Genomic DNA, 57,671 nt, shown 5'->3' with positions numbered 1-57,671 from the left:
GTGGCGCTGATGTCGCTGCCGATGATGCTGCTCACGCGGCAAATCGAACGACGTTTTCTGCTCATTGCCATCTTCCTGCTCTTTATCGCCAGCCATGCGCTTTCGGCGTTCGCGTGGAGCTTCAACGTGCTGGTGGTTTCGCGCATTGGCATCGCGCTGTCACATGCTATTTTCTGGTCAATTACCGCCTCGCTGGCTATTCGCGTGGCGCCAGCCGGCAAGAAAACCCAGGCACTGAGTATGCTGGCGACCGGTACGGCGCTGGCTATGGTGCTGGGCCTGCCGATTGGCCGCGTCATCGGACAGTATCTTGGCTGGCGTATCACTTTTGGCGTAATCGGCGTGGTGGCGCTGATGACTATGCTAACCCTGGCGAAACTGCTGCCGAAGCTACCAAGCGAACATACCGGCTCGCTAAAAAGCGTGCCGATGCTGTTCCGTCGCCCTGCCCTGGTCTCGCTGTACCTGCTGATCGTGCTGATTGTTACGGCGCACTATACGGCCTATAGCTATATCGAACCCTTTATTCAGGCCGTGGCGCAGATGGGCGGCAATTTCACCACCTTCCTGCTGCTGATTTTCGGCGCGGCGGGCATTATCGGTAGCGTGCTGTTCAGCGCGTTGGGCAACAAGTTTCCGGCGACGTTTCTGCTGGGCGCGATTACGCTGGTGTCGGTCTGTATGCTCGCGCTGTTAATCGCGGCAACGCATACCGTGGCGATCTCGACGCTGTGTGTTATCTGGGGGCTGTCGATGATGATTATCGGCCTGGCGGTTCAGGTCAGAGTTCTGACGCTGGCGCCGGACGCCACCGACGTGGCGATGTCGCTGATGTCGGGCATCTATAATCTGGGCATTGGCGGCGGCGCGCTGCTGGGCAATCAGGTGAGCCTGCATTTGGGCATGGCGCATATCGGCTATGCCGGCGGCGCAATCGGCCTCTTTTCGCTGGCCTGGTGCGCCTGGAGTATGAAACGCTATCCGCAGCTGCGGATTAACGGTTAATCAACATTTCGATTAACCGTCAGCTGTTTCCCTGGCCTGTGCATTTCCTGAACGTCAGATTTGCCCAGGAAAGCGGATTATCTTACCGTCGCCTTCCGTGGACTGAAGCAGGATGGCTTCAGTCCGCAAAGCGTGGCTGGGGGAAAATGGGATCAGGGATCTGCGCGCCACCTCCATCCTCTACCGGGGGAGGTAATTCATTGCCAGGTATTTGCTCACCAGGCGGGGTAAATTCAGGGCGATTCTCCACCATAACAAGGGAAATATCCAGGGTAGGACTGTCATGGCTGGTCACAATAGTCGGCTGAATAAATACTCTGTGCTTTCTGGTTGGAGAAACAAAACTGTAGACGCAGTTTGTGGCTGAGCCGGTTGTGCTATAGGCAGGATCGCGCTGAATCAATGCAGGACCGGATTGCATAACACGGCTGACTTTGATGGAGTTGCCAGCGCCATAATCTGAAAAATAAAGTACCAAATCAATAGCTTCACCATTGCCTTCAACAATGCGAATAAACAGCTCGGGTTCGGCAGGTCGGAATGAGCTAAATGCCAGAGGGATTACCGCTGTTTCACCATCAAGAACAATCCCGTTATCCATCCTCATCGAATTACTGTATTTCCTGCGCAGGATAAACATATTTTTCCCGGTCAGGTTTTTCATACTTACCGTAAGGTAAGTTCTGCTGTCCGTGCGGGTAGAAATACTGGAATAAATATCTTTAGCCGTTGACAACAGGCCAATCAGAGAACTTATAGCAGCAAAGGATTTCGTCTGAACCTGCGTTTTGGCACGGTACTTATGCAGGCATACCCGAAGGAAGTTTCTTATAGCCGCTTCGCTCCATACGCCTGTGCCGGGATTGTCTAACTGTCTGACAGGATCGCCAGAACGTTTTGCAGAGGGAGTGAAGACAAGCGTGGTCGAACCGGTCGCATTGCGTTCGTTAATTGTCGCTGCTCTGACATCGTTATAGGCCATCCCGAAAGAAGGCTCTCTGCTGTTCTCGGTACCCCGATAAGTCATATAGGTCATCACGTTATCGTTGCCACGGGGGTCAAGGCCTGAAGCATAAACAGGTTCCAGCGTTTCATTATTAACGGTGACGTCCCAGATGAATAACTTGCTAAACCTGTGAGAATAAAAATTAATTCTTAACATAGGGATTTCATGGATACTGGGGTAAGACTCCAGGCCGGTGAAATTCACATCTGCGCTAATAACCAGAAAGCTAAGGTGGAAGACGGCATTGCCATTATTGATCCCATAGGCCGTAGGCCGGTAGCTAAACTCAAACTCCCCTTCATCGCCAGGAAAAAGTACGCCAGGCGTACGACTAAAACGTGCTTCACCTTGAGGATTTGCCGATGCCCTGGTGTATTCCGGGCAAAGAATACATAAAGAGTTATTTTTAATTCTGATCTTCTCAACATTTCTTGAAGGCTGTGCCGCCGGGAAGTTGGCAAGTACCGCGCCCGTAGAAAGCCCTGCGGATAGCGTATCGATAATGCCTTGAGCAGCGTTATAATTTAATAAAACAGGATTATTTTTAACATATTCAAATCCATCATCGATATCATGAGCAGCCTCAAGATCGGTTAACGTGTGAAGTTTCATACATAGCCTCTTTGATCAGTACGCCAGAAATAAGGACGCCGCGATCGTATGCCGATGCCTGAAAGTTCACAATTTCAATTAATAACGGAGCGTGCTTAAAAAATGATGGGCTCTTTGTATTTCAAAATATATTCTCAGAACCCGTAATAATCTGTTGATAAACCTATGCTCAGCCATCGGTTCGCTATAAATCTGGTGAATAGCCGCAGGCTTTTAAGTGTGTCATCCAACTCGTAAAAAAAGCCTGATAATAATTATCAGGCTTTTTTAGCATTAACCGGTTAAGTCAGCCGGGCTTATGCCAGGTAGAATACCGGCTTAAGCTCTTCGCTGACCGGGCTGAAATCCGGGTTTGACGGCATCAGTTCACACATCGACCGCCACCAGCGCTGGCACACTTCCGTGCTGGCGACCGCGTTCCAGCGCGCTTCCGATTCGATCTCCACCACTGCAAACAGCAGATGGCGCGACTCGTCCAGAAAGATGCTGTAATGATGCGCGCCGTGCGCTTTCAGCGTCTGCGCCAGTTCTGGCCAGATGGGATTATGCCGCTGCTCGTACTCCTGATGCTTATCAGGATGCACCTGCATCACAAAAGCCTTACGCAACATGCGGATGCCTTGCTTCCAGCGCGGCGCGCCATGGCTGCACATTGAACCGTTCACCCAGCGCGACCAGCTGTTCCGTGGTAATGCTCTGGCGCATTCCGCCCATCGACAGCACTTTTACCACCACCTCGGAAGATTTCTCCGCCGTGTCGATCAGGCCAAAGGTTTCGTCCAGCGTCGGGCCTGCGCCGAAAATGCCGTGGAACGGCCACATCACCAGGCTGTGCGACGCCATCTGCTCCGCGGTTTTTTCGCCGATGCCGTCGGTGCCCGGCACCATCCACGGCACGATGCCCACGCCGTCCGGGAACACCACCAGACATTCGGTGCTGCCTTCCCACAGCAGGCGGGTAAACAGCGCGGAGTCCAGCTCCACCACATAGCTCAGCGACATAAAGTTAGTGGCATGGCAGTGCATGATGACGCGATCGGCGCCGTTGGTCACTTTCATGCGCACGCTGTGCGACTGGAAATGGGAGGCCAGCTCGGAAGTGGGCAGGCCGCCGTTGCTCAATCCCCAATAAATGCTGTAGGCGCGGCCGTCTTCGCTGACGCGCAGCAGCACCAGGCAGTCCGCCGGATCCAGCTGCACGTTGCGGAAAAATTTGCCGGAGCCGGTGACGATAAACCAGCAGTTTGCCAGTTCCGGTACGGGCTGCGTCAGTTCAACCGTGCGCGGCTCACGGTAGAAATCCTGAGCAAACGGCCGGACTTCTTCATCAAGTAAGCGGTAGCTGACATTGCCGCCGTTGCGTTCATCCCACCCTTTTAACCACATATCCGTAGTGGCTTTTACCATTCCCTGGACGAACCATGAAGTCAGAATGTGTTGCATGTTGCATCCTTAACGTTTGCTGAGAGTTTGTTGTTCATAATGGCGAACGCTGTCAAGCCAGCCTGCGCCCGCCGGGACGTCGTGACGTACGCAGTACGCTTCCCACACCGCCTGCCACGGCAGCGATTTTTGTTCTTCCAGCAGGGCCAGACGCGCGGTGTAGTCGCCTTCCAGCTCCAGCTTTTTCAGTTTGTCCACCGGCTCCAGCAGCGCCCGCAGCAGCGCTTTTTTGGCGTTGCGCGTGCCGATAACCCAGGCGGCGATACGGTTGATGGAGGCGTCAAAGAAGTCGAGACCAATATGCACCTTGTCAAACAGGCGCTGACGCACGATTTCATGCGCGATGGCCTGGGTTTCGTCATCCAGCAGCACCACGTGATCGCTGTCCCAGCGCACCGGGCGGCTGACGTGCAGCAGCAGACGCGGCACGTAGAGCATGGCAGTTGAGATCTTGTCGGAGATAACTTCAGTCGGATGAAAATGACCGGCATCCAGCGTCAGCGCCGTCTGGCGGCTGGCGGCATAGCCCAGGCAGAATTCGTTTGAGCCAACGGTATAGCTTTCCGCGCCGATGCCGAAAAGTTTGCTCTCTACCGCATCGATATGGTGCGCCGGATCCAGCTTCTCGCTGATGATCTCGTCAAGCGAGTTCGCCAGGCGTTCGCGCGGCGCAAAGCGATCGATGGGCAGATCTTTCATGCCGTCCGGGATCCAGATATTCATAATCGACGGCGTGCCCAGCTGTTCGCCAAACGCGGCCGAAATTTTGCGGCTGGCTTTACAGTGTTCGATCCAGAATTCACGGATCTCTTTATTGGCGCTGGCCAGCGTAAAGCCGTTTTCGCTCAGCGGATGCGAAAAGCAGGACGGGTTGAAATCCAGACCCAGGCCGTTGGTTTTTGCCCATTCCACCCAGTTGGCAAAGTGCTGCGGTTTGATTTCGTTGCGTTCGACCCGGCTGTCGCTTTCCAGATAAATGGCGTGCAGGTTCAGCCTTTTGGGGCCAGGGATCAGCGACATCGCCTGTTCCAGATCGGCGCGAAGTTCGACCGCCGTTCTGGCTCTTCCCGGATAGTTGCCGGTCGCCTGAATGCCGCCGGTTAACGCGCCCTGAGGATTTTCAAAACCGCGGACGTCATCGCCCTGCCAGCAGTGCATTGAGATCGGCAGCTGATCCAGCTGCTTCAGTGCGGCGTCAACGTCCACGCCTTGCTCGGCAAAGCGTGATTTTGCCAGTTCAAACGCCTGCTCAATTGCTTGGGTCATACGCATAGCTCCTTAACCGAATGTGTCAGTGACTGAAAAAGCGCCCAGCTGCGGCTGTAAGCGTCACTGGCCTGTGGAATAAAAGTGTTCAGCGGGAAATTTTGGGTGACCAGCTGGCGGAAATGGGTGACATCCCTGACGCTGCCGTGGGCGATCAGCTGGCTGCCGATATTGCCAAGCGTGGAGGCTTCGACCGGCCCGGCAACCACCGGAATACCGCAGGCGTTGGCACAAAGCTGATTCAGCAGCGGATTCTGACAGCCGCCGCCAACGATGTGCAGCTGGCTGAAAGGCGCGCCCCGTACGGCGGCAAGCTCTTCCAGCACGAAGCGGTAATAGAGCGCCAGACTGTCAAAAATACAGCGAGCCAGCGCGGCGGCCGTGGCAGGCGTCGGCATCCCCTGTCCGGCGCAGGCGTCCTGAATTTCGCGCACCATATTGACCGGATTGATAAAGCGTTCATCGTTGGGGTTAATAAGCGACCGGCAGGCAGGCTGCGCTTCTGCTTCCCGCACCAGCGCCGGCAGATCGTCGATAGCCAGTTCGCGGCAGACGCGCTGCAGCAGCCAAAGGCCCATAATATTTTTCAGCACGCGGTAGCGCCCTTCCGCGCCGCCCTCGTTGGTAATGTTGGCGGCCAGCGCGGCGGCATCGTTATAAGGTTGCAGGCTTTCAAAGCCCATCAGCGACCAGGTGCCGGAGCTGAGCCAGGCGACGTTGTCCGTGGTGAGCGGCGCCGCCAGCACGGCGCTGGCCGTATCGTGCGTAGCGACGGCGATGACCGGGACGGATAAGCCGGTGCTGGCCTTCCAGTCGCCAATTTTTACGCCGGGCGCGGTGGGCTTGCCGAACCAGGCGGGATTGGCACCCGTCCATTCCAGCAGCGCATTATCCCACTCGCCGCTCTGGCTATTCAGCAGCTGCGTGGTGGTGGCGTTGGTGTATTCCCAGTTAAGCTTGCCGGTCAGGCGATAGTGGAAATAGTCCGGGATCAGCAAAGCGTGACGCACGTCATTGAGCCATTCCGGCTGGCTCTCGCACAGCGCACGCAGCTGATAAAGGGTGTTGAAAGGCAGGAACTGGATTGCGGTGCGCTGGTAGATGGCTTGCCGTCCCAAATCGGCGCAGGCCTTCTGCATTACGCCCCAGGTCCGGTCGTCACGATAGGAAACCGGCAGCCCAATCCGCTCACCCTGCTTATTCAGCAGCACGTAATCCACGCCCCAGGTATCAATACCGATACTGTCCGGCGCAATGCCCTGCTGAATCAGCTTGTCCAGCGAAGCAAGGATAAATTTTTCCAGTGCATCCACATCCCAGCATTGCCGCTCTTCCCTGACGACCAGGCTATTGACGCAGCGGGCGACCTCTTCCAGCGCCAGCTTGCCGCTTTGCAGATCAAAGCGGCCCAGCATCACGCGTCCGCTGGAGGCGCCCATGTCGATGGCAACACAATTTTGTAGGCTCATGGCGATGGCTTCCTGTCTGTTTAGTGCCCCCTAGTCTAAAAGCCGCTGCTTTTGGCACCTTCCTGCCAGTGCCAGGCGTGATCCCTCGCTGGCAACAGGGCAAAGGTGAACGTGAAGCAGCTCACATTTCCTGCTGAGGCGCCGGCAAATTAACGGTGTGACGCGACGCGCACTTCCCAACTTGCCTGCGCACTTTCTTGAAAAACAAGCGGATTTGCCGATGTTTCCGGTCAAAAAATCAAGGCAGCAACGCAGGCGGCGGCGGTAAACTGACCCCAGAGTCGACCCAGGAGATGCACCATGACCCTACTACATAGCGTGGACTTTTTTCCCGGCGGCGGCCTGCCCGTTGCCATTGAACCTCGTATGCCGCAGAGCGCCTTTCCTGAACATCACCACGAGGATTTTCACGAAATTGTGCTGGTTGAACAGGGTGCGGGCGTGCACGTGTTCAACGGCGAACCCCGTACGCTTTGCGGCGGATGCGTTTGCTTTGTGCGCGATCATGATCGCCATCTTTATGAAAAAACGGATCGTCTGATCCTGACCAACGTGCTTTATCGTGGGCCGGAGGCGTTTCGCTTTATTACCAACTTCCAGCATCTTTTACCTCAGGAAAAAGAAGGACATTACCCCTCGCACTGGCGTATCAGCGGCCGGGTGATGGAACAGGCGAAAACGCTGATTAAAGAACTGGGCGCGCCGGTAGATCCGAAACAGCCCGAAGCGAGGGCCGAGCAGGAGCTGCGCTTTATGCAGCTGCTGGTGCTGTTGCGGCGCGGATGCAGCGAGCAGCCCGGTGACGATCAGAGCGGGAGAATGCGCGGTCTGCTGGACTGGCTGGCCGACCATTACAGCGAGGAAGTGGACTGGGACGCGCTGGCGGATAAGTTTTCACTTTCGCTGCGCACGCTGCATCGCCAGCTGAAACAACAGACGGGCAGCACGCCCCAGCGTTACCTTAACCGCCTGCGTCTGTTGCAGGCGCGGCATTTGTTACGCCACAGTGAAATGCGTATTACCGATATCGCCTACCACTGCGGATTTGGTGACAGCAATCACTTTTCTACCCTTTTTAAGCGTGAATTTGGCTTTTCTCCGCGTACCATCAGGCAAAATGACCTGTGAGGTGACACGTGAGCAAGCCGCTTTGTCTGGCGAAAGCCGACTATTTTCCGTCCGGGCTGATGCCGGTCGCTATTGCCGACCGCGCGCCCCAGCAAACTTTCCCGTCCCATATTCATGAGTTCTGCGAGCTGGTGATCGTCTGGCGCGGCAACGGGCTGCACGTGATGAACGATCGCCCCTGGCTTATTACCTGCGGCGATCTGTTCTACATCAGTCCTGAAGACTGCCACAGCTATGAGTCGGTCAACGAGCTGGTGCTGGACAACGTGATCTACTGCCCGGAGCGCTTTCGTCTTGGCCTGGACTGGTCGCAGTTTCTGCCGCAGGAAAAAAAGGCCTGGCGGCTGACGACGCGCGGCATGGCTTTGGCGAGAAGCGTGATCCAGCAGCTGGCGCAGGAGAGCGCCAAAAGCGATCGGCTGTCGCGTCAGCTGACGGAGGCGCTGTTTTTACAGCTGGTGTTGATCCTACAGCGTCACCGCTACGCGGCGGACGTTGCCTGGCAGCTGCCTGAGGGCGAACAGCTGGATCTGCTAATGTCGGCCATTCAGGGCCAGCTGGCCCATTTCGATCTCAGCGATTTTTGTCTTCAGCATCAGCTGTCGGAGCGCGCGCTCAAGCAGCTGTTTCGTCAGCAGACCGGCATGACGCCAGGCCAGTATCTGCGGCAGCTGCGCATGTGTAAGGCTAAATTTTTGCTGCGCAGCACGCCTTCGCTGATTGGCGACGTGGCCGCGCTGTGCGGCTTTGAGGACAGCAACTATTTTTCCGTCGTGTTTACCCGGGAAACCGGCATGACGCCCAGCGCCTTTCGCCAGCAGTTCGAACAGCACCGTCAGAAAAAAGCCGCCGCATGGTAAGCGCCACATCCCTGTGGCGTTCCGATCAGGAGATCATCCCCAGACCAACGATGTTGGCGGCAAGAATAATAACCAGACAGCCGCCGCACAGCACGCTGACCGGACGTTTGCCGACGTTCTTCCACTCTTTCAGCACCAGCCCGACCAGCCCTCCGCAGAGCACGTAGAAACTCATGTGCAGCATCCAGCTGATAAAGTCATACTGCGCGGGAATGCGGGCGTGGCCCCAGGCATAGAAGAAGAATTGCAGATACCACATGGTGCCGCCCAGCAGCGACAGCAGCAGATTGCTGACCAGCAGCGGTTTCGCTACCGAGAAATCCGCCTTTACCGACAGGCTGGACTGGGTAGCCAGACGGATAAAGCAGTAGCCCAGGTTAACCAGCGCGCCGCCGCCCATAATCACCACATAGCTGGGCAGCGCGGCATATAAAGGATTGATGCCCAGCTCCAGGGCGGCGTCTTGCATCGGTTTGGCGGCGTTCATCGCAAACGACATGCCGGCAGAGAAAATTCCGCAGAACACAGCCAGCACCAGCCCTTTTTTAAGGTTGAACTCTTCCGCCGTAATGCCCATTGCCCGCTCTTTCAGCAGCCCGGCGCGGGAAACAATCGCCACGCCGCACAGCGCCACCAGTACCCCCAGCAGCGTCAGCCGGCCGCCCGTGGAGCTGAACAGTTCGACAAATCGCCCCTGTAACAGCGGCGTCATCAGCGTGCCGACCACCAGCGTTACGCCGATAGCGATCCCTATTCCCATCGACATGCCCAGGTAGCGCATGGTTAAACCATAGTTAATATTGCCAATCCCCCACATGGCGCCGAACAGAAAAACAGGCAGCAGCTGCGCGAGCGAAAAAGAGCCGTAAAATTCCCAAAAATCAGGCAGCAGCGCGGCGCTGACGGCCCAGGGCAGAATAAGCCATGACATGATCCCGCCTACGGACCACATGGTTTCCCAGGACCAGTGACGCACTTTTTTAAATGGCGCATAGAAGCAGGCGGCGCTGGCCGCGCCCACCAGATGCCAGAAAATACCTGCAAAGATAAGGTGGCTCATGCTTTTTTTCCTTCATAGGAGGGTAAAATTCCCGGTAGGCTGAGTCTACGAAGGTTGCCTCTCTCCACACCTTTGGCTGGCTGCCTGCGCCGGCATGAAAATGGCAAAATCCACCGTCTTATCCCGTCTGCGATCACAGATACAGGTTATCTGTCTTTGTTCTGAAAAACAGCCAAATATTTCCATTAAACTGCTGTTTATTCAGCACTCTTCGTCAAATCTCTTTGTCTTTTTGCCAGTTTCACGCGTGGCGTGGCGCTCAGAGAAAGGCATTAACTCTCTCAATGCGGCAGCATAACTGCAACATTGCATTAACTAAAATACAAAATATCATTTACGGAGACGACGCCTGTGACGCGCCTGCATCATTGTTTTATTAACGGCCAGTTTGTTGAGAATCGCAGCGATCGCTGGATTGACGTGATTAACCCCGTTACCGAAGCGCTGCTGTGCCGCATCCCTCAAAGCGATAAAGAAGAGGCCGATCGCGCCATCAGCGCGGCCAAAGCTGCCCAACCCGCCTGGGAAGCGTTACCGGCCGTTGAACGTGGCCGCTGGCTGCGCCAGATTGCGGCAGGCATTCGTCGTCGTGAAGCGGAGCTGACCGCCACTATCGTGGCGGAAGGCGGCAAAACGCAGCAGCTGGCCCAGACGGAAGTGCTGTTTACCGCAGACTATCTGGATTATATGGCCGAATGGGCGCGCCGTTATGAAGGGGAGATTGTGCAAAGCGATCGCCCTGACGAAACCATCCTGATATTGAAAAAAGCGATTGGCGTGACCACGGGGATCCTGCCGTGGAACTTCCCTTTTTTCCTGATTGCCCGCAAAGCCGCTCCGGCATTGATAACCGGCAATACCATTGTGATCAAACCCAGCGAGCTGACGCCGGCCAACGCGATAATATTTGCTGAAATCGTTGAAGAGATTGGGCTGCCGCCGGGCGTGTTTAATCTGGTAACCGGCTATGGGCCGGAGGTAGGACAGGCTCTGGCCGCCAGCCCGGAAGTGGGAATGGTCAGCCTGACCGGTAGCGTAAACGCCGGGATCGCCACGCTGGAGGCGGCAGCGAAAAACGTCACCAAAGTCGCGCTGGAGCTGGGCGGCAAAGCGCCCGCCATCGTCATGAACGATGCGGATCTGGATCTGGCGGTAAAAGCCATCGTGGCTTCGCGCATGATCAATACCGGGCAGGTCTGCAACTGTACGGAGCGCCTTTATGTCCAGGAAGGCGTTTATGATGAGGTGGTGCGCCGCCTGACGGCGGCTTTTAATGCGGTCAGCTGCGGCGATCCCGCGCAGGACGACACGCTGGATATGGGCCCGCTGATTTCTGCCGACGCGCTGGCGCGGCTGGAGCACAAAGTGGCCCATGCTGTGGAACAGGGCGCGACTGTAGCGGCTGGCGGCAAACGCAAAGGCGATCGTGGGTTCTTCTTTGAGCCAACGCTGCTGACCAACGTACGCCAGGACATGGCTATCGTCCGGGAAGAGACTTTTGGCCCGGTGCTACCGGTTATCCCCTTCGCAACGCTGGATGACGCGATCGCGCTGGCTAACGACAGCGAATATGGGCTGACCTCCTCCATTTTTACCGAAAACCTGAATACGGCGATGCAGGCGATGAAAAAGCTGCGGTTTGGCGAAACCTACGTTAACCGCGAAAATTTTGAAGCGATGCAGGGTTTCCATGCTGGCTGGCGTAAATCCGGCATTGGCGGCGCCGACGGTCGCCACGGCCTGGAAGAATATCTACAGACCCACGTCGTTTATTTACAGGCACGCTGAATAACCAGGGCCGATGGTAGTCGGCCTTTTTCTTCTCACTCAAAAGTTATCACGCGCTTATAATTCTGCGTGTTACCTCCGCTTAATTAATTTTTTTAAATTATAAAATATATTTTATTTGCAGCCTGATTTTTATCCCTCCTGATTATTAATCCTCAACAAACCCTCTCAGCAAAATAATAAAGTGCGCGTTAAGACTTTTTTAATATCCGATGCGAGATCCGGATCACTGTTTATCCGTCGCGTTCAGGTTAGTTTCCTTGCCGCCGCCTGAGTAGTTTAATATCGCGCTCCGAGCGGAATAACCCATACTAAATTTTGATAATTTGGCAGCTTTTTAGATTATTATTTTAACCGGAGAGTACAATGCATATTCCTCAGGCAGCCGCAGAACCGCTTGCCGCTACGACGTGGCGTAAAACCGATACCGTCTGGATGCTGGGACTATACGGCACCGCCATCGGCGCAGGGGTGCTTTTCCTGCCGATCAATGCCGGCGTTGGCGGGTTAATTCCGCTGATTATTATGACCCTTCTCGCCTTCCCTATGACCTATTACGCCCATCGCGGGCTGACTCGTTTTGTGCTGTCGGGTAAAAATCCCGGCGAAGATATAACGGAAGTGGTGGAAGAACATTTTGGTCGCGGCGCAGGCAAGCTGATAACCCTGCTCTATTTTTTAGCTATCTATCCTATTCTGCTGGTTTACAGCGTGGCGATAACCAATACGGTAGAGAGTTTTCTGACGCATCAGCTGGGTATGATCAGCCCACCGCGTATGGTGCTGTCGCTGCTGTTGATCGTGGCGATGATGGCTATCGTGCGGTTTGGCGAACAGATGATCGTAAAAGCGATGAGCGTGCTGGTTTTTCCATTTGTCGCCGCGCTGATGGTGCTGGCCGTTTATCTGATCCCTCGCTGGAACAGCGCCGCGCTGGATACGCTTTCTTTTACTACGACCAGCTCAGGCAGCCTGATGTTGACGCTCTGGCTGGCGATACCGGTGATGGTATTTTCTTTTAACCATTCGCCAATTATCTCTTCTTTTGCCGTCGCCAAACGCAAAGAGTATGGCGCGGACGCCGAGCCGAAATGTTCCCGCATTCTGGCACGCGCGCACGGCATGATGGTGCTGACGGTGATGTTTTTTGTTTTCAGCTGCGTCCTCAGCCTGACGCCGGCCGATCTGGCCGCGGCTAAAGCGCAAAATATCTCCATTCTTTCTTATCTGGCCAATCATTTTAACGCCCCGGTTATCGCCTGGATGGCGCCGATTATCGCCATGATCGCTATAACAAAATCTTTCCTGGGACACTATTTAGGCGCGCGCGAGGGGTTTAACGGCATCGTAGCAAAATCGTTGCGCTCCGTCGGAAAAGAGATCGAGCCGAAAAAGCTTAACCGCCTGACGGCGCTGTTTATGCTGCTGACCTGCTGGCTTGTCGCCACGCTGAATCCCAGCATTCTGGGCATTATCGAAACGCTCGGCGGGCCGGTGATCGCCATGATCCTGTTCCTGATGCCGATGTATGCGATCCGCAGGATCCCGGCGATGCAGCAGTATCGCGGCCACCTCAGCAACCTTTTCGTGGTGCTGGCAGGCCTGGTCGCCATTTCGGGCATTGTTTACTCACTGATGAATTGATCGGCCGGGCCTTCTCTTTTCGCGCGGAGTTTTTATGATTAGCGTTTTCGACATGTTTAAAATCGGTATCGGGCCTTCCAGCTCGCATACCGTCGGGCCAATGAAGGCCGGTAAAACTTTTATTGATGAATTAATTGCCCACCATCTGCTCCTTGACGCCACCTCGCTGGTTGTCGATTTATACGGCTCGCTTGCGGCGACGGGCAAAGGGCACAATACCGACACCGCTATTATTATGGGGCTGGCCGGCTGGCTGCCGGAAAGCGTCGATATTGATGCCATTGCGCCTTTTATGCAGCAGCTGGCCGCTACGGGTCATCTTCCCCTGGCTGAAGGCAAACACGAAGTCGCCTTTCCGCTTGAGCAGTGCATGGTTTTTCACAGCGTGAATTTGCCGCTTCATGAAAATGGGATGCGTATTACCGCCTTTGCCGGTTCCCGGCGCCTGTTGACCAGAGTCTACTATTCCGTGGGCGGCGGCTTTATCGTTGATGAAGCGCATTTTCATCAGCCACGGCAAAGCGCCGTTGCGGTGCCCTGGCCCTATAAAAATTCCGCCGACCTGCGCCAGCACTGCGCCGAAACCGGGCTGTCGCTTTCCGGGCTGATGATGCAAAACGAGCGGGCTTTACATTCTCCGCAGGAGTTGGATGCTTACTTGTTGCGGTTGTGGGAAGTCATGAGCAACGGCATTGCTCGCGGCATGACTACGGAAGGCATTATGCCAGGCCGTTTGCGGGTGCCGCGTCGTGCGGCAGCCCTGCGCCGCACGCTGGTCAGCAGCGATAAAACCACCAGCGATCCCCTGGCGGTAGTTGACTGGATCAATATGTTTGCGTTGGCGGTCAGCGAGGAAAACGCCACGGGCGGCCGCGTGGTAACCGCACCGACCAACGGCGCCTGCGGTATTATCCCGGCGGTGCTTGCCTATTACGATAAGTTTATTCGTGAAGTCAACGCCGGTTCGCTGGCTCGCTTTATCCTGGCCGCCAGCGCTATTGGCTCGCTGTATAAGATGAACGCCTCGATTTCGGGCGCGGAAGTAGGCTGCCAGGGAGAAGTGGGCGTCGCCTGCTCCATGGCCGCCGCCGGGCTGGCCGAACTGCTGGGCGGCAGCCCAGCCCAGGTTTGCATCGCGGCGGAGATTGCCATGGAGCATAACCTTGGGCTGACCTGCGATCCGGTGGCGGGCCAGGTGCAGGTACCCTGCATTGAGCGCAACGCCATCGCGGCCGTCAAAGCGGTTAACGCGGCACGGATGGCGCTTTATCGCGTCAGCGAGCCTCGGGTCTGTCTGGATAAGGTGATTGAAACCATGTATGAAACGGGAAAAGATATGAATGCTAAATATCGTGAGACTTCTCGTGGCGGCCTGGCAATTAAAGTGGTCACCGCCAGTTAAGCCAGGGTTGGCTTAGCCGTATCGATCGTTGCCCTGTTTGGCCCGCGTCATAATCACGCGGGCTTTTTATCGCTTTAGAAAGGCGCGCGCCTGTCGCGTTTGGTTGCTGCACATAGCCTGAAAGGCGCATATCCGTTGTTTCAGGCTGGTTTTATAAGGCACGCATCTTTTGTTCCTGGCCAGTTGCCAGAGTTTTTAACAAAGGCTCGTTCCTGGCCGGTTGCCAGAGTTTTTACTAAAGGCATGAACCTTTCGTTTCGGGCTGCTTCTACAGCGCTTCACCCCGCTCGCCCGTTTGTTCTTCTCCTGGCCTGGTTTGACTTTTCAGTAGCGCCCAGCCGCTGAGCAGCGTCAGTGCCATCAGGTAATAGCCCGGTGCCAGGCTGGTGCCGGTCGCGCTAATCAGCAACGTACAGATCAGCGGCGCAAAACCACCAAACAAGGTCACAGCGACGTTGTAACTAATCGCCATACCGCTGGCGCGCGTGGTCACCGGGAAGAGATCGGCCATCATTGACGGCACCACTGAGAAGTAGACCGATTTCAGCAGCGCCAACCAGCCGACCAGCAACAGCAGCCTGCCCGCCGTCGGCTGGTTCACCACCAGCGCGAAAGCCGGATAAATAGTTACCAGCAGCAGCGACAGCGAGCCCCACATCAGCGGCCTGCGCCCGATTTTTTCCGCCCACAGCCCCATCAGCGGCGTGACCACCGTCAGGATTATGCCCGCAAGCAGCGTGGCGCTGAAGGCCGTGGTCGCAGAAAGATGCAGGCTTTTGGTGGCGTAGGTCGGCACGTAGTTAAGCATATAGTTGATGCCGGTTGAAATAATCATCAGGCCGATCGCCAGCAGCATCAGGCTTTTCTGCTGCCCTGCCAACAGCCGAAGCGGCGAGCGAATTTTCTCACGGCGGCTGAAGCTTTCCGGCTCGTGCAAATGACGACGAATGTACAGCCCGACCGGGCCAATCAGCAGGCCGAAGGCAAAAGGAAGGCGCCAGCCCCAGCTTTCCATCTGCGCCTCGCTCAGAGAGTGTGCCAGCCCAAGACCAAACGCCGAAGCCATCAGCGTGCTGGCTCCCTGAGTGGCGAACTGCCAGCTGGCGATAAAAGCGCGGCGCTGCGGGAAGTGCTCAACCAGGAAAGCCGTCGAGCTGCCGAATTCGCCGCCGGCGGAAAAACCCTGGATCAGGCGAGCCAGCAGCACCAACACCGGCGCGGCCAGGCCGATAGTGGCGTAAGCGGGCATAAGAACAATGATAGCGCCGCCCAGCATCATCAGGGAAATGGACATCAGCAGCGCTTTTTTGCGCCCGACGCGATCGGCATAGGCGCCCAGCACCACCGCGCCAAGCGGGCGGATCAGAAAAGAAACGCCAAAACTGCCGAAGGTCAGCAGCAGCGACACCGCCGGATCCGCCGTGGGGAAAAAAGCCTGCGCGATATAGCTGGCGAAGAAGCCATAAATCGCAATATCGAACCACTCCAGCGCGTTGCCGATACAGGTGGCGAACAGCGTTTTATACAGGTTGGGCGTGGCCGCTACAGAACGCTGCTGGTCGATTAAGGTACTCATTGCGCGCCTCCTTGCTGCTGCCTGAACCGCTGGTGGCTGGCAATCAGTTCGCTGCCCTTCTCGCCCAGATCCCACAGCAGCCGGGTCATTATCTGCAAACCCTCACGCGCAACAGATTGCAGCATGTGTTCATCCACGGCGTGTTGGCCGCAGGCCGGATAGGAGTGCGGGATCCAGAGCGTGGGCAGGTTCAGAATATGCGCGAAGACGTCATTCGGCAGTGAACCGCCCAGGTTTGGCAGCAGCGCGGGCTTTTTGCCGCTGACCTGCTGGATTGCCTCCAGCGCCCAGCCCACCAGCGGATTGCGCGGATCGAGCCGGGTTGCTGGCGAGCCGCGCAGCATCTTCACTTCTACCTGGCTGAATCCTGCTGCGGCCAGGTGCTCACGCAGGTGACGCTCAATGTTTTCCCAGTCGGTGCCCGGCACAAAACGCAGCTGGCAGACCGCCGTTGCGCTGCCGGGAATAGCGTTCATTGGCCGCGCCGGATTGCCCGTCAGAAAGGACAGCATCTCCAGAGTGTTCCAGCCATAGAGCCGTTCAGTGGGCGTCAGCCCCGCTTCGCCCCATTGCGCATCGATCTGCGGGCCGTTGACATCCTGTTGCAGGGTAATGTCGCTCAGGATCGCGCGGATCTCTTCCGTCAGCGCCGGCGGCTTCAGCGACGCAACCTGAAGCTGGCCGTGCTGGTTCACCAGAGAGGAAAAAGCGTTCGCCAGCTGGGTGCCAGGATTGCTGAGCAGGCCGCCCCAGTTGCCGGAATGGTAGTCGCGATCGCGGGCGTTGATGCTCAGCCGAACGTTTACCGCCCCGCGCGAGCCAAGAAACAGCGTGGGCCTTTCGGCGCTCAGCCTGGGGCCGTCAGAGGCGATAAAAATATCTGCGCCGAGCAGTTCCGGGTTTTCGCGACAGATTTGCGCCAGGCCGGGCGAGCTGATCTCTTCGCCCATTTCGAACAAAAATTTGCAGTTAAACCCCAGCCTGCCGCCGCGAGCCGCGTAGATCTGTTCGAGCGCGGCGATATTGACCGAGTGCTGGCCTTTGTTGTCCGCGCTGCCCCGCCCGTACCAGCGGTCGCCCTCTTCCGTCAGCCGCCACGGAGCCAGCCCTTCGCGCCAGTTTTCGTCGTCGCCGAACACTACGTCGCCGTGTCCGTAGCAGAGCAGCGTCGGCAGCGCGGCGTCTTCAATACGCGAGGCCAGCAGAAACGGGTAGCGCGGCGCCTGAGGATTATCGATTGCGATTAGCTCAAAGCCCATTGCCTGCATGGCCGGGGCGATTTCCTGCTGCAGGTAGCGCTGGATCTCCGCCTCGCGGTTCTCCCGCTGGCTTTCGGAACGAATGGCGATGCGTCTGGCCAGCACCTGTTTAAACTCACCGCGGTCAAACCATGCCATGGCCTGCGTCAGAAGCTGCTCGAGGGTCATAAGTCACCTGTGTTTGCTTTTATAGTGTTATGGCTTCCATCTAAGCTAAAATCTGGCTTTGCCACAATTATAAAAATATCAAACAAGCTTTGCTGCAAAAGCAAAGGTTCGCTGCACTACCAGGCAGCATGCACCATAAAGAGGCAGGTTTATGCTTAGTCCTGAAGTCCGCTATTTTCTGGCCGTCGCCAGTACAGGTTCGCTTAGCGCCGCCAGCCAGCAGCTGTTTGTGGCCGTTTCGGCTATCAGTCGTCAGATCCAGCGTCTGGAGGCGGATATTGGCGCGCCGCTGTTTGAGCGCCATGCGCGCGGTATGATCCTTAACGATGCGGGCAGAATTTTTGAGGGTCACGTCAGGCGAAGCCTGCTGGGCATGGAGCAGGCAAAAGCGGAAATCAAAGGCCTGAAGGCGGTACGGCGCACGGCGCTGCGCGTCGCCTGTACCGACGGCATGGCGTTCAGCCTGCTGCCGGGGCTGTGTTCGCGGTTCCGTCAGCTCAATCCGGCGGTCAGCTTTAACCTGACCGTAGGAAGCGTTGAGGAGGTGGCGGATATTTTGCGCCAGGGCGAATGCGATGTGGCTTTTCAGTTCAGCCTGCATCCGGAGCGCGGCGTCGAGGTGCTGGGCTCCTGGCCCGCGCCGGTGCTGATGGTGATGCGTAAAGACCATCCGCTGGCGGAAAAGTCGATCCGGCTGCAGGATTTATCCGCCTGGCCGATGGCGCTGCCCGATCGCGCTACCACGGTGCGCCAGCTGTTTGATCTCTCCTGTCAGATGAACGGCACCTTTATCGAGCCGGTACTCACCTGCAATAATTTCAGCACGCTCTATGCATTTTTACAGCAAAACCCGCTGGCGATCACGCTATGCAGCCCGTTCACGGTGCTGTTCCAGTACGCCGGGCTGGATCTGGCGCTGCGTTCTCTCGGGATCGATCAGCTGACCCAGCGTACATTGCAGGTTCAGACCGTGACCGGCCGTCAGCGTTCAGCGGCGCTGAATCTGTTCCTTGCCTATGCCTGCGAAGAATTAGGCAAGCACAGCGGGAACGGGCGCTGAAATGGCCCGCTCCCGCGCCGAATAGCCGCGGCTATTTAAGATCGACCTGCCAGAAAAGGTGTTTGCCAAAAGGATCAACCTGATAGCCCGTCACCTCTTTGCGTACCGGTTCAAAAATGGTGGAATGGGCAATCATCACCGCCGGCATTTGATCGTGCATCATCTGCTGCGCCTGGCGGTAAAGCGCCACGCGCTTCTGATGATCCTGTTCCGAGCGCGCCTCAGTAATCAGCGCATCAAACGGCTTGTAACACCACTTAGCCGAATTCGATCCGCCTTTCGTCGCGGTACAGCTGAACAGCGGCCCGAAGAAATTATCCGGATCGCCTGTTGCGGTGGTCCAGCCCATCAGCGCCGCCTGATGCTCGCCGTTTTTAACGCGCTGCAGATACTCGCCCCATTCAAAGGTGACGATATGGGCGTTGATGCCCACTTTTTGCCAGTCGGCCTGGATCATCTCCGCCATACGGCGCGCGTTGGGGTTGTAAGGCCGCTGAACCGGCATCGCCCACAGCTCTATGGCGGTGCCCGGCGCCACGCCCGCCTCTTTTAACAGCGCTTTAGCGCGCTGCGGATCGTAAGGATAATCCTGTAAATCGCTGGCGGCGCTCCAGACGTCAGGCGGCAGCAAATTTTTTGCCGTCGTGCCCGTACCCTGAAAAATAGCGTCGATAATCGCAGGTTTGTTGATCGCCATCGCCAGCGCCTGGCGCACCCGGACGTTATCCGTCGGGGCTTTTTGCGTGTTAAACGCCAGAAAGCCCGTGTTGAGTCCGGGTTTTTGCATCACCACCAGATTGCTGTCCGCCCGTATTTTGGGCAAATCGGCCGGGTTGGGAAACGGCATCACCTGGCATTCATTTTTGGTCAGCTTGGCGAGACGTACCGAGGCATCCGGGGTAATAGAGAAAACCAGCCTGTCCAGCTTCGCTTTCCCCTGCCAGTATTCAGGGAAAGCGCGGTAAAGAATGCGCGAATCTTTCTGATACTGCGCGAGCACAAAAGGCCCGGTGCCGAGCGGATCGCTGTCGACCTTCTCCGGCGTGCCCGCTTTCAGCATGGCATCGGCATAGTCAGCCGAAAGAATAGAAGCAAAATACCAGGCCAGATCGGCCAGAAACGGCGCTTCGGCATGGGCCAGCGTAAAGCGCACGGTGTGCTCGTCCAGTTTCTCGATATTTTTAATCAGCGAGCCGAACTCCAGGCTTTCAAAGTTGGCGTAGGTGCCGCCGGAAACGTTGTGATAAGGGTGCTGCGGATCTTTCTGCCGCATAAAAGAAAAAATTACGTCGTCTGCGCCAAAATCGCGCGTGGGATGAAAATAGCGGTTGCTTTGAAATTTTACGCCTTTGTGTAAATGAAAGGTGTAAACGGTGCCGTCAGCACTGATATCCCAGCTTTCTGCCAGGCTTGGCATAAGTTCAGTGGTGCCGGGTTTAAAGTCCACCAGCCGGTTATAAACGGTCGCGGCGCTGGCATCTACGCTGGTGCCTGACGTATAAAGCTGCGGATTAAAATTTTCTGGCGATCCCTCCGAGCAGAATACCAGCGTATTGGCCGCCGCGCCCGTTGCCGCTGCCAGTAGCATAGCGGCTGTTACTCCTTTCAATACCGATTGCTTCATCCCCTTCTCCCCTGATTAAAAGATTAAGTCAGTGCCGGATATCAATGCCGTGAAGCCTGAGTCGGAATCAAGCCGCAAACCACTATTAACCTTGTTTTATCCAAATAGCAAAGGGAATTCGGTTTGATATTTATCCATACAACTTACTGATGTTACGGTTAATCCTGAATGCGCGCCCCGGCAGAAGCGAAATAAAATAGCGCGTTGGAGATAACGCTGATTAAACAGACCTGCTGTTAAGATCGGCCAGGTTATTCAGAGGATGTTTACCGAGGGGATTTAATTAACGGGTAATTAGCAACACATTGCCAGTGCGCTATAAAGATATTTTCAGTAGAAAGAAGAAATAATACCCTGCCGGGCGGCAGGGTATCGGGGCCCGATTAGTTCAGCTTATAATCCAGCGTAATTTCCGCATTCATCAGCTGGGAAACCGGACAGCCCGCTTTAGCCTGATTGATGATTTCATCAAACTTAGCGCTGTCGACGCCCGGCAGAGCGATCTGGCTCTGCAGCGCGATTTTGGTGATCTTAAAGCCTTCGCCAACTTTATCCAGCGAGACGTCCGCCGTGGTGTCAATGCTGTCCGGCACCAGACCTTCGTTACCCAGCATCAGCGAGAGCGCCATCGAGAAGCAGGCAGCGTGTGCCGCGCCGATCAGCTCTTCCGGGTTAGTGCCCGGCTTGCCTTCAAAGCGGGTGTTGAAACCGTAAGGCTGTTCTTTCAGCGCGCCGCTTTCGGTGCTGATAGTGCCCTTACCTTTCTTGATATCGCCTTCCCAGTGTGCCTGACCTTTCTTATGAATAGTCATCAATATCCTCCCGTTTGCTTTGCGTGAAGGGTAAGTATAGTGACTTTTCAGCAGTTTGCTGACGAAGCACTTGCAAATGCTCATTTACTAACCGTTAATAGAAGGAGACCACAGGAGAAATACCATGTTTAAAACTGATGATATTGTGCAAAGTAAAACCGGCGGCCCAAAGATGGTGGTATTGCAGGTTAAAGGCGAGACGCTTTATTGTGCCAGAGTGGATGATGCCGACAAAAAAGAGATCGAGGTGCCTGCCAGCTCGGTCAATCTTTACCATGAAGACGGCGACTTTGGCGTTTGCTGATAAGCAGGGCCGCCCGGCCCTTTTCTTCTCTTAAGCACAGGATTGTCTATGTCTCAGCAACTGGCCAGCCAGTTAACCAGCCGTTTTTTCCGCTATCTTGCCGTCACCAGCCAGAGCGATGCCGCCGCGACCAGCCTGCCCAGCACGCCCGGTCAGCAGACGCTGGCTAACCTGCTGGCGGAAGAGCTGCGCGCCCTGCGGCTGGAAAAGGTGCAGATCGATGAATGCGCGACCGTTACCGCTGTCCTGCCCGGCAAGGCGCCGGGCGCGCCGCGTATCGGTTTTATCACCCATATCGACACCGTCGATGTCGGCCTCTCGCCCCATATTCACCCGCAGATTTTGCGCTTTGAAGGCCAGGATCTCTGCCTCAACAGTGAACAGGAGATCTGGCTGCGGGTGGCTGAACACCCGGAGATCGTCCCTTATCAGCATGAGGAAATTATCTTTAGCGACGGCACCAGCGTGCTGGGCGCCGATAATAAGGCGGCCGTTACGGTCGTGATGACGCTCCTGGAAAACCTCCGCGACGCAGCGACGCACGGCGATATCGTGGTCGCCTTTGTGCCTGATGAAGAGATCGGCCTGCGCGGTGCCAAAGCGCTGGATCTGGAGAAACGCTTTAACGTCGATTTCGCTTATACCATTGACTGCTGCGAGCTGGGCGAAGTGGTCTATGAAAATTTCAACGCGGCGTCGGCGGATATCCGCTTCACCGGCGTGCCGGCGCATCCGATGTCAGGCAAAGGCGTACTGGTGAATCCCCTGCTGATGGCCTGGGATTTTATCAGCCATTTTGACCGCCGCCAGACGCCGGAGCACACGGCCGGACGTGAAGGCTATATCTGGTTTAACGAGATGACGGCAAACGCGAGCGAGGCAAGACTAAAAGCCTCTATCCGTGATTTCGGGCTGACGGGCTTTGCGCAACGCAAGCAGCAAATCAACGAGGTCGCCGCCTTGATTGCCGGACAGTATCCGACCGGCAAGGTGGAGGTCAGCATCAGCGAGATCTACAGCAATATCAGCAACGCTATCGGCGAAGATCGACGAGCGATAGATCTGCTGTTTGCCGCGCTGGAGACGCTGAACATTACCGCGAAGGTTACGCCGATGCGCGGCGGAACCGACGGCGCGGCGCTGTCGGCGAAGGGCCTGCTGACGCCAAACTTTTTTACCGGCGCGCACAACTTCCATTCCCGCTTTGAATTCCTGCCGGTCTCCTCCTTTGTGAAGTCTTATCAGGTAGCAGAACAGCTTTGCCTGCTGGCCGCGCGGCAGGCATAAAAAAAGCGCCGGGTCACGGCGCTTCAGGCTAAGGCATAACGAGGATCAGAAAGAGACCCAGTCATCGGCGCTGGCTTTCGCCACGGCTGGTCGTGCGCTAATCGGCGCGGCCTTGACGTAAGGCGTCGGTGACGGCGTGGCGGCTGTAGCCGGTGAGAGACGGAACTTAGAAACGGAGAGCGTCAGCTCTTCGGTCTGGCGCTCCAGCGCGCTGGCCGCTGTAGAAACCTCTTCCACCAGCGAGGCGTTTTGCTGCGTCACGCTGTCCATTTCGGTAATGGCGGTGCCAATCTGCGAAATGCCCTTGCTTTGCTCTTCCGAAGCGGAGGCGATCTGCTTCATGATCTCCACAACTTCCGCTACCGCCTGTAGCATGTCGTCCATGGTGCTACCGGCTTCGCCAACCAGTCGGGATCCCTGATTCACGCGAGTAACGGAATCCGCAATCAGCGTTTCAATCTCTTTAGCCGCCCCGGCGCTGCGCTGGGCAAGGTTGCGCACTTCGCTGGCTACCACGGCGAAACCACGGCCCTGCTCGCCTGCCCGCGCCGCTTCTACCGCTGCGTTCAGCGCCAGAATGTTGGTCTGGAAAGCGATGCTGTTAATCACGCTGGTGATTTCCGCAATCTTGCGAGAACTGCCGGAAATGCCCTGCATGGTATCCACCACGTCTTTTACCAGCTTGCCGCCCTTGCTGGCGGTGGTTGAGGCGCTCTGCGCCAGTTCGCTGGCCTGACGCGCGTTGTCGGCGTTGAATTTCACGGTGGCCGTTAATTGCTCCATGCTCGCGGCGGTTTCTTCCAGCGCGGCGGCCTGCTGTTCGGTGCGGGAGGAAAGATCGTTGTTACCGGAAGAGATTTCCGCCGCGCCACGGTAGATATTATCCGTGCCGCTGCGGATGGCGCTGACGGCTTCCCGCAGGCTATCCTGCATGGCGCGCAGTAGCGGCATCAGCTTGCCAACGCAGTTGCGGCCGATATCTTCCAGCGGATGGCTCAAATCGCCCTCGGCGATGCGGCGGAAGTGCTCGCGCATTCCATCCAGCGGGCGCACCAGCATTTTTACCAGGTAGCGGTCGGTAAAAAGCAGGAGCAGCAGGCCGGCAATCACCGCCATAACAATGATCATTTTAGTCATATCGGTCAGGTGATCGACGGTGACGCGCGTCACGTCCAGCTTTTCGCCAGCGGCAAGATTGAATTTATCCACGCTGGCGCCAAAAGCGCGGCTGAGCGGCGGCGTCACGCTGGCGGCATGACGACGGAAATCGTCCAGCGACGCCTGCTGTGCCAGCTGCATCTGCGGCAGAACCCCTTCGTCCAGCAGCTTCTGCCAGCTGGCGATGACGGCAGCAGCGTAGCCTGGCGCCAGTGGGCCTGGCGCTTCGGCTTTGAAATCGGCCAGCAGCTTGGTCATGTTATCCAGCGCTTTTTGTACCGAGGCCATATCCGCAGCCGCCGTTGGGCTTCCCGCCTGGCGGGATTCCACTGCGCGCGTCAGACGAGTAATAAAGCGAAAATATTGATCGTTGCCCTTGCTCAGGGTGGTCATCTGGTTCACCAGCTCACGGTCAACCTCGTTGCCCTGGCCCAGCGAATTCAGCGCGCAGACGCTGTAAATGCCCACCGCCGTCCATAGCAGGCAGAAAAGCCCGAGGATCGACAGCATTACGCTGCGGATGGTAAAATCTTTTAGCAAATTCATAACTACTCCGTAACGATGTTAAAACCCGAGTGCTCGTCCTGCGTGGTGGACGCTTGACAGAAGTTATCGGCATCGCCAACAAAATCATGAGTAATTATTTCTTTCTTATTCAGGGCGTTACTGACCATAACGCAGCGTTAAGTCCTTGCTGCGCCTGTTATTTGTTTTTTTAATCCGTTATAAATCCAGCGGGACGATGTTAAAAAATTATTCCCGGAGTTTAACAATATTTTTCATCAGCAGGCGAAACAGCTGCATCCGTCTGCGCATAAAGTTTTTCTCCAGCCTGAGCGTCGGGCCCGTTTCGCCGAAGCGCATCATTACGTCTGTGCCAGGCTGCCAAACCGGCCAGTTGGGTTCGCCTTCGAGCCGGTGAGAAAAGAGGCTGGCGTGGCGGGCAAAATTCAGCCAGTAACCGCTAACCTTTTTAGCAAACTCGCGATCGCCTGCGGTAAAGGGGCGATCGCCCATTTGCGTGGTCAGCTCGTCGAGGGTATTGAGCGTATAGGGGATCTCATTGCCGTGCCAGGTTCCGTCAGGATAAAGGTCACGCGAATTTTCTGATACGTAATCGAAGTAGTAGCGCCAGACAGGGATACCTTTGCGGGCGTGGGAGAGCGCGGCGATATAGCCCATGGCGGTAAAAGTCATATCACGCGCCACCTGCCTGCCGAGCTTGTCGTCATCATACAGGCCGTCGTACAGCAGGCGGATCATTTTCATACGCAATCCCAGGCGCTGCGTGGCGCGCAGCTGCCGGATAATCAGCGCGGGATCGACCCCAAAATAGCTGAGGACGCTGGCCTCATCGCTGTTGCTGCCGATCATTAACGGCAGTTTGTGCTGGGCGGCGTTGTTAAAGACTTTCAGCATGGGTACGGGTAAAACCCGATCGCCCGCTATCGCCACCGGGCCGTTAGCCAGCGAACTCTCCAGCGGCCAGAAGGCGTCGGCAGGCAGCGCGCGCAGCTGCTCCGCCGTGGCGTGCGGCAAATCAAAATGGCGGGCCAGCTTTTCGCCGTTTGCCAGCGCCTTTTCGCGCGGCAGATCGGGCAGCGCATAGGGGCTTTGCGCGATGCCTTTATGAAACAATCCAACCGAAAGCGGCGAGGAAAAAAGCGAAAGCACGCTGCGCGCGCCGGATGATTCTCCGAAGATCGTCACGTTATGCGGATTGCCGCCGAAGGCAGCGATATTACGCTGTATCCATTGCAAAGCAGCGATTTGATCCAGCAGCGCAAAATTATTGACGACTTCGCCCGACGCATACTCTTTATCCAGCGCCGGATGCGCAAAAAATCCCAGATGACCCAGCCGATAGTTAAGGGTAACCACCACCACGCCCTGCGAGGCCAGCGGCTGGCCGATATAGGGCGCCAGGCCCGCCGCGCCAATGGTAAAACCGCCGCCGTGGATCCAGACCATGACCGGCATTGGGCCCGCCGGCTCCGTTTCCGGCGTCCAGACGTTCAGATAGAGACAATCCTCACTGAACGCGCCCGGATCGCCGCCGCCCACCGCCATGCAATATTGCCGGTTCTGCCAGCTGGCCGCCCCCCATGCCGTGGCGTCACGCTCTCCCTGCCACGGCGTTACCGGCTTCGGCGATCGCCAGCGATACTCGCCGACAGGCGGCGCGGCATAAGGTATTCCCCTGAAAACAAAAACGTCCTTATCCAGACTGCCGCACAGGGTCCCTTCTGCCGTCCTTATCCTTATCAAGCGTTCGTTTTTCATTGCTGCGTCCTGAGTAATCTGCTGACTATTATTTGCAAGCGCCACGGCAAAGTCCAACAGGTGACCTCATTTACAGAAAATGCTTACGGTTCCTTAACATTTGCATCATGCTCTTCCAATTTTTCTGATTATTAATCAAATGATTATTATTTATCGAACCGTTCAGTTCATGCTGTAATTTGCAGTCTGCTAATCAACAGAACCGGGAAATCAACGTCGTTCTTTTGCAAGGCGTAAGGGGATATTTACAGCCAAAGTCAGCTCAAGCCACATCGTTTCCGACACGGCTTTGATAACGAAATGACGACGGCGGGCTGAAAGCTATTACCGCATCGTTTCCGACACGGTTTGATAACGAAATGACGCTGGCTGGCTGAAAGCTATTACCGCGCCGTTTCAGGCATGCGTTTGACGACGAAATGACGACGGCTGGCCGGAAACTATTCTTCGCTACGCTGGTGGCCGAAGCGGTATTTCGCCAGCAGCATCAGCGAGGTCAGCACAGCCGGAATAGCCAGGCTGGAGAAAACTTCCGTAATATGCCAGCCCATCGCCAGCATCTGCGCGCCGGCAAAGGCGCTGAGAATAGCGCCCATGCGCCCTACGCCGTGCATCCAGCTGGAGCCGGTCGCGCGGGCGTGGGTAGGATAATAGCTGGCCGACAGCGCGTTCATGCCGGTATTAGCCCCGTTAAGGCAGAAACCGCTGCAAAAAGCGACCAGGCTCAGGATTAGCGTATTTGCCGGCGCGTAGCCAATCGCTACCGTCGCGATAGCGCCGGTAAAGTAGATGGCGGCCAGCGCCAGGTTGGCGTTAAAGCGATCCATCATCCAGCCGGCAAACAGCGAGCCAACGGTGCCGCCGGCCTGATACATGGCGGTCACCAGCGCGGCCTGCGTAACCGTCATGCCCATATCTTTCACCAGCGAAGGTAGCCAGCTGCCGATCAGATAGACCAGAAACAGCCCCATAAAGTAGCTGCCCCACAGCAGCACGCTGCCGGAGAGATAAGGTCGCGTCAGCACCAGCTTCACCGCGCCCTCGCGCTGCGCTTTTTCCGCCATGGCGAACTGGCTTCCCTGCTGTACCTGGCCCGGCGCCATTTTTTCAACTATCTGCCGGATGCGCTCTACGGGCGCCTGCCGCGACAGCAAAAAGCGCACCGATTCCGGTAACCATTTCAGCAACAGCGGCACGATCAGCAGCGGTAGCAGCCCGCCCAGAATCAGCACGGCGTGCCAGCCGTAATGAGGGATTAGCCAGGACGCAGCAAAGCCGCCGCCCGCCGCGCCGAAGGTAAAGCCGCAGAACACCACGGTAATAATGAAAGCGCGCTTGCGCTCGGGAGAGTATTCCGCCACCAGCGTGCCCACGTTGGGCATGGCCGCGCCCAGACCAAGGCCGGTAAGAAAGCGGAACAGCATCATCTGATCGGCGTTATGCGAAAAGGCGGTCGCCAGCGTCCACAGGCCAAAGAAAAAAACGCTGCTGATGATGATGACGCGACGGCCAAAGCGATCGGCTAGCGGGCCGGCAAACAGGGCGCCCAGCGCCAGACCGATCAGCGCGGCGCTGATGATAGCGCCCAGCTGCTGCGTGGTGACGCCCCAGGAAACCTTAAGCGCCGGCGCGATAAAGCCCATCAGGGCGATATCCATGCCGTCCATCGCCACTACCGCAAAGCAAAGGGCGATAATACGTTGCTGATAACGAGTGACGCCGCCTTCGTTGATCAGGGCGCGGACATCTGTCGCAACAATACTCTCCACGTTAACGCTCCATGGCCAGCAGTGTGCAAAGCGGCTGGCGTCGGTTCCGAAAAAAAGTGTTGGCTATCATAACGGATTGTTATCGATTTCACCCGGTGAATTACCCGTTTGCGTAGCAATTTCCCCGAAAAAAGCAAGCATCCGCAAGGAAAAAAAGGGCTTTTATCAGTAAAGGTGATGAGGCTATTGCCTCCGGGCGGCGAAAAGTGATGGAAAAACGCCCTTATGTTAATGAAATTTTGCAATAAGGTTAACAGTATTCCAACGCGCCGCTTGCCTGCCCGCCACCTTGCTGACTACGCTGCAGTTATGGAAAAAAATTACCTGTTTAATCAGCGCATTCGTCTGCGCCATCTGCATACTTTTGTCGCCGTGGCGCAGCAAGGCACGCTGGGGCGCGCCGCCGAGGTGCTGTCGCTTAGCCAGCCTGCGCTGTCAAAGACACTGAACGAGCTGGAAGAGATGGCCGGGGCCAGACTGTTTGAGCGAGGCCGTCTTGGCGCGCAGCTGACCACGGCGGGCGAGCAGTTTCTGACCCATGCGGTGCGGATTCTGGATGCGCTTAACCATGCCGGTCAGTCGCTCAGCCCCGTGGCCGCGCGCGATCCGGCCGTGCTGCGCATCGGCGTGTTAACCACGGTAGCGCTGGGGATGCTGCCTTCAATTCTGGAACGCTTTCACCAGCAGCAGCCCAGAACGCTGGTTCAGGTCGCTACGCTGCACAACAACGTGCTGCTTGCCGGACTGAGAGCGGGCGAATTTGAAGTTGGTATTGGCCGCATGGCCGAAACGGAGATGATGACCGGACTGACCTACGAGCTGTTGTTTCTGGAGTCTTTGCGGCTGGTGGTAAGGCCCGAACACCCGCTATTAAGTGACAACGTCACGCTGTCGCGGGCGCTTAACTGGCCCGTAGTGATTTCACCGGAGGGCACCGCGCCGCGCCGTATCGCCGATGCGATGCTGAAAGATCACGGCTGCCGCCTGCCGGACGCGGTAGTGGAAACCTCTGCGACCTCGCTCGCCCGTCAGCTGGCGCTTCGCTATAACTATGTCTGGTTCGTGCCTTCCGGCGCGATCAAAGACGACCTGCTGCATAATGCGCTGGCCGCGCTGCCCGTCGCCTCACATGGGCCGGGCGAACCGGTTGGCATTATTACCCGTACCGGCGCGCCCCTTAGCCGCAGCGCCGAAGTGCTGATGGCGACCATCCGTAAATCCCACTCCGGCTAGCGGCTGCGCTTGGCGTGCCGTTCGCGGTTGTCCAGGCGCGCCTGCTCGCTTTTACGTAGCCCCACATAGCAGGCGCCGTTGCCGCCGTGCTGCGGCTGAGCGCTGCAAAACGTCTGCACCTGATCAAACTGCTGTAGCCAGCGCGCCAGATAGCTGCGGACGATATTGGCGTGCGATTCGTCCTCTTTGCCTTTACCATGCACGATCAGCAGATTGCGGTAATTTTCGCGCTCCGCCTGCAGCATAAAGCTGTAAAGTGACTGACGGCAGATTTCTACCGGCTGACGCAGCAGATTAAGACTGGCATCGACCTGATATTTTCCCAACCGCAGCTTATCCAGCACGCCCTGCTGGATCCCCTCCGCTTTGTATTCCAACGGCGTTTCCCGGGGGATAACGGTCAAAAAGCCGCTGGTCAGCGGATTATCCAGCTGCTGCTCTTCCTGGCGCTGGCGAGGCGATTTCGTCGAAGGGGATTTTAACCAAAGAATGTTGCTGCAATCCTTGAGCGGCGTAACGTCTTCCATCGCGTCTTTAAACAGGTCTTCATCATTAAAGCTCATGATACAGGTTCCCCGGTGGCCACGATTAAGGATAGTGTAATGGTATCCTCACCGGGCCGCTCTGGCAAAACTTCAGGCGGACGCCGCCAGCGCATAACGTGCGCTCGCCTCGTCGGTGACCAGCCCGCTGATCCAACCGCCCTTTAGCACGGCGGCTATCGCCCGATGCTTTTCGCTGCCTCCCGCAAAGGCGACGATATTGCGTTGGGTATGGGCCGTCAGCCGCACGCTGGTCAAACGGCTGTCCAGAGCGGTTGCCGCTCTTTCGCCTTCCTCACCGATAAAATGGCCAAGCATCTCTGCGGCCACCCGATCCGCCAACAGCGTGGTCACTTCATCGTCGCTGATAAAGCCATCCGCGTTCAGCGGGCAGCCCGGCGAAACCTGACCAATGCCAACAAACATAATATCCGCCTGGGCGGCCTTCTCCGTAACGGTGCGGTAGATGCGATGATTGCACCACAAATCGCGATCGTCGACGCTGTCGGCATACAGCGGCGCGGGCAGGATAAAATAGCGTCCCTGCGTTTTTTCCGCCATCCACAGCGGCACATCATAACGGGTGCAGGAGCCGTCACTGGCGATAGCGCCGATCAACGAAACGCAGCTGTGCTGCGGCCTGTCCAGCTCTGGCAGCTCGTTGATAGTGGCCCGCAGGGTTCTTCCGGATCCTACCGCGACAATTTGCGGGCGCTCGCTTTTCAGCGTTTGCGCCATCACTTCCGCACCCGCTACGGCAATCATCTGCTGTAAGCCGCCGCCTTCCACATTGCCAGACGGCACTACCTGACAAAACGCCAGGCTGAATTTTTCCTGTAGCTGCTGCGCCAGCGTCATGCAGTCGGCCACGGCATGATTGACGCTGACGCTCACCAGCCCCTGTTCTGACGCCAGCGCCACCAGCCGCTGCGCTACCTGACGCGATACGCCAAGTTTTTCAGCGATATCCTGCTGGGTTTCTCCCGCCACGTAATACATCCAGGCTGCTCTGGCCGCCAGATCCAGCTTTTTGTCGTGCTTGCTCATTGTGATATCCCACTCCTTAAGCCAATCCGAATAATTGCCCGATTGACGGGCAAAAGCAAATTTTGTGATCGCTCCCGCAGACCGTTGGTAAAAAATTCACCAGGCTGTAACGCAACTAAGCAAAAGCTCAACACAAGAGCAAAAGCCCATTTACAGGAGAGAATGATGACCGCTGCTTCCCCCTCTGTCTGGTTACATATCGGCGCCGGTTCTTTTCATCGCGCCCATCAGGCCTGGTATCTGCATCGTCTGTTGCAGCAGGACGGCCCGCGCTGGGAAATCGCGCTCAGCAATATTCGCGATGATGCCGTGCCCTTGCTGAATGCCCTGACGCAGCAAAACGGCGAATACGTGCTGGAAACGGTCACCCCAACAGGCGAACGTCAGTATGAGAAAATTACCTCAATCAAACATATCGTCCCGTGGGACGCCGGGCTGACGGCTATGGTTGCGCGAGGCGCAGACGCCGCCACGAAAGTGATCGCCTTTACCGTCACCGAGAGCGGCTACTACCTGGACAGCGACCACCGTCTCGATCCGCGTCACCCTGATATTACCGCAGATTTGCAGGGCGAAGCGCGCACGCTTTATGGCGCGTTACGCCGCGTTTTGCAGGCGCGAATGCAGGCGCACGGTCAGCCGGTTACGCTGTTAAACTGCGATAATCTGCGGCATAACGGCGAGCGTTTCCGTGAGGGCTTTCTCGCTTTTCTGCGTTTATGTCACGACGATGCGCTGCTGGCGTGGGTAACGGAGCAGACGACCTCGCCCAATACGATGGTGGATCGCATTACTCCGCGCCCGACGGCGGATATCGCCCCGCGCGTGCTGGAAGCGACCGGTTTTGCCGACAGCGCACCGGTTATGGGCGAAGCCTTTATTCAATGGGTGGTTGAAGATAACTTTGCCGCCGGACGACCTGCACTGGAGAAGGTCGGCGTGACCCTGGTCGACTCCGTTCTGCCGTGGGAAGAGGCGAAAATCCGCATTCTTAACGCCAGCCACAGCTGCATCGCCTGGGCAGGGACGCTGGTCGGACAGGACTTTATTCACCAGAGCACGCAGACCCAGGCGATCAAAGAGATGGCCTGGGAGTATGTGACCCAGGACGTTATTCCCTCGCTGTCGCCCAGCCCGCTTGAGCTGGAAGCATACCGCGACGTAGTGTTGGCCCGCTTTGCCAATCCTTATATCCGCGATACCAACCAGCGAGTCGCGGCGGACGGCCTGTCAAAAATCCCGGGATTTATTACGCCGACCCTGACGGAATGCTACGCCCGTGGCGAGACGCCTCGCGCTACGGCGGTGCTGCCCGCGCTTTTTTTCCTGTTTTTACAGCGCTGGCATCGCGGCGAGCTTCCTTATGTCTATCAGGATGGCGCGCTGGAAGCAGAAAGCTGGCACCGCATCATGGCAAGCCCGGACGCGCTCGCACGTTTTGCCGCCGACGAGGCGCTGTTTGGCCCGCTTGCCCACGATACCGCCTTTGCCACGCTGCTGGCGGAGACGGTTGCCACGCTCGATGAATGGGCCAAAGTCCCTCAACCGGTGAACGAGTAAGGAGTCGGTAATGTATCTCGGGATCGATCTTGGCACCTCTGAAATCAAAACGCTGGTTATCGATGCCGCAGGCGAAATCGTGGCCGCCAGCGGTGTAAAACTGGACGTACAGCGGCCGCAGCCCCACTACGCGGAGCAGGAGCCGCACAGCTGGTGGCTGGCGCTGGAGCAGGCCATTGACGAGCTGCGCCAGCAGGCTGGTGCTCGCTGGCAGCAAATCCGCGCCATCGGGCTTTCCGGCCAGATGCATGGCGCGGTGCTGCTGGACAGGGAAAATCAGGTATTGCGCCCGTGCATATTATGGAACGACACGCGTAGCGCAGCCGAGTGCGAGGAGCTGACGCAACGGGCTGCCGACCTGCACAGCGTGGCGGGCAATTTAGCGATGCCCGGTTTTACCGCGCCGAAGCTGCTGTGGGTCGCCCGCCATGAACCCGAGATTTTTTCTCGCATCGCCAGCGTTCTGCTGCCTAAGGACTATCTGCGCTGGCAGATGTGCGGTGAAAAGATCAGCGATATGTCCGATGCCGCCGGTACGCTGTGGCTGGATATCGCCAGGCGCGACTGGTCGGATGCCCTGCTGGCGGCCTGCGGGCTGAACCGCGACCAGATGCCGCGGCTGACGGAGGGATCGCAGCCCGGCGGCAGGCTACAGGCTGATGTCGCGCGGCGCTGGGGCTTGCAGGAAGGTATAGTGATTGCGGGCGGCGGTGGCGATAACGCGGCCAGCGCGGTCGGGCTGGGGGCGATTGAACCCGGCGACGCTTTTATTTCCCTTGGCACCTCCGGCGTGCTGTTTGCGGTCAACGATCGTTTTCGTCCCGCGCCGGCCTCGGCCGTACACGCTTTTTGCCATGCCTTGCCCGATCGCTGGCACCAGATGAGCGTCATGCTGACGGCGGCCTCCAGCCTGCGCTGGCTGTGCGATCTGCTGAACGCCACCGAAACCGATCTGCTGACCGAGGTGGCGGCGCTAAGCGAGACGGTTCAGCGCAGCGCCCCGCTCTTTTTGCCCTACCTTTCCGGTGAACGCACGCCGCATAACGATCCGCAGGCCACCGGCGCTTTTCATGGTCTGACCCATGCCACTAACCGTGCAGCGCTGGCCTATAGCGTGCTGGAGGGCGTCGCCTTCGGCATTGCCGACGGCCTACAGGCGTTGCGGGCGGCAGGCACCGAGCTGGAAAGCTGTTCGTTGACCGGCGGCGGCGCGCGAAGCGGGTTCTGGGCGCAGCTGATTGCGGATACGCTGGATCTGCCGATAGTTACCCATCAGGGCGGCGAAGCGGGCGGCGCATTGGGCGCGGCGCGTCTGGGCTGGCTGGCCGACGGCGGCGATCCGGCCGAGGTCTGCCGTAAACCTGCCGTGCTGCGGCGCTATCTGCCCAATGCGCTTCGTCATCATCATTTGCAAAGGCGGCTCGACCACTTCCGCCTGCTCTACCAACAGCAGCGCGATGCTCGCGCATCCGGTTTCTGAACACTGATGCGGACGCCTCAGGCGTCCGTCACCTGCACGCCTGAGAGGAAATATGATGAAATCAGCCAATAACTGGTTCGGCCTCCCCTTGTCGTTAATATGGGGTTATATCGCCATCGCCGTCTTTATGAGCGGGGACGGCTTTGAAATGGCTTTCCTGTCGAAGCACATTACCGATCTCGGCTTTTCGCCCGCGCAGTCTGCGCTGGTGTTCACGGTTTACGGCGGCGCAGCGGCGCTGGCGGCCTGGAGCTCCGGCGTAGTCGCGGAGATCATTACGCCGCAGCGCGCAATGCGTATCGGTTTTCTACTGTGGGTAGTGATGCATATTCTGTTTATGACGCTGGGCCTGGGGCTGCGCAACTATCCGCTGATGCTGCTGTTCTACGGCATTCGCGGTCTTGCCTATCCGCTGTTCATTTATTCGTTTGTGATGCTGATTGTGCAGAACGTGCCTAAACACCAGCTCTCTTCCGCCATGGGCTGGTTTTGGGCGATGTATTCCATCGGCATCGGCTGCGTCGGCAGCTATCTGCCCAGCTTTACCATTCCCTGGCTCGGTGAAACCGGCACCCTGTGGTTTGCTATAGCCTGGGTAGCGGCTGGCGGGCTGATGGCGATGACTCTGCTGCGCAAGGTCGGCGGCGAGAGCGAGAAAGCCAATCTTTCCCCACGTGAAAAACTGACCGAGCTGTCGCGGGCCGTGACCATTCTCTTCACTAACCGCAACATCTTCCTGGCCTGCCTGATCCGCATTATCAATACGCTGTCGCTGTTTGGCTTTGCGGTGATTATGCCGATGCTGTTCGTCGGGCGCCTGGGCTTTACCATGTCGGAATGGCTGCAAATCTGGGCGGTATTCTTTTTCGTTACCATCTTCACCAATATTATGTGGGGCGTGCTGGGCGAATATATCGGCTGGATCCGTCAGGTGCGCTGGTTTGGCTGCCTGGGCTGCGCGATTTCCAGCCTGGCCTTCTATTACCTGCCGGTGACCTTTGGTCATAACTTCTGGATGGCGCTGGTGCCCGCCGTCATGCTGGGCATTACCGTCGCGGCGTTTGTGCCGATGACGGCGGTATTTCCCGTGCTGGAGCCGAAGCATAAAGGTGCGGCGATCTCCATCTACAACCTCTCCGCTGGCCTGAGCAATTTTCTTGCGCCCGCCATCGCCTCGCTGGTACTGCCCTTTTTTGATATCAAGGGCGTGGTCTGGACCTACACCGCGCTTTACCTGTTAGCCGGGGTGCTGACGTTGATTATTCAGGTAGAACAACCCTCCAGAAAAAGCGCCAAAAACAACCTTAATAACTACGGTTCAACGGCCGCGACGCCCGATAAAACGTAGGTTTGGCTTTTGGCACTTTTTTAAACGGGACGTCACCAAAAGTGACGTCCCTGTTTTTTATGTGGCTAAAAAGGCCTGGATGAGTTCCCTTTGCTGAGCAAAAAATGTTAAAATTGACCTCAATCAATAATCACTCGAGCCAACACTATGATCCCGGAAAAACGTGTTATCAACAGACGTATCCAGTCTGGCGGTTGTGCGATTCACTGTCAGGATTGCAGCATCAGCCAGCTCTGTATTCCTTTCACGCTGAACGAGCACGAACTCGATCAGCTGGATAACATCATCGAGCGCAAAAAGCCTATTCAGAAAGGGCAAACGCTGTTCAAAGCCGGTGACGAACTGAAGTCGCTGTATGCCATTCGTTCCGGGACCATCAAAAGCTATACCATTACCGAACAGGGCGACGAGCAGATCACCGGCTTTCACCTGGCGGGCGATCTGGTAGGCTTCGACGCCATCAGCGGCGGTCAGCACCCCAGCTTTTCTCAGGCGCTGGAAACCGCTATGGTCTGCGAAATTCCTTTTGAAACCCTGGACGATCTGTCTGGCAAAATGCCCAGCCTGCGTCAGCAGATGATGCGGCTGATGAGCGGCGAGATTAAGGGCGATCAGGAGATGATCCTGCTACTGTCGAAGAAAAATGCGGAAGAGCGTCTTGCCGCCTTTATCTATGGCCTTTCCCGCCGCTTCGGCGAGCGCGGCTTCTCCCAGCGCGAATTCCGTCTGACCATGACCCGTGGCGATATCGGCAACTACCTCGGCCTGACGGTTGAAACCATCAGCCGCCTGCTGGGCCGCTTTCAGAAAAGCGGTATGCTGGCGGTGAAAGGCAAATACATCACTATCGAAAATCATGAGGTGCTGTCGCAGCTGGCTGGTCAAAGCCGCGCGATTGCCTGATGCTATGCCGGACTGGTTCGCTAGTCCGGCTGCTTTTCTTCGACCGGTGACCCGGTGCGTTAATCCATCTGTTTTTCCATTCTCTGGCCCGGTACGTTAATCCGCCTGTTTTTCCATTCTCTGGCCCGGTGCGCTGACCTGGCAGTTTTGTCCATCCTGCCGCTTGATTTGCGTCTTTTCACTCGCCCTTCACTATGCTGTCATAGCCCCCGTTTAGCCGTTTTCGCGCGGTGGAAAAGCGGGCAGACGACCGTACCAGCCGCTTTTAGCGATCCTTTTGTTATAATATTGATCTGGCTATAACTTTTTCTTTCTTTCCCGACGTTGATTGGGCTATCTTTTAAGCTAACCAGCGTATGGAGGACCCGTTATGGCTAAGTACCAAAACATTCTCGTGGCGATCGACGCGCAACAGGACGACCAGCCAGCGCTGCGCCGTGCTGTCTATCTTAATCAGCGCCTCGGTGGTCAGATCACGGCTTTTCTGCCTATCTATGATTTTTCTTACGAAATGACGACGCTGCTGTCGCCCGACGAGCGCGTCACCATGCGCAAAGGGGTGATCAGCCAGCGCACCGAATGGATCCGCGAGCAGGCAAAAGCCTATCTGGCCGCGGGCGTGAACATTGATATCAAGGTGGTCTGGCATAACCGCCCCTACGAGGCGATTATTCAGGAAGTGCTGGACGGCGGCTACGATCTGCTGCTGAAGATGGCACATCAGCACGACCGACTTCAGTCGGTGGTGTTTACGCCTACCGACTGGCACCTGCTGCGCAAGTGTCCCTGCCCGGTATGGATGGTAAAAGACCAGCCCTGGCCGGAAGGCGGCAAGGCGGTAGTGGCGGTAAATCTCGCCAGCGAAGAGCCACATCACGACCCGTTGAATACTCAACTGGTCAAAGAGACGCTGGAGCTGGCGAAACAGGTCAACCATACCGAAGTCCATCTGGTTGGCGCCTATCCTGTTACCCCGGTAAATATCGCCATTGAGCTGCCCGACTTCGATCCCAGCGTTTACAACGATGCGATCCGTGGTCAGCACCTGCTGGCGATGAAGGCATTACGGCAAAGCTTCAGCATCGACGAAAAGTTTACTCATGTAGCAAAAGGCCTGCCGGAAGAAGTGATCCCGGACCTGGCGGATCGGCTGGACGCTGGCGTGGTGGTGCTTGGCACTATTGGCCGCACCGGACTGTCAGCGGCTTTCCTGGGCAATACGGCGGAGCAGGTTATCGATCATCTGCGTTGCGATCTGCTGGCGATCAAGCCGGAAGGCTTCGTATCGCCGATCGAACTGGATGATGACGAAGACGACTGATCGTTAGTCAAAAAAGAGGCCGGGGAACTCCCCGGCCTCTTACCTTCAGCGCCTGTTACAGCGCTTTCAGAATGGCATCCACCGTGGCTTTCGCATCACCAAACAGCATCTGGGTGTTGTCACGAAAGAACAGCGGGTTCTGCACGCCGGCATAGCCGGTGTTCATGGAACGCTTAAAGACCACCACGTTCTGCGCTTTCCACACTTCCAGCACCGGCATCCCCGCGATTGGGCTGCGCGGATCTTCCTGCGCCGCCGGGTTGACGGTATCGTTGGCGCCAATCACCAGCACGGTATCCGTTTCGCTGAAGTCGTCGTTGATTTCATCCATTTCCAGCACGATATCGTAAGGCACCCGCGCCTCGGCCAGCAGCACGTTCATATGGCCCGGCAGACGTCCGGCGACCGGATGAATGCCAAAGCGCACCTTAATGCCCTGCGCACGCAGCTTCTCGGTGATTTCCGCTACGGGATACTGCGCCTGCGCTACCGCCATCCCGTAGCCTGGGGTGATGATCACGCTGCGCGAGTTTTTCAGCAGTTCCGCCGTTCCCTGCACGTCAATTTCGCGGTACTCGCCCGCCTCCTCGCCTTCGCCGGTCGAGCTGCTGTCGGTGCCGAAACCGCCTGCGATAACGCTGATAAAGGAGCGGTTCATCGCCTTACACATAATGTAAGAGAGAATGGCGCCGCTTGAACCGACCAGCGCGCCGGTCACGATCAGCAGGTCGTTGCTGAGCATAAAGCCCGCCGCCGCCGCCGCCCAGCCCGAATAGGAGTTGAGCATAGATACCACGACCGGCATATCCGCGCCGCCGATGGAAGCCACCAGATGCCAGCCGAACGCCAGCGCAATGATGGTCATCAGCAATAGCGCAAAGCCCTGCCATCCCGTGCTGTCGGTGCGCACAAAGATAATCAGCAGGCAAAGCGATACCACCAGCGCCAGCAGGTTAAGCCGGTGCCGGTGCGGCAGCGCCAGCGGCCGGGAAGAGAGTTTCCCGCACAGCTTGCCCCAGGCGACCAGCGAACCGGTGAAGGTCACCGCGCCGATAAAGATACCGATAAAGACCTCAGTGAGATGAATGTTCTCTATCACCGCATCCATTCCGGGCGCGTGATAGAGATAGCTGTTAAAGCCCACCAGCACCGCAGCCAGGCCAACGAAGCTGTGCAGCACCGCCACCAGCTCCGGCATTTCGGTCATTTCGACCTTTTTTGCCAGCCGCACGCCAATCGCGCCGCCGATCACCATCGCCAACAGCACCCAGCCGACGCTGCTGCTGTCGGGGCCAAGCAGCGTCGCCAGCAGCGCAATCGCCATGCCGCTGATGCCAAACAGGTTGCCCTGCTTAGCGGTTTCATGCTTCGACAGCCCGGCCAGGCTGCAAATAAAAAGAATTGCGGCAACAATGTATGCTGCAGTCACTAATCCGCCAGACATTGATTACCCCTTAGTTCTTACGAAACATTTTCAGCATGCGCTGAGTCACGGTGAAGCCACCGAAGATATTGATGCTGGCAATCAGCACGGCAATAAAGGAGAAGAAGCTGACCCAGCCGCCGTGCCCCATTTGCAGTACCGCGCCGACCACGATGATGCCGGAGATAGCGTTAGTGACCGACATCAGCGGCGTATGCAGCGCGTGGCTGACGTTCCACACCACGTAGTAACCCACCACGCAGGCGAGCGCGAACACGGTAAAATGGGTCAGGAAGGCGGGCGGCGCAACGTTAGCGAGCCAGCCGAACAGCACGATAGCCAGCGCAAACAGCGCATATTTTCGGAAGGGTGAAGCAGGTTTCGCTTCTGGTTTCTCTGGCGCTTTGGCGGCCGCAGGCGCCGCTTTCGGCGCGGCGGAAACCTGAATCGGCGGTGCAGGCCAGGTGATTTCGCCCTGGCGCACCACGGTTACGCCCCGGATGACCACATCGTCGAAGTCGACAGTAATCTCGCCATTCTTCTCCTTGCAAAGCAGTTTAAGCAGGTTGACGAGGTTGGTGCCGTAAAGCTGTGAGGATTGACCAGGCAGGCGGCCCGGCAGATCGGTATAGCCGATAATTTTCACGCCGTTTTCAGTTGTGGTGACCTGGTCCGCTACGGTCAGCTCACAGTTGCCGCCGGTTTGTGCCGCAAGATCGACAATAACGCTGCCTGGCTTCATGGCAGCCACCATGTCGGCAGTGATCAGTTTCGGTGCAGGTTTGCCGGGGATTAGCGCAGTGGTGACAATGATATCCACTTCCTTCGCCTGCGCGGCGAACAGCGCCATTTCCGCTTTAATAAAGGCCTCTGACATCACTTTCGCATAGCCGTCGCCGCTGCCCGCCTCTTCCTCGAAATCGAGTTCAAGGAATTCCGCGCCCATGCTCTGCACCTGCTCTTTCACTTCCGGGCGGGTATCAAAAGCACGCACGATAGCGCCAAGGCTGCCTGCCGCACCGATGGCCGCCAGCCCGGCGACGCCTGCGCCGATAACCATCACCTTAGCCGGTGGCACTTTGCCTGCGGCGGTGATCTGGCCCGTAAAGAAGCGGCCAAACTCATGCGCGGCCTCGATGATCGCACGATAGCCGGCGATGTTAGCCATCGAGCTGAGCGCATCCAGCGACTGCGCGCGGGAAATACGCGGCACCGCATCCATCGACATCACGGTGACGTTGCGCGCCGCCAGCTTCTCCAGCAGCGCCGGATTTTGCGCGGGCCAGATAAAGCTGACCAGCGTACTGCCCTCACGGGTTTGCGTAATTTCTTCATCCCCGGGCGCGTTGACTTTGAGCACGATATCCGCCTGCCAGACGGCGTCGGTATCGACCAGCGTAGCGCCCGCTGCGGCATAAGCGTCGTCGTCAAAGCTGGCTAACCTGCCTGCGCCCCGCTCCACCGCCACGCTGAAGCCCAGCGCCAGCAGCTGCTCAACCGTTTTGGGCGTGGCGGCGACTCGCGTTTCATTGGGCAACCGCTCTTTGGTAATTCCAATCAGCATAGTATTCCCTTTCATCAGAGGTAAGACGATTTCTTACTGCGGCGGCGCGGCTTAAGCGCCACCTGTTTTACTGCGAACACCTTATAAACTACTGAAAACGGCACGGTCATACCAGCCGTTGCCGTACCGTTTGCCCTTTTTATATCTGAAAAATTCGGCGCAGGCGGCAAAAACGCGATTTTCAGCGCTTATTTCGCGATGTTCCTCGCATAATCTGCTAAGGAAAAGTAACAAAACGGTAAAGAAGCGGCGACAAAAGGTAATATTTAACAGCCAATTAACTGTAATAACGATAGTATTTAGTGGCTTAAGTGGTAAAGCCGTTGGCAAAGGTATTATTTAACATTTTTTTAATATGACCTGCCGCCGCTGCGCTTATCGCGGTGCCGCCTGACTCAAAATGGCTGAGACAGGACGCATTATTACATGCAATAATCGAGAGCTAATCTGTTACACATCAAGAGTCCAGCACGTTTTCGTACTCATTTTTTTTGCGCAAGGCGAAGGATTATTTTTATGAAGCTGAAGATTACTATTCTGGCATCAGCCCTGTTGTCGCTCACCTCACTTTCCGCTTATGCGGCCCAGGAACTGACGCCGGAAAAAGCGGCGGCGCTGAAGCCTTTCGATCGCATCAGCATTACCGGCCGTTTTAATGCCATTAACGAAGCCAACGAGGCGATTTCAAAACGTGCCGACGAGCTGGGCGCGAAAGCTTTTTACGTACAAAGTATTAACGACAGCAACAACAATGGCGGCAACTGGCGCGTGGTGGCGGATATCTATCGCGACGATGCGCAGCCGGCGCCGAAATCGCAGGATCGCGTGATCAATGGCGTGCGCGAGCTGACCAAGTCGGAAGCCTATAAGCTGGAACCCTTTGATACGGTTTCCGTCAGCGGCTTCTACCACAGCCAGCCGGACGTTAACGACGCTATTACCCGAAAAGCGAAAGAGAAAGGCGCGGCTTCGTTCTTTATTATCCGTCAGATCGACGCCAACAGCGGCGGCAATCAGTATATTACCGCCTATGTTTACAAAGCCGATGCGAAAGCGCGCCAGGTGCAGTCTCCGGATCTGATCCCGGCCGATTCTCAGGCAGGTAAAGCTGCCATCGCCGCAGGCGGTACTGCCGCGAAGGCTGTGCAGATCCCCGGCGTCGCCTCTTCCGAAACGCCAAGCAATAAAGTTGGCCGCTTCTTTGAAACGCAGTCCTCTACCGGCGAACGCTATACCGTGAGAACGCCGCAGGGCAAAAGCGTGCAGGAAGTCAACGCCATTACCGCAGCGCAGATGCAGCCGTTCGACAGCGTCACCTTTACCGGCCACTTCGGTACGCCTACGGAGATCTCCGACGCCGTGGGCCGGGCCGCGATTGAGAAAGGCGCCAAGTATTATCATATTACTCGCCAGTGGTCTAACCAGAGCGGCGGCAACCTGACCGTTTCTGCCGACCTGTTTAAGTAAGCATCAGCAAAGGCGCGCCTGTACGTCTGGCGCGCCTCTCTCAGGCAAAACGCTACAGCGCTCACCGCCGCCCCGCTGCATAACTTCCCGCCATAATTTGCATACTCAATCACTTTTCGCCCTCTTTCGCATTGCATCTCGCTGGGCCACTCCGTAAAATCGCCGCCGGTTTCAGGGGATCTCTTCGGGTTTAGCCGTGCAAAGCGTATAAATTGCGAGCCATTCATCCTGTTATGGTTTTTTATTCTGGTTTTGGGATGCTTTTTTGGACAAAAAATTAGGTCTTACCGCGCTGACGGCGCTGGTACTGAGTTCCATGCTGGGCGCCGGCGTTTTTAGTCTGCCGCAAAATATGGCGTTAGTGGCCGGCCCGGCGGCGCTGCTGACGGGCTGGGCGATCACCGGCGTCGGCATTATTATGCTGTCGCTGGCGCTGCTGCTGCTGACCCGCCTTAAACCCGAGCTGGACGGCGGCATCTATACCTATGCCCGTGCCGGTTTTGGCGAGCTGGTCGGCTTCTGCTCGGCCTGGGGCTACTGGCTGTGCGCGGTTATCGCTAACGTCTCATATCTGGTGATTGTGTTCTCCGCCCTGAGCTTCTTTACCGACTCGCCGGGCCACGTGGTGTTTGGCGATGGCAATACCTGGCAGGCCATGCTGGGCGCTTCGGTGCTGCTCTGGCTGGTGCACTGGCTGGTGCTGCGCGGCGTGCAGACGGCGGCGAGTATTAACCTTGTCGCCACCCTGGGCAAACTGGTGCCGCTGGGGCTGTTTGTGGTGCTGGCAATAGCGGCCTTTAATCTTGAGCGTTTCCGCTTTGATTTTTCAGGCATCGAGCTGGGCGTGCCGGTTTGGGAGCAGGTCAAAAACACCATGCTGATCACGCTGTGGGTGTTTATCGGCGTGGAAGGCGCGGTAGTGGTTTCCGCACGGGCGAGGAACAAAAAAGATGTGGGACGCGCCACGCTGCTGGCGGTAATTGCCGCGCTGGTGGTCTATCTGTTGGTTACGCTGCTTTCTCTTGGCATTGTGCCGCGAGCGGAACTGGCCCAGATGCGTAATCCTTCGATGGCGGGCCTGCTGAACCGCCTGATTGGCTCATGGGGCGATATGGTTATCGCGCTGGGGCTGATCGTCTCGGTTAGCGGCGCCTATCTCAGCTGGACGATTATGGCGGCGGAAGTGCCGATGCTGGCGGCCGGAAACGGCACCTTCCCGCGCTCGCTGGCGAAGCAGAACGCGCGCGGCGCGCCCTCTGCCTCGCTTTGGCTGACCAATCTGAGCGTTCAGGGCTGCCTGATCCTGATTTGGCTGACCGGTTCAGATTACAACACGCTGCTGACCATCGCTTCCGAAATGGTGCTGGTGCCCTATCTTCTGGTCGGTGCCTACCTGTTTAAAGTCGCTCGCGCGCAGCAGAAAACGGCGGCGCTGGTCGTCGCATTGGGTGCCAGCGCCTACGGTTTGTGGCTGCTGTACGCCTCCGGGCCGCTGCACCTGCTGCTTTCCGTGGTGCTTTATGCGCCCGGGATGCTGCTGTTTATCTGGGCGCGCCGCAACGGCCGGGGAAATGGCTATCTGAATAAACTGGAAAAAATAGCGATGGGCGTGCTGATTGCCGGTGCTGCACCGGCAACGTGGATGCTGCTGCGTTAGTGAGAAAAAGCGGGCATGGCGATCGTTAACCGATCGTCATGCTGTTCCAGCGAAAGTGGCTTGACGTACTCTTCGCGGATAGCCTCAAGCTGCTGTTCAGAAAGCGGATAAGGCAGCAGGATTTCAAAGCGTTCAATGTGCTGTTGTTCAGCCAGGGTTATCAATCGGGCGATATTTATCTCATCGCTTACCTGGGTAGAAATGATTTGCAGCGCCAGCGCTTTCAGCCTTTCCGATGGCGGACAGGACTGGTCGGGCGAGTTTTTGGTCACCATGCCGAAAATAGGCATGACGCCGTAAATAGCGTCGACAAAGCTCCAGCGTTTTTTACAGGAAGCCGCGAGAAAATCGATATAGTTCAGGCAGATATGGCAATCCCGTCCCGTTGAAGCCAGCTCTTTATCAGACACCCTTTTCTCCCCTTTCTCCGTTAATCAACGCACCGCGTCGTCAGGCAACAACCCTGTCGAATATAATGACATATTTTACGCCATTTATACTATACATCGAGAGTTATTTAGCCCTGACTTATAGTAGTCAGCGTAAACATTGGGTAATGTTGTTACTCCCAGGTAAAAAAATGTCGCTATGAATAAAATAGTATTCGTTGAGGACGATCGGGATGTGGGCGAACTTATCGCCGCCTACCTGAAGCGTCATGATATTGAAGTGATCGTAGAAAGCCGTGGCGACCGCGCCGAAGCCACCATTGAGGCCGCCATGCCGGATCTGGTGATGCTGGATATTATGCTGCCCGGCAAGGACGGCATGACGCTGTGCCGCGATCTGCGCGCCAGCCAAACATGGTCCGGCCCGATTGTGCTGCTGACCTCGCTGGACAGCGATATGAATCATATTTTATCGTTGGAGATGGGCGCCAACGACTATATCCTTAAAACCACGCCGCCTGCGGTGCTGCTGGCGCGCCTGCGGCTGCATCTGCGTCAGGCCGCGACGCACAGCGGCGACGAGGCGGTGATTGCTCCGGCCATGAGCGCACAGAAAACCCTGCGTTTCGGCACGTTGACCGTGGATGCCGTTAACCGCCAGGTCACGCTGGGCGGCGAAATCATCGCTCTTTCCACCGCTGACTTCGATCTGCTGTGGGAGCTGGCGACGCATGCCGGATCGATTCTTAACCGCGATGCCCTGTTGAAAACGCTGCGCGGCGTGAGTTACGACGGCATGGACCGCAGCATCGACGTGGCGATCTCACGCCTGCGTAAAAAGCTGCTGGACAGCGCAACCGAGCCTTATCGCATTAAAACCATCCGTAATAAAGGCTATCTGTTTGCGCCACACGCCTGGGATACGCAATAAAAATCGTTCGTCTGGCGGATGTCGGTAAAATTTTGTTCTGCCGATCCGTGTCAGGACGATTGTGCAGCAGGCAGCCTTTTTGTTCTGCCGATTCGTTCAAGGACAATCGCGCAGCAGGTAGTCCTGTTCCCGACATTACCAGCCGGGACATGTAACCGAAACAGCGGCTCAGCACTTTAATAAAACCGAATAAACCTGTGACAAGGCCCACCGAAGTGGGCCTTTGCATTTTCAGTGGTAAAATCCGGTATGGCCCGGAGGGCCAAAATGCTGAGCCGCGCTCCGTGGAAGCGGCGGTGGCCCTATATGTTGACTGCCGCTGCCTGCTGTCCCTGGCGCACCAGCATGATGATGCCGGTCTGATGATGGGCTGGAATGATGATGCGTGCCGTCAGCCACTACGCAGCCAGCCAGGGCTGCGCTTCCCAATACTATGAGCAAACCTGATATTACTTTTTTTACAAACATAATCTTTTCCGGTTAAGTAGCACCCGCTCAGAATATGGCTGGGATTTTATACCAACGTTAAATGCAAAGGGAGTTTTACAGCATTCTTCAAATTTAATGCCCAGGATCAATTTAATACAGCAAATTTTTTCCGCATGAGAAAACATGACACAAAAGTGGACACCCAAGAACATGCATCACTTTTTAGCGCCAAAAACCTTCTTTTCCTGTTCTGAAACCAGACGTTAAAAATTGATGATATCGTGAAAACAGATAAGCCTTTTTAACTTCTCCATAGGGTGAAAGAGGATTTATGCAAACATACATTAACACATTTCAATTAAATAACCTTCTTGAAGGTAAAAATCAAATAACCGCTATAAAAATTCCTATAAGCTCCAATATTGATAATTAAGTAAATCTGTTTTGGGAGAAAAACTATTGGGATTTTAAGGGATACCTCTTTACAATCCCCGGAGAAAAACACATAGTGTTTTTATCTAATTGCCCTTCAGACACGGCCTTATTTTAACTATCTTACCCGGAAGCTATTTCAATGGATAAAAGGATGAGTTATGGATAACTACTTAGCGAGAGCCCCCTTCACCCGTTACTTCCTTACAATGGCAGACCTTGAGGCACGGCAACTTTCAAGACTTGCTGCCCAACTGGCAGATCGCCACCTCAGAAATATAGCTGTAAGAATGGATTTCAGGGACAATATACAAAATTTTATCGATCATCAGTTACAAACTATCCGAACCGCCCGGCAGGATGCTCTCTGTCAGCAATCTCTCAATAATCTCAAGCAGGAAAGAGCGTATATGGAAAGTCAGGAGCGCCAGTTAAGCATGGGTAATGCTAAAATTGTGGCGACCGCCCAGTTAAAGCAGGAAAATGGGGTATGGGGTTATGTAATTAATGGTGTTGGCGTAGTACTTAGTGGGTTTCAGATTGTTGCAGGCCTCGGAGTGGCAATATCATCATTATCTACCGGGAATATTGTCGGATTTGCCTTTGGTGGTATGCTTGTGCTACATGGCACTAATGCGCTTGAGGAGAGTATTGTAAATTTAAAAAATAATAAAGATAATGCTGAAGGTTTTTTGAAGGATCGTTATATCTGTACAGCAAAGCTTTTTGGCTTCACCGACAAAACAGGCAGACTAGCTTATAGTTATATGGACTTATTCCTGTCTGCTTACGGCATGACCAGATTGGTCATAAAACCTGAAAAATGGCGATTATTTTACTACCTCAGATCGGATTACATAAGAAATATAAAGAAAATGTCACGCACCGATCTTGTTATTGAAATGGGAAGCGATGCAGTGACGCTCAAATCAATTTACAGTAATGATCACAAATAACGATTCCTTCTCCTAAAAAAATATGCCTTGGCACCTAGCTTTAAAGGTGCCACATACCAGGTGACAATAAATGTAAAACCTAACGTTATTAAAACAGCTGTTACGTCAGTATGCTCTCTTATGAAAAAACCACTCATATAAAAAAATATAACCACTGCCAATAATATTAAAGCACCAATAAACCTTCTACTTAAGTCAATCAACAGCGCCTGATATGTCGTTGTATCTTGTTCAACCCGATGTTTGAGCAGGGCAATTTCCTTTGCGCTAAACCCCTGTTCTGAAAGTTTTTCTTCCATTTCACTATTTGTCATATTTAATCCTTATTTGACGTTATCCCTGATTAGCTATAATAACGCGATCGATGCAAAGGGCAACATAAACCCCGTTTTTTGCCGGGTCTATAATTGTGTTATCAATCCGCTGTCCATGCTGAAAAAATCAGTGCTTCGCCGAATCCATAGCATCGGTATTCACACTATAAAATTGCCTGAACCCGCTTTTGATGCGTCAAGGAAGCAGAAAAAGCTTACCGGACATCTTCCAAAAGTCCTTGTAACTGTTCAGCCACGCGCATTTTGAACTGCAAGGATACACAAGCTTTATTTTGTGTTCGTCTCCGGATCGAAGCGTGGTAGCCAGGCCTCTCACTATCGGGACTCTGGAACATCTATCCGGGACAGAGCCGTGAGGCGAGCAGGGTTTTATCGCCGCCCATATCAGTCAAGGCATACATTTTACCTGCTGGAGGCTATCTGCCGACGCAGGCCCGGCTTTCATTGCTAATCGGAGGATGCAGAAATGGTTTACACCGTCTGCTCACCGTGAATAAATGCACTGGGCCGAACTGTTGAACAAGCGCACAGGGGGATTACGTCCTGCCCCCACAGTGCCCTTTCAGCCATCGCGATATAGCTAAATTTATGTTTTTAGGTAAAAAAAAATGAAGAAGCTGTTTATTCAGTTTTATCTGCTGCTGTTTGTCTGTTTTCTGGTCATGGCGATGCTGGTGGGGCTGGTGTATAAATTTACCGCCGAGCGTGCCGGGCGAGAGTCAATGGATGACCTGATGAAAAGCTCGCTCTACCTGATGCGCAGCGAGCTGCGGGAAATCCCGCCCCGCGACTGGAATAAAACCATCGATAATCTGGATCTTAACCTCTCTTTTAAGCTGCATATCGAGCCGATGAACAAGTATCAGCTGGATGCGCCTACCATGCGCCGCCTGCGCGCGGGCGGGATCGTCGCCCTTGATGACGAATACACTTTTTTACAGCACATTCCGCGCAGCCATTATGTGCTGGCCGTGGGGCCGATCCCTTACCTCTTTTTCCTGCACGAAATGCGCATCCTGGATATCGTGCTGCTGGCCTTTATCGGCATTTCGCTGGCGCTGCCGGTGTTTATCTGGATGCGGCCGCACTGGAAAGACATGCTGCGGCTGGAGTCGGCGGCGCAGCGCTTCGGCCAGGGCCATCTGGACGAGCGGATCCATTTTGATAACGCCTCCAGCCTGTTGCGGCTCGGCGTGGCCTTTAATCAGATGGCGGACAATATCAATACGCTGGTGGTCAGTAAAAAGCAGCTGATTGACGGCATCGCCCATGAGCTACGCACGCCGCTGGTGCGCCTGCGCTACCGGCTGGAGATGAGCGATAATCTTAGCGCCAGCGAAGCCGCCGCGCTGAATCGCGATATCGGCCAGCTGGAGTCGCTGATTGAAGAATTGCTGACCTACGCCCGCCTGGACAGGCCAAAGGTCGATCTGCATCTTCAGTCGCTCGATCTGGCTGCCTGGCTGAGCGAACGGCTGGACGATATCCGCATGGTGCATCCCGAATTTACCCTGGAGCTGGATACGCCGCAGCGTCAGAACCTGGGCGTGGCGGACACGCGGCTGATGGAGCGAGTGCTGGATAACCTGGTCAATAACGCGTTGCGCTATGCCCGGCAGCGCCTGCGCGTCGGGCTGTGGTTCGACGGCGATACCGCCTGCTTGCAGGTAGAGGATGACGGGCCGGGCATTCCACTGGCCGAGCGCGAACGGGTATTCGAGCCTTTCGTGCGTCTTGACCCCAGCCGCGACCGCGCGACCGGCGGCTGCGGGCTTGGGCTGGCGATTGTGCACTCGGTAGCGCAGGCCTTTGGCGGCACCGTGACTATCGACGCCAGCCCGCTTGGCGGCGCAAGCGTTCGCTTTTGCTGGCCGGTTGATTTACCCTTAACGCCTCCTCGCGCTGTCTGACAGCGCCATGACTAAAAGGATATCTATGTCATCCGCCTATGCAAATCTGACCCGAACCTTTACCCGTCTTTCCCGCTTCGGCCATCTGTCAGCCATCGCCGGCTGGGATATGATGACCATGATGCCGCCCGGCGGCAGTAGCGCACGCGGCGCGGCGCTGGCCGAACTGAGCGTGCTGCGTCATGAAATCCTGACCGATAAAGCCGTGGCGCAATGGCTGGATCAGGCTGCCAATGAAACCCTGAATGACGTGGAGCGCGCTAACCTGCGTGAGATGCGCCGCGCTTACGATCAGGCCGCCCTGCTGCCTGCCGCGCTGGTCGAGGAAAAATCTCTCGTCGGCGCCCGCTGCGAACACGCCTGGCGTCAGCAGCGCCCCGCCAATGACTGGCAGGGTTTTGCCGCTAATCTGAAGGAAGTAGTAAAGCTGAGCCGGGCGGAAGCCGAGCTGCGCGCGCAGGCGAACGGCTGCTCCCGTTACGATGCGTTACTGGATCTTTATGAGCCTGGCATGACCGCCGCCAAGCTGGACAGCACCTTCGGCGAGCTGAAGCAGTGGCTGCCTTCGCTGCTGGCGCGTATTGTCGAGAAGCAGTCACGCCAGCCGGTTGCCGTACCGGTTGGCCCTTTCGCGGTGGAGTCGCAGCAGCTGCTGGGCAACGCGCTGATGAAGCTGCTTAATTTTGACTTTAACGCCGGGCGACTGGACGTCAGCGCGCATCCGTTTTGCGGCGGCGTTCCGGAAGATGTACGCATTACTACCCGCTACAACGCTAACGAATTTATCAGCGCGATGATGGGCGTGATCCACGAAACTGGCCACGCCTGCTACGAGCAGAATCTGCCGAAGCAGTGGGCCGGTCAGCCCGTTGCACTGGCCCGCTCCACCGCGATTCACGAGTCGCAAAGCCTTTTCTTTGAAAAGCAGCTGGGCCGCAGCACGGAGTTTTTGAGCCTGCTGCTGCCGCAGGTTAAAACGCTGATGGGCGACCGTCCTGAGCTGGAAGAAGCTAACTTTATCGCCCTTAACCAGCGCGTTAAGCCTGGTTTGATCCGCGTGGATGCGGATGAAGTGAGCTATCCCGCGCATATCATTCTGCGTTATGAGATCGAGCGTGCGCTGATCGAAAGCGAGATTGAAGTGGACGACATCCCGACGCTGTGGCAGGAGAAGATGCAGGCGCTGCTGGGGCTGGACACGACCGGCAACTATCGCGACGGCTGTATGCAGGACATTCACTGGACGGACGGCTCGTTCGGCTATTTCCCTACCTACACGCTGGGTGCCATGTACGCGGCACAGCTTTTCAACAGCGTGAAAAAGGCGCTGCCGCAGGTGCACAGCGATATCCGCGAAGGAAATCTGCAACCGATCTTTGACTGGCTACAGCAGAATATCTGGCAGCACGGCAGTCGTTTCACCACCCGTCAGCTGATTGAAAACGCCACCGGCGAAGATCTTAATCCGCGCTTTTTCCGGCAGCATCTGGAAAACCGCTACCTGTAACCAGTCCGCAAGCCCGTCGCGCCGGCGGGCTTTGTACAATCGGTAACACGCCGATACCAATCACTCACGGAAAGCCCGCCGCCCTTCCCTTATAGTCTCTTCACCGGCCCCGCAGTGGGCTGAAAAATGAAATAACACTTTGAGGGTTGTGCAATGAAAAAATTATTCGCTCTGGTTGTAGCCGCTGCTATGGGTATCTCTTCAGTTGCTTTTGCTGCTGAAACCACCGCCGCGCCAGCCACTACCGCACCGGCTGCTTCTACTACCGCCGCGCCAGCTCATGCCGCTAAGCATCACAAAGCGCACAAGAAAGCCGTGCAGAAAGCGCAGGCAGTTAAAAAACACAAGAAAGCCGTTAAACAGCCGGTAGCCCAGAAAGCTCAGGCAGCCAAGAAGGCCCACAAGAAAGCCGTTAAGCCAGCTGCACAGAAAGCGCAGGCTGCCAAGAAAGTACATCACAAAAAAGCGGCTAAACCAGTAGCGCAGAAAGCGCAGGCTGCCAAGAAAGTGCACCATAAAAAAGCAACCAAGCCAGTAGCGCAGAAAGCTCAGGCCGCCAAGAAAGTACACCACAAGAAAGCCGCTAAGCCAGTAGCGCAGAAAGCTCAGGCCGCCAAGAAAGTACACCACAAGAAAACCGCTAAGAAAGCCGCCGCGCCTAAAGCGTAATTGCCGAAGCAAGCCTTCAACTTAGTCTGTTCACTTAAACACCCGGTTCAGCCGGGTGTTTTTTTCCTGGAGTATCGGATGATGGTGCGCCGCTATTTATTCGAAATTATCCTGGCCTGTATGATTATCTGCGGCGCTATCGCCTTTAGCTTCTATCTTTAATACCCGTAGCCTGCTGATTTATAAATTAAACTTCCTTTTTACCGCCAGCCGACTATAGTTATTACCACCTGCGGTTTTTAATCTCCATTCAGAGAGAGACATGCGCCTGAAAGCTTTTTTTTTAATGGGATGTTTAGCCCTTTCATTTTGTAGCCACGCCGGTGACGACGACGCACAGGATGTCAGAACGCTGTTTTTCGGCAAAGACGATCGCCACCCTGTCAGCGATACCGCCAGCCAGCCGTGGGAAGCAATAGGCCAGCTGGAAACCGCCAGCGGCAACCTGTGTAGCGCCACCCTGATTTCGCCTCATTTAGCCCTGACTGCCGGCCACTGTCTGCTGGCGCCGCCGGGCAAAATCGATAAAGTCGTTGCGCTGCGTTTTATCGGGCATGATGGCGACTGGCGCTACGAAATTCACGATGTGGATACCCGGGTCGATCCCGCTTTAGGCAGAAAGCTTAAGGCCGACGGCGACGGCTGGATCGTGCCTTCATCGGCCGCACCTTACGATTACGGGCTGGTCGTACTGCATAATCCGCCTTCCGGCATAACACCCGTGCCGCTGTTTGACGGCAGCCGCAGCGATCTGACCGCCGCGCTGAAAACGCAACAGCGTCGGGTAACTCAGGCGGGCTACCCGGAAGATCATCTTGATACGCTCTATTCACACAGCAACTGTCTGATTACCGGCTGGGCGCAGAAAAATGTGCTGTCGCATCAGTGCGACACCCTGCCTGGCGACAGCGGTTCGCCGCTCCTGCTAAAAAGCGACAGCGGCTGGCAGCTGATTGCGGTACAAAGCTCTGCACCGGCGGCAAAAGATCGTTACGAAGCGGATAACCGCGCCATTGCCGTCACCGCCTTCCGGGACGGCCTGGAAACGCTGGCGCAGGAATAAAGGGATAAATGAATGCCGTCGGTTTGCGGCATTCAGGCAGGTTTTTAAGCTGTACTAGTGAATATCCTTTTTGCCTTTTCTCCAGCCGGATGCAGCAGGCAAAGCCGCTCACCAATCCTTAACGCGTTTTTACTGCTAATTCTTTTAGCAACAGCTATTTAAGTTTAAGAGCGTCCGCTGGCCTGTATTGCCTGCGGACGAGTTAATCTCAGAGCACTATCTCATCCATCGCCTGCTGAATACGCTTTTCCGAAACCGGATAAGGCGTGCCCAGCTGCTGAGCGAAATAGCTGACGCGCAGCTCTTCAATCATCCAGCGGATCTCTTTTACATCCTCATCATCGCGGCGAACCGGCGGCAGCTTGTTAAACCACCCCTGCCAGGCCTGCTGAACTTTCTCTATCTTGACCATTCTGGCGCGGTCGCTGTGCGGATCGACCGGCAGCTTTTCCAGACGGCGCTCGATAGCCTGCAAATAGCGAAGGGTGTCGGCAAGCTTGTTCCAGCCGTTGCCGGTAACGAAACCGCGATATACCAGGCCGTTCATCTGCGCTTTGATATCGGAAAGCGCCAGCGCCATCGTCATATCCACGCGCCCTTTCAGCCGCTTGTTGATAGCAAACACCGCCGTCAGGATCTGCTCGACCTTTTTGGCTATTTCCACCACGGTTTCGTTCAGCTCCGCTCGCACTTTTTCATGCAGCTGGCGGAAGCCCTCTTCCTGCCAGGTCGGGCCGCCATATTCGGCAATCAGCTTGTCCACGCCGCAGGCGATGCAGTCATCTATCAAATCCAGCACTTTGCCATAAGGGTTAAAGTAAAGCCCCAGCTTGGCTTTGTTCGGCAGCTTTTCATGCAGATATTTAATCGGCGAAGGGATATTGAGCAGCAGCAGCCTGCGCTGACCGCGCCACATCGCTTTTTTCTGCTCGTGCTCGGAATCAAACAGCCGGATCGCCACGCTCTCTTTTTCATCCACCAGCGCGGGCCATGCCTTCACGCTGTAGCTGCCGCGCTTCTGCTCGAAATGGTCTGGCAGATCGCCGAAGCTCCAGATATGCAGGCCGCTCTGCTCCAGCCCGTCATCCGCCACCAGCGACAGCGTTTCCTGCACTTTAGCCTTCAGCTGCTCTTTCAGCGCGGCGAGATCGCGTCCTTCCGCCAGCTTGCGGTTATGTTCGTCCACCACGCGGAAAGTCATTTTAAGATGATCGGGCACCTGATCCCATTGCCAGGCCTCACGGTCGATAGTGACGCCGCTCATCCGACGGAATTCGCGCTCCAGCGCGTCCACCAGCGGCAGCTCCAGCGGCGTGGCGCGCGCCAGAAAAGCGTCGGCGTAATTCGGCGCGGGCACAAAGTTACGGCGTAACGGTTTTGGCAACGACTTAATCAGCGCGATAACCAGCTCCCGCCGCACGCCGGGGATCTGCCACTCGAAGCCTTTTTCCTCAACCTGATTCAGCAGCGGCAGCGGGATATGCACCGTAACGCCATCCGCATCGGTTCCCGGCTCGAACTGGTAGCTCAGCTTCAGCTTCAGGTTGCCCTGTTGCCAAAAGTTAGGGTAATCCAGCTTGCTGATGTTCTCAGCGCCTTCGCGGATCAGCATCTCTTTAGCAAAATTAAGCAGCTCGGGCTGCTCGCGGCTCGCCTTTTTCCACCAACTGTCGAAATGCCGGGCGGAAATCACCTCGTGCGGAATACGCTGGTCATAAAAGGTAAACAGCGTCTCGTCATCCACCAGGATATCGCGTCGGCGCGATTTATGCTCCAGCTCTTCCACCTCTTCACGCAGTTTAAGATTGGCGCGGAAGAAGGCGTGACGCGTCTGCCAGTCGCCTTCCACCAGCGCGTGGCGGATAAACAGCTCGCGCGACAGCACCGGATCGATCGGGCCGTAGTTGACCTTGCGCGCCGCTACGATCGGCAGGCCGTACAGCGTGACTTTTTCACTGGCCATCACGGCGCCCTGGCCTTTCTCCCAGTGCGGCTCGCTGTAGCTGCGTTTAATCAGATGCTGCGCCAGCGGCTCGATCCATTCCGGCTCGATACGGGCGGCAATACGGCCCCAGAGACGGCTGGTTTCCACCAGTTCAGCGACCATCATCCACTTCGGCGGCTTTTTAAACAGGCCGGAGCCGGGGAAAATCGAGAAGCGGGCGTTGCGCGCGCCGGAGTACTCCTGCTTCTCGACGTCTTTCTGACCAATATGGGAAAGCAGCCCGGTCAGCAGCGCGGTATGCACGCCCCGGAAATCCGCCGGTTCGCTGTTCAGCGGAATACCCAGCTCGCGCACCACCTGCCGCAGCTGGGTGTAGATATCCTGCCATTCGCGCACGCGCAGATAGTTCAGGTAGTCCGTTTTGCACAGGCGTCGGAACTGGCTGGACGACAGCGCTTTCTGCTGCTCCTGAAGGTAGTTCCACAGATTGACGAAGGAGAGGAAATCGGACTCTTTGTCGGCAAAACGGCGATGTTTCTCGTCGGATGCCTGCTGTTTCTCAACCGGACGCTCGCGCGGATCCTGGATAGAAAGCGCGGCGGTGATAATCATCACTTCGCGGGTACAGGCGTATTTCTGCGCCTCCAGCACCATTTTCGCCAGGCGCGGATCGACCGGCAGCTGCGCCAGCGAACGGCCGGAAGGCGTCAGCTTGTAGTGCTGGTCGTCCAGGGTTATCGCGCCCAGCTCTTCCAGCAGCTTGACGCCATCCTGAATATTGCGTTTGTCCGGCGCTTCCACAAAAGGAAACGCGCCGATATCGCCCAAGCCCAGCGCGGTCATTTGCAAGATGACCGAGGCCAGATTGGTGCGCAAAATTTCCGGATCGGTAAAGGCCGGACGGCTTAAAAAATCCTCTTCCGAATAAAGGCGGATACAGATGCCCTCGGAAACGCGGCCGCAGCGTCCTTTACGCTGGTTTGCCGACGCCTGGGAAATCGGCTCAATCGGCAAACGCTGAACCTTGGTGCGGAAGCTGTAGCGGCTGATACGCGCCGTGCCGGGATCGATAACGTACTTAATACCGGGCACGGTCAGCGACGTTTCCGCCACGTTGGTCGCCAGCACGATGCGCCTGCCGCTGTGCGACTGGAAGACGCGGTTCTGCTCGGCGTTGGAAAGGCGCGCATAGAGCGGCAGGATCTCCGTATGCGGCAGATCGCGACGGTTCAGCGCATCGGCGGTGTCGCGAATTTCCCTTTCGCCGCTCATAAAGATCAGGATATCGCCACGGCTTTCCTGACCCAGCTCGTCCACCGCGTCAAAAATCGCCTGTAGCTGATCGCGTTCGGTGTCGTCCGCCTCTTCCACAATCGGCCGGTAACGCACTTCGACCGGATAAGTGCGGCCGGAGACTTCAATCACCGGCGCATGGTGAAAGTGCCGGGAAAAGCGCTGTGGATCGATAGTGGCCGAGGTAATGATAATCTTTAAATCGGGACGGCGCGGCAGCAGCTCGCGCAGATAGCCCAGCAGGAAGTCGATATTCAGGCTGCGCTCGTGCGCCTCATCAATAATGATGGTGTCGTACTGCATCAGCAGGCGATCCTGCTGGATTTCCGCCAGCAGGATACCGTCGGTCATCAGCTTGACCTGCGTCGTTTCGCTGACCTGATCGTTGAAGCGCACCTTGTAGCCCACGCAGCCGCCGAGCGAAGTTTCCAGCTCGGCCGCAATGCGATCGGCCACCGTTCTCGCCGCCAGACGACGCGGCTGGGTGTGACCAATCAGCCCCGTGATGCCCCGGCCCAGCTCCATGCAAATCTTCGGCAGCTGGGTGGTTTTCCCCGAGCCGGTTTCGCCTGCCACTATCACCACCTGGTGATCGCGAATAGCCTCGGCGATTTCCTGTTTCTTCTGGCTGACCGGCAGGTTTTCCGGGTAGCGGATGGTCGGCGTGGCCGCTTTCCGCAGCGCCACGCGCTGTTCCGCCGCGGCGATTTCGCCGCTCAGCTCATCGGCTATCGCCTGCTGAGCCGCAGGGTTCTTCACTTTTTTTGCGCCGTGCAGGCGCTTTTGCAGCCGCTGACGATCTCTGAGCATCAGCGCTTCCAGGCGCGGCGCCAGCGTCGTTAAAGGCGTACGGGGAGTATCAGACATAAAAAAGCTCGCTAATCGCCAGCAGGCTGGCAAACAAAGTATGAATAAAAAATTTTGCGTATTGTAGCACAGACAACCACTTAGCTACGGCTGCGGCGCGCTAACCTTGTTCAGTAAATTCGAACACGGGCTTCAGAATATTGCACTATCCCTACGGCTGATTTGCCAATAGAGTGTAAGTCATTGAGCGGACACATCCGCATAACAAAGGAAATTCATTATGAGCAAAGTTTTAGTACTGAAATCGAGCATTCTCGCAGGCTACTCACAGTCCAACCAGCTGGCCGATCACTTTGTTGCAGAGTGGAAAGCGGCGCACAGCGGCGATGAGATCGTGATCCGCGATCTGGCTGCAAATCCGATTCCGGTACTGGACGGCGAACTGGTCGGCGCGCTGCGTCCTTCCGATGCTGCTCTGACGCCGCGTCAGCAGGAAGCCCTGGCGCTTTCCGACGAGCTGATTGCTGAAATTCAGTCTGTGGATACCGTTGTTATTACGGCGCCGATGTACAATTTCAACATCCCGACGCAATTAAAAAACTACTTTGACCTGATTGCCCGCGCCGGCGTAACTTTCCGCTACACCGAGAAAGGCCCGGAAGGTCTGATCGTCGGTAAAAAAGTAATTGTGATCACCAGCCGCGGCGGCATCCATAAAGATACGCCAGCCGATCTGCAAACGCCTTACCTGAAGCTGTTCCTGGGCTTCCTGGGTCTGAGCGACGTACAGTTCGTTTACGCTGAAGGCATGGCATACGGCCCGGAAGCGGCCACCAAAGCCAGCGAAGAAGCGAAAGCCACGCTGAACCAGCTGGTTAACGCCTGATCTTTTCCTCAGATCTCGCCTGAAAAAGCAGCCGCCCGGCTGCTTTTTTATTGCCGCAGCGGCGCATCCTCGCCGTTTTTCAGCAGCGTCTGCACGTCTTTGTCCGCTTTAATCACGATTTCATGCTCGATTTTCACGTTCATATTGATGGTAATCGGCTCTTTTGGGGCAGCGACCTCAATACGGGGCACGCAGCCGCTGAGCAGCATCCCCGCGAGGATCGGCAGAGCTGTTTTCATTCGGTTTTTCCTTGTGCTGACAGCGTGGCGTGCTGCTCTGTCCAGGATTGCAAATTGTCACCAAAGCGCAGGCTACGCCACAGCTGAAAAATATTTTCCTGCTGCGTGTAGTGCAGCGAGACGTGCTGATTTTTATCGCTGAAGCGGCTGGTGCCGTTGACCTGCGCCGTCATGGTCATCTCGCCTTTATTATCAATATTCAGCGTGGCCCGACTGCGGGAAATTTCCATATAGCGCAGCCAGTCCATCGCCGCGCCGGTGGCAATATTACCGGAAGCCAGCGCGTCGGCGAAATCTTTATCCAGCCGCAGCGTCAGCGGGCCGCTGTTGGTGATCCAGCCCTCTTTGACCA

General features: G+C 56.4%; 46 protein-coding genes (2 of these 46 cut by a window edge). 24 read left to right on the top strand and 22 right to left on the bottom strand.

All coding sequences use genetic code 11. From position 1 onward, the window contains the following. Positions 1 to 1,005 carry the 3' portion of a sugar transporter gene (locus tag QCD69_RS08545; RefSeq protein ID WP_301251711.1) on the top strand. Its footprint begins 180 nt before the window's first position, so the window shows 1,005 of its 1,185 coding nt (coding positions 181-1,185); the start codon falls outside the window, past its left edge; the stop codon is at positions 1,003 to 1,005. Positions 1,006 to 1,123: 118 nt separating this feature from the next. Here QCD69_RS08545 and QCD69_RS08540 read toward each other — a convergent pair whose 3' ends face one another. The 5 genes from QCD69_RS08540 to rhaB form a co-directional block, all read right to left on the bottom strand. After that, positions 1,124 to 2,623 (bottom strand): hypothetical protein, encoded by a 1,500-nt coding sequence (locus tag QCD69_RS08540; RefSeq protein ID WP_301251709.1) that lies wholly within the window; start codon positions 2,621 to 2,623, stop codon positions 1,124 to 1,126. 296 nt (positions 2,624 to 2,919) lie between these two features. After that, positions 2,920 to 3,234 carry an L-rhamnose mutarotase gene (rhaM, locus tag QCD69_RS08535; protein WP_253454018.1) on the bottom strand — a complete coding sequence of 105 codons (315 nt, stop codon included), beginning with the start codon at positions 3,232 to 3,234 and terminating at the stop codon, positions 2,920 to 2,922. Further along, the gene (rhaD, locus tag QCD69_RS08530) at positions 3,224 to 4,066 is read right to left on the bottom strand and encodes a rhamnulose-1-phosphate aldolase (protein WP_301251707.1); all 843 of its coding nucleotides are present in this window, start codon (positions 4,064 to 4,066) and stop codon (positions 3,224 to 3,226) included. The genes rhaM and rhaD overlap by 11 nt, the downstream gene beginning before the upstream one ends. Positions 4,067 to 4,075: 9 nt before the next feature. Beyond that, positions 4,076 to 5,332: an L-rhamnose isomerase gene (locus QCD69_RS08525; RefSeq protein WP_253454016.1), complete on the bottom strand. Its 1,257-nt coding sequence runs from the start codon at positions 5,330 to 5,332 to the stop codon at positions 4,076 to 4,078. Continuing rightward, positions 5,329 to 6,801 (bottom strand): rhamnulokinase, encoded by a 1,473-nt coding sequence (gene rhaB / locus QCD69_RS08520; RefSeq protein ID WP_301251705.1) that lies wholly within the window; start codon positions 6,799 to 6,801, stop codon positions 5,329 to 5,331. Before rhaB ends, QCD69_RS08525 begins: the two co-directional genes overlap by 4 nt. Positions 6,802 to 7,101: 300 nt before the next feature. On the opposite strand from rhaB, the gene rhaS reads away from it, so the two are divergent. Together rhaS and rhaR are read left to right on the top strand one after the other, a co-directional pair. Further along, entirely contained in the window at positions 7,102 to 7,929 is an 828-nt protein-coding gene (gene rhaS / locus QCD69_RS08515) for an HTH-type transcriptional activator RhaS (protein WP_253454013.1), read from the top strand. An 8-nt stretch (positions 7,930 to 7,937) separates the two neighbouring features. After that, positions 7,938 to 8,789, top strand: a complete 852-nt coding sequence (gene rhaR / locus QCD69_RS08510; protein WP_253454011.1) for an HTH-type transcriptional activator RhaR — start codon at positions 7,938 to 7,940, stop codon at positions 8,787 to 8,789. Positions 8,790 to 8,814: 25 nt separating this feature from the next. On the opposite strand, the gene rhaT is transcribed toward rhaR, so the two are convergent. Next, on the bottom strand, positions 8,815 to 9,849 hold the full coding sequence (rhaT, locus tag QCD69_RS08505; protein ID WP_253454009.1) for an L-rhamnose/proton symporter RhaT: 1,035 nt from the start codon (positions 9,847 to 9,849) through the stop codon (positions 8,815 to 8,817). Between the two features lie 351 nt (positions 9,850 to 10,200). Between rhaT and aldA the strand changes: the two genes are divergently transcribed. The 3 genes from aldA to QCD69_RS08490 all read left to right on the top strand — a co-directional run bounded on the left by aldA (position 10,201) and on the right by QCD69_RS08490 (position 14,683). After that, positions 10,201 to 11,637 (top strand): aldehyde dehydrogenase, encoded by a 1,437-nt coding sequence (gene aldA / locus QCD69_RS08500; RefSeq protein ID WP_301251703.1) that lies wholly within the window; start codon positions 10,201 to 10,203, stop codon positions 11,635 to 11,637. 366 nt (positions 11,638 to 12,003) lie between these two features. Next, a complete protein-coding gene (locus QCD69_RS08495; protein ID WP_253454005.1) occupies positions 12,004 to 13,281 on the top strand; it encodes an HAAAP family serine/threonine permease in 1,278 nt (425 codons plus the stop codon). 34 nt (positions 13,282 to 13,315) lie between these two features. Next, on the top strand, positions 13,316 to 14,683 hold the full coding sequence (locus QCD69_RS08490) for an L-serine ammonia-lyase (RefSeq protein WP_301251702.1): 1,368 nt from the start codon (positions 13,316 to 13,318) through the stop codon (positions 14,681 to 14,683). A gap of 268 nt (positions 14,684 to 14,951) precedes the next feature. On the opposite strand, the gene QCD69_RS08485 is transcribed toward QCD69_RS08490, so the two are convergent. Then, on the bottom strand, positions 14,952 to 16,259 hold the full coding sequence (locus QCD69_RS08485; protein ID WP_253454001.1) for an MFS transporter: 1,308 nt from the start codon (positions 16,257 to 16,259) through the stop codon (positions 14,952 to 14,954). Next, entirely contained in the window at positions 16,256 to 17,686 is a 1,431-nt protein-coding gene (locus tag QCD69_RS08480; protein ID WP_253453999.1) for a M20 family metallopeptidase, read from the bottom strand. The genes QCD69_RS08485 and QCD69_RS08480 overlap by 4 nt, the downstream gene beginning before the upstream one ends. Positions 17,687 to 17,837: 151 nt before the next feature. On the opposite strand from QCD69_RS08480, the gene QCD69_RS08475 reads away from it, so the two are divergent. After that, entirely contained in the window at positions 17,838 to 18,746 is a 909-nt protein-coding gene (locus QCD69_RS08475; protein WP_301251701.1) for a LysR family transcriptional regulator, read from the top strand. A gap of 31 nt (positions 18,747 to 18,777) precedes the next feature. Here QCD69_RS08475 and QCD69_RS08470 read toward each other — a convergent pair whose 3' ends face one another. Next, positions 18,778 to 20,334, bottom strand: a complete 1,557-nt coding sequence (locus QCD69_RS08470; RefSeq protein WP_441004981.1) for an ABC transporter substrate-binding protein — start codon at positions 20,332 to 20,334, stop codon at positions 18,778 to 18,780. A 419-nt stretch (positions 20,335 to 20,753) separates the two neighbouring features. Beyond that, a complete protein-coding gene (locus tag QCD69_RS08465; protein ID WP_125287630.1) occupies positions 20,754 to 21,182 on the bottom strand; it encodes an OsmC family protein in 429 nt (142 codons plus the stop codon). A 124-nt stretch (positions 21,183 to 21,306) separates the two neighbouring features. On the opposite strand from QCD69_RS08465, the gene QCD69_RS08460 reads away from it, so the two are divergent. Next, positions 21,307 to 21,486: a DUF2158 domain-containing protein gene (locus QCD69_RS08460; protein WP_125287631.1), complete on the top strand. Its 180-nt coding sequence runs from the start codon at positions 21,307 to 21,309 to the stop codon at positions 21,484 to 21,486. A 48-nt stretch (positions 21,487 to 21,534) separates the two neighbouring features. Then, positions 21,535 to 22,773, top strand: coding sequence for a peptidase T (gene pepT / locus QCD69_RS08455; protein ID WP_301251697.1), 1,239 nt, complete (start codon positions 21,535 to 21,537; stop codon positions 22,771 to 22,773). Positions 22,774 to 22,818: 45 nt separating this feature from the next. On the opposite strand, the gene QCD69_RS08450 is transcribed toward pepT, so the two are convergent. The 3 genes from QCD69_RS08450 to QCD69_RS08440 form a co-directional block, all read right to left on the bottom strand. After that, positions 22,819 to 24,477, bottom strand: coding sequence for a methyl-accepting chemotaxis protein (locus tag QCD69_RS08450; RefSeq protein ID WP_301251696.1), 1,659 nt, complete (start codon positions 24,475 to 24,477; stop codon positions 22,819 to 22,821). A 207-nt stretch (positions 24,478 to 24,684) separates the two neighbouring features. Next, on the bottom strand, positions 24,685 to 26,214 hold the full coding sequence (locus QCD69_RS08445; protein WP_301251695.1) for a carboxylesterase/lipase family protein: 1,530 nt from the start codon (positions 26,212 to 26,214) through the stop codon (positions 24,685 to 24,687). Between the two features lie 440 nt (positions 26,215 to 26,654). Beyond that, positions 26,655 to 27,983, bottom strand: a complete 1,329-nt coding sequence (locus QCD69_RS08440; RefSeq protein WP_301251694.1) for an MFS transporter — start codon at positions 27,981 to 27,983, stop codon at positions 26,655 to 26,657. A gap of 309 nt (positions 27,984 to 28,292) precedes the next feature. Here QCD69_RS08440 and QCD69_RS08435 point away from each other — a divergent pair, with 309 nt between their 5' ends. After that, complete coding sequence (locus QCD69_RS08435) at positions 28,293 to 29,216, top strand: LysR substrate-binding domain-containing protein (protein WP_253453985.1); 924 nt, start codon at positions 28,293 to 28,295, stop codon at positions 29,214 to 29,216. On the opposite strand, the gene smrA is transcribed toward QCD69_RS08435, so the two are convergent. Both smrA and QCD69_RS08425 read right to left on the bottom strand, forming a co-directional pair. After that, positions 29,213 to 29,779 (bottom strand): DNA endonuclease SmrA, encoded by a 567-nt coding sequence (gene smrA / locus QCD69_RS08430; RefSeq protein WP_301251692.1) that lies wholly within the window; start codon positions 29,777 to 29,779, stop codon positions 29,213 to 29,215. The genes QCD69_RS08435 and smrA overlap by 4 nt on opposite strands. Before the next feature lie 72 nt (positions 29,780 to 29,851). Continuing rightward, positions 29,852 to 30,805, bottom strand: coding sequence for a sugar-binding transcriptional regulator (locus QCD69_RS08425; RefSeq protein ID WP_253453982.1), 954 nt, complete (start codon positions 30,803 to 30,805; stop codon positions 29,852 to 29,854). Between the two features lie 165 nt (positions 30,806 to 30,970). On the opposite strand from QCD69_RS08425, the gene dalD reads away from it, so the two are divergent. The 5 genes from dalD (at position 30,971) to uspE (ending at position 37,417) form a co-directional block, all read left to right on the top strand. After that, on the top strand, positions 30,971 to 32,365 hold the full coding sequence (gene dalD / locus QCD69_RS08420) for a D-arabinitol 4-dehydrogenase (protein WP_301251723.1): 1,395 nt from the start codon (positions 30,971 to 30,973) through the stop codon (positions 32,363 to 32,365). 10 nt (positions 32,366 to 32,375) lie between these two features. Then, positions 32,376 to 33,845, top strand: a complete 1,470-nt coding sequence (gene xylB / locus QCD69_RS08415) for a xylulokinase (protein WP_301251691.1) — start codon at positions 32,376 to 32,378, stop codon at positions 33,843 to 33,845. Between the two features lie 55 nt (positions 33,846 to 33,900). Then, positions 33,901 to 35,193 (top strand): MFS transporter, encoded by a 1,293-nt coding sequence (locus QCD69_RS08410; protein ID WP_253453976.1) that lies wholly within the window; start codon positions 33,901 to 33,903, stop codon positions 35,191 to 35,193. Between the two features lie 147 nt (positions 35,194 to 35,340). Further along, complete coding sequence (locus QCD69_RS08405) at positions 35,341 to 36,096, top strand: FNR family transcription factor (RefSeq protein WP_125287641.1); 756 nt, start codon at positions 35,341 to 35,343, stop codon at positions 36,094 to 36,096. A gap of 370 nt (positions 36,097 to 36,466) precedes the next feature. Next, positions 36,467 to 37,417 (top strand): universal stress protein UspE, encoded by a 951-nt coding sequence (uspE, locus tag QCD69_RS08400; RefSeq protein WP_253453971.1) that lies wholly within the window; start codon positions 36,467 to 36,469, stop codon positions 37,415 to 37,417. 55 nt (positions 37,418 to 37,472) lie between these two features. Here the strand turns inward: uspE and pntB are convergent, their stop codons facing one another. Both pntB and pntA read right to left on the bottom strand, forming a co-directional pair. Then, the gene (gene pntB, locus QCD69_RS08395; RefSeq protein WP_301251688.1) at positions 37,473 to 38,861 is read right to left on the bottom strand and encodes a Re/Si-specific NAD(P)(+) transhydrogenase subunit beta; all 1,389 of its coding nucleotides are present in this window, start codon (positions 38,859 to 38,861) and stop codon (positions 37,473 to 37,475) included. Positions 38,862 to 38,871: 10 nt separating this feature from the next. Further along, on the bottom strand, positions 38,872 to 40,404 hold the full coding sequence (pntA, locus tag QCD69_RS08390) for a Re/Si-specific NAD(P)(+) transhydrogenase subunit alpha (RefSeq protein ID WP_253453967.1): 1,533 nt from the start codon (positions 40,402 to 40,404) through the stop codon (positions 38,872 to 38,874). Positions 40,405 to 40,920: 516 nt separating this feature from the next. Here pntA and ydgH point away from each other — a divergent pair. Together ydgH and QCD69_RS08380 are read left to right on the top strand one after the other, a co-directional pair. Then, entirely contained in the window at positions 40,921 to 41,871 is a 951-nt protein-coding gene (ydgH, locus tag QCD69_RS08385) for a DUF1471 family protein YdgH (RefSeq protein WP_253453965.1), read from the top strand. Positions 41,872 to 42,136: 265 nt separating this feature from the next. Beyond that, a complete protein-coding gene (locus tag QCD69_RS08380; RefSeq protein WP_301251687.1) occupies positions 42,137 to 43,528 on the top strand; it encodes a basic amino acid/polyamine antiporter in 1,392 nt (463 codons plus the stop codon). On the opposite strand, the gene QCD69_RS08375 is transcribed toward QCD69_RS08380, so the two are convergent. Further along, positions 43,525 to 43,938 carry a hypothetical protein gene (locus QCD69_RS08375; RefSeq protein WP_125287647.1) on the bottom strand — a complete coding sequence of 138 codons (414 nt, stop codon included), beginning with the start codon at positions 43,936 to 43,938 and terminating at the stop codon, positions 43,525 to 43,527. The two genes, QCD69_RS08380 and QCD69_RS08375, sit on opposite strands and share 4 nt — an antisense overlap. Positions 43,939 to 44,116: 178 nt before the next feature. Here QCD69_RS08375 and rstA point away from each other — a divergent pair, with 178 nt between their 5' ends. Continuing rightward, positions 44,117 to 44,848, top strand: a complete 732-nt coding sequence (rstA, locus tag QCD69_RS08370) for a two-component system response regulator RstA (RefSeq protein ID WP_253453961.1) — start codon at positions 44,117 to 44,119, stop codon at positions 44,846 to 44,848. Positions 44,849 to 45,870: 1,022 nt separating this feature from the next. Then, a complete protein-coding gene (locus QCD69_RS08365) occupies positions 45,871 to 46,665 on the top strand; it encodes a DUF4225 domain-containing protein (protein ID WP_301251686.1) in 795 nt (264 codons plus the stop codon). On the opposite strand, the gene QCD69_RS08360 is transcribed toward QCD69_RS08365, so the two are convergent. Next, a complete protein-coding gene (locus QCD69_RS08360) occupies positions 46,656 to 46,979 on the bottom strand; it encodes a hypothetical protein (protein WP_301251685.1) in 324 nt (107 codons plus the stop codon). The genes QCD69_RS08365 and QCD69_RS08360 overlap by 10 nt on opposite strands. A 629-nt stretch (positions 46,980 to 47,608) precedes the next feature. Between QCD69_RS08360 and rstB the strand changes: the two genes are divergently transcribed. The 4 genes from rstB to QCD69_RS08340 all read left to right on the top strand — a co-directional run bounded on the left by rstB (position 47,609) and on the right by QCD69_RS08340 (position 52,149). Next, entirely contained in the window at positions 47,609 to 48,910 is a 1,302-nt protein-coding gene (rstB, locus tag QCD69_RS08355) for a two-component system sensor histidine kinase RstB (protein ID WP_253453955.1), read from the top strand. A 25-nt stretch (positions 48,911 to 48,935) separates the two neighbouring features. Beyond that, positions 48,936 to 50,417 (top strand): carboxypeptidase M32, encoded by a 1,482-nt coding sequence (locus QCD69_RS08350; protein WP_301251684.1) that lies wholly within the window; start codon positions 48,936 to 48,938, stop codon positions 50,415 to 50,417. A gap of 153 nt (positions 50,418 to 50,570) precedes the next feature. Beyond that, positions 50,571 to 51,086: an acid resistance repetitive basic protein Asr gene (gene asr / locus QCD69_RS08345; RefSeq protein ID WP_301251683.1), complete on the top strand. Its 516-nt coding sequence runs from the start codon at positions 50,571 to 50,573 to the stop codon at positions 51,084 to 51,086. Positions 51,087 to 51,348: 262 nt separating this feature from the next. Continuing rightward, on the top strand, positions 51,349 to 52,149 hold the full coding sequence (locus QCD69_RS08340; protein ID WP_253453949.1) for a trypsin-like serine peptidase: 801 nt from the start codon (positions 51,349 to 51,351) through the stop codon (positions 52,147 to 52,149). A gap of 208 nt (positions 52,150 to 52,357) precedes the next feature. On the opposite strand, the gene hrpA is transcribed toward QCD69_RS08340, so the two are convergent. Continuing rightward, positions 52,358 to 56,254 carry an ATP-dependent RNA helicase HrpA gene (hrpA, locus tag QCD69_RS08335; protein ID WP_301251682.1) on the bottom strand — a complete coding sequence of 1,299 codons (3,897 nt, stop codon included), beginning with the start codon at positions 56,252 to 56,254 and terminating at the stop codon, positions 52,358 to 52,360. 220 nt (positions 56,255 to 56,474) lie between these two features. Between hrpA and QCD69_RS08330 the strand changes: the two genes are divergently transcribed. After that, positions 56,475 to 57,080, top strand: coding sequence for an FMN-dependent NADH-azoreductase (locus tag QCD69_RS08330; protein WP_253453945.1), 606 nt, complete (start codon positions 56,475 to 56,477; stop codon positions 57,078 to 57,080). Positions 57,081 to 57,127: 47 nt separating this feature from the next. Here QCD69_RS08330 and QCD69_RS08325 read toward each other — a convergent pair whose 3' ends face one another. Beyond that, positions 57,128 to 57,319, bottom strand: coding sequence for a YnbE family lipoprotein (locus tag QCD69_RS08325; protein ID WP_253453943.1), 192 nt, complete (start codon positions 57,317 to 57,319; stop codon positions 57,128 to 57,130). Then, positions 57,316 to 57,671 carry the 3' end of a YdbH family protein gene (locus QCD69_RS08320; RefSeq protein WP_301251681.1) on the bottom strand. It continues 2,263 nt past the right edge of the window, so only the last 356 of its 2,619 coding nucleotides appear in the window; its start codon lies beyond the right edge, outside the window; its stop codon occupies positions 57,316 to 57,318. Before QCD69_RS08320 ends, QCD69_RS08325 begins: the two co-directional genes overlap by 4 nt.

The sequence above is a fragment of the Erwinia sp. PsM31 genome, assembly GCF_030433775.1.
Lineage (GTDB): Bacteria > Pseudomonadota > Gammaproteobacteria > Enterobacterales > Enterobacteriaceae > Erwinia > Erwinia aeris.
This window is presented reverse-complemented; position numbering and strand designations above follow the sequence as displayed.

Excerpts from the sequence above, each read along its gene's own strand:
- QCD69_RS08540 (WP_301251709.1), bottom strand. The coding sequence starts at position 2,623 with ATGAAACTTCACACGTTAACCGATCTTGAGGCTGCTCATGATATCGAT.
- rhaM (WP_253454018.1), bottom strand. The coding sequence starts at position 3,234 with ATGTTGCGTAAGGCTTTTGTGATGCAGGTGCATCCTGATAAGCATCAG.
- rhaD (WP_301251707.1), bottom strand. The coding sequence starts at position 4,066 with ATGCAACACATTCTGACTTCATGGTTCGTCCAGGGAATGGTAAAAGCC.
- QCD69_RS08525 (WP_253454016.1), bottom strand. The coding sequence starts at position 5,332 with ATGACCCAAGCAATTGAGCAGGCGTTTGAACTGGCAAAATCACGCTTT.
- rhaB (WP_301251705.1), bottom strand. The coding sequence starts at position 6,801 with ATGAGCCTACAAAATTGTGTTGCCATCGACATGGGCGCCTCCAGCGGA.
- rhaS (WP_253454013.1), top strand. The coding sequence starts at position 7,102 with ATGACCCTACTACATAGCGTGGACTTTTTTCCCGGCGGCGGCCTGCCC.
- rhaT (WP_253454009.1), bottom strand. The coding sequence starts at position 9,849 with ATGAGCCACCTTATCTTTGCAGGTATTTTCTGGCATCTGGTGGGCGCG.
- QCD69_RS08495 (WP_253454005.1), top strand. The coding sequence starts at position 12,004 with ATGCATATTCCTCAGGCAGCCGCAGAACCGCTTGCCGCTACGACGTGG.
- QCD69_RS08490 (WP_301251702.1), top strand. The coding sequence starts at position 13,316 with ATGATTAGCGTTTTCGACATGTTTAAAATCGGTATCGGGCCTTCCAGC.
- QCD69_RS08485 (WP_253454001.1), bottom strand. The coding sequence starts at position 16,259 with ATGAGTACCTTAATCGACCAGCAGCGTTCTGTAGCGGCCACGCCCAAC.
- QCD69_RS08480 (WP_253453999.1), bottom strand. The coding sequence starts at position 17,686 with ATGACCCTCGAGCAGCTTCTGACGCAGGCCATGGCATGGTTTGACCGC.
- QCD69_RS08475 (WP_301251701.1), top strand. The coding sequence starts at position 17,838 with ATGCTTAGTCCTGAAGTCCGCTATTTTCTGGCCGTCGCCAGTACAGGT.
- QCD69_RS08470 (WP_441004981.1), bottom strand. The coding sequence starts at position 20,334 with ATGCTACTGGCAGCGGCAACGGGCGCGGCGGCCAATACGCTGGTATTC.
- QCD69_RS08465 (WP_125287630.1), bottom strand. The coding sequence starts at position 21,182 with ATGACTATTCATAAGAAAGGTCAGGCACACTGGGAAGGCGATATCAAG.
- QCD69_RS08460 (WP_125287631.1), top strand. The coding sequence starts at position 21,307 with ATGTTTAAAACTGATGATATTGTGCAAAGTAAAACCGGCGGCCCAAAG.
- pepT (WP_301251697.1), top strand. The coding sequence starts at position 21,535 with ATGTCTCAGCAACTGGCCAGCCAGTTAACCAGCCGTTTTTTCCGCTAT.
- QCD69_RS08450 (WP_301251696.1), bottom strand. The coding sequence starts at position 24,477 with ATGAATTTGCTAAAAGATTTTACCATCCGCAGCGTAATGCTGTCGATC.
- QCD69_RS08445 (WP_301251695.1), bottom strand. The coding sequence starts at position 26,214 with ATGAAAAACGAACGCTTGATAAGGATAAGGACGGCAGAAGGGACCCTG.
- QCD69_RS08435 (WP_253453985.1), top strand. The coding sequence starts at position 28,293 with ATGGAAAAAAATTACCTGTTTAATCAGCGCATTCGTCTGCGCCATCTG.
- smrA (WP_301251692.1), bottom strand. The coding sequence starts at position 29,779 with ATGAGCTTTAATGATGAAGACCTGTTTAAAGACGCGATGGAAGACGTT.
- QCD69_RS08425 (WP_253453982.1), bottom strand. The coding sequence starts at position 30,805 with ATGAGCAAGCACGACAAAAAGCTGGATCTGGCGGCCAGAGCAGCCTGG.
- dalD (WP_301251723.1), top strand. The coding sequence starts at position 30,971 with ATGACCGCTGCTTCCCCCTCTGTCTGGTTACATATCGGCGCCGGTTCT.
- xylB (WP_301251691.1), top strand. The coding sequence starts at position 32,376 with ATGTATCTCGGGATCGATCTTGGCACCTCTGAAATCAAAACGCTGGTT.
- QCD69_RS08410 (WP_253453976.1), top strand. The coding sequence starts at position 33,901 with ATGAAATCAGCCAATAACTGGTTCGGCCTCCCCTTGTCGTTAATATGG.
- QCD69_RS08405 (WP_125287641.1), top strand. The coding sequence starts at position 35,341 with ATGATCCCGGAAAAACGTGTTATCAACAGACGTATCCAGTCTGGCGGT.
- uspE (WP_253453971.1), top strand. The coding sequence starts at position 36,467 with ATGGCTAAGTACCAAAACATTCTCGTGGCGATCGACGCGCAACAGGAC.
- pntB (WP_301251688.1), bottom strand. The coding sequence starts at position 38,861 with ATGTCTGGCGGATTAGTGACTGCAGCATACATTGTTGCCGCAATTCTT.
- pntA (WP_253453967.1), bottom strand. The coding sequence starts at position 40,404 with ATGCTGATTGGAATTACCAAAGAGCGGTTGCCCAATGAAACGCGAGTC.
- ydgH (WP_253453965.1), top strand. The coding sequence starts at position 40,921 with ATGAAGCTGAAGATTACTATTCTGGCATCAGCCCTGTTGTCGCTCACC.
- rstA (WP_253453961.1), top strand. The coding sequence starts at position 44,117 with ATGAATAAAATAGTATTCGTTGAGGACGATCGGGATGTGGGCGAACTT.
- QCD69_RS08365 (WP_301251686.1), top strand. The coding sequence starts at position 45,871 with ATGGATAACTACTTAGCGAGAGCCCCCTTCACCCGTTACTTCCTTACA.
- QCD69_RS08360 (WP_301251685.1), bottom strand. The coding sequence starts at position 46,979 with ATGACAAATAGTGAAATGGAAGAAAAACTTTCAGAACAGGGGTTTAGC.
- rstB (WP_253453955.1), top strand. The coding sequence starts at position 47,609 with ATGAAGAAGCTGTTTATTCAGTTTTATCTGCTGCTGTTTGTCTGTTTT.
- QCD69_RS08350 (WP_301251684.1), top strand. The coding sequence starts at position 48,936 with ATGTCATCCGCCTATGCAAATCTGACCCGAACCTTTACCCGTCTTTCC.
- asr (WP_301251683.1), top strand. The coding sequence starts at position 50,571 with ATGAAAAAATTATTCGCTCTGGTTGTAGCCGCTGCTATGGGTATCTCT.
- QCD69_RS08340 (WP_253453949.1), top strand. The coding sequence starts at position 51,349 with ATGCGCCTGAAAGCTTTTTTTTTAATGGGATGTTTAGCCCTTTCATTT.
- hrpA (WP_301251682.1), bottom strand. The coding sequence starts at position 56,254 with ATGTCTGATACTCCCCGTACGCCTTTAACGACGCTGGCGCCGCGCCTG.
- QCD69_RS08330 (WP_253453945.1), top strand. The coding sequence starts at position 56,475 with ATGAGCAAAGTTTTAGTACTGAAATCGAGCATTCTCGCAGGCTACTCA.
- QCD69_RS08325 (WP_253453943.1), bottom strand. The coding sequence starts at position 57,319 with ATGAAAACAGCTCTGCCGATCCTCGCGGGGATGCTGCTCAGCGGCTGC.